Here is a 56889-nt window from a genome sequence, read left to right as displayed (position 1 = left end):
AAGCGCTTGTTCAAGCAAAGCTGCGGCGGAGATCAGATTGAAATCGCCTTTCGGTCTGCCGATCAGTTGCAGCCCGACTGGCAGCCCCTCGCTGGTGAAGCCGCAGGGTACGGAGATTGCCGGGCACCCGGTCAGGGTGATCACAAAGGTCAGATACATCCAGTCGATATAGCTGGTCAGTTCCTGATCGCCGATCTTCGTCGGGAACCGCTCTTCCACCGGATAAGGCGGCACCGCCACGGTCGGGCATGCAAGGATGTCGTGGGTCTCGAAGAACCTGACCATATTGTTGAAGATCCTCGCGCGGTTGCGTTCCGCCGACAGGATCTGATCCGCCGTAACATTCTGGCCCTTTTCGATATTCCAGATGATTTCGGGGGCGATCTGGTCGCGATGCGTGTCCAGAAGCTCGCCGCGCAGGCTGGCGATCAGGATTGCACGCAGGGTCTGGAACGCGTCGATGCCGCCGGTGAAGTCGGGGCAGGTGTCATCGACCTTGCTGCCCATTGCCGCGAAAGCGTCCGTTCCGGCGCGGCACAGTTTTTCGACTTCGGGATCGACAAGCGACAATCCGAGGTTGGACGTAAAGCCGATGCGGGCAGGGGCTTCAGGATTCCGGACCGCCTCGACAAAGGGGCGTGCCGGGCCTGGAAAACTTATCGGGTCGGCGGGATGGCCATGTGCCATTGCATCCAGCATCAGCGCCAGATCAGGCACATTGCGCGCCATCGGTCCCTCCACCCAAAGCGCGTCATAGGGCAGGTCGACAACGCGTGGCACACGTCCGACGCTGGGCCGCAGCCCGACGATGCCGCAATAGCTGGCCGGGATGCGCAGACTGCCGCCAAGATCGTTGCCCGTCGCCAGCCAGGCTGTCCCCGAGGCAAGCGACGCCGCCGCCCCGCCCGAGGAACCGCCGACCGTGCGCCCGAGATTCCATGGATTGCGGGTCGCGCCGAAGACCGGGTTAAAAGTGTTTGCCCCGGCGATTTCCGGCACATTCGATTTGGCGTAGGCGATGCCGCCGCTGGCCTGAATGGTGGAGACCATATTGTCGGACTTCTCCGCCCGGTTTTCGGCGAAGATCGGCGAGCCATAGGTCGTCAGTTGCCCGGCAACGCTGTTGTAGTCCTTGATGGCAACCGGCAGCCCGGCCAGAAATCCCGGACGATCCCTGTTTTCGTGTTTGCGCGCGTCGAAGCTTTGCGCTTCCTTGCGAGCCTCGTCAAAGAACCGGATCGGTAGGGCGTTCACCTGATCATCGACCTGCTCGATCCTTGATGCCAGCGCATCCAGCAGGTCTGATGGTGACAAATCTCCCTTTTTCAGTCCCGCGACGGCCTCGGTCGCGGTCATCCGGATCAGTTCATCCGGTTGGTTTGCCGGGGTGTTCATGATCTTACTCCTCCATTGATCGGTCAGTGGTTATCGGCGATGCCTCCTCCGCATCGCCTCAGGATGTCTCCGCCGGCGCTGTTCAGGCGAACAGATCGGCGTAGGTCTTGCGCAGTTCGGCTTTCTGGACCTTGCCCATGACATTGCGGGGCAATTCCTCGATCAGGATCACGCGCTTGGGCTGCTTGTAGCGGGCCAGTTCGCCGCTGATCGCCGACAGGATGCCAGCCTCATCGGGCGCGGCTCCGGGCAGGGGCACCACAACCGCGACGACAGCTTCGCCGAAATCCGGGTGCGGCACGCCGATGACGGCGCTTTCAAGAACGCCCTCCACCTCATCGATCAGGCCCTCGATCTCCTTGGGATACACATTATATCCGCCTGAAATCACCAGATCCTTGCTGCGACCGACGATCTGCAGATAGCCCGCCTCGTCGATCCGGCCCAGATCGCCGGTGATGAAAAAACCATCGTCGCGGAATTCAGATGCGGTCTTCTCCGGCATGTTCCAGTAGCCTTCGAAGACATTCGGCCCCTTGACCTCGATCGAGCCGATCTCGCCATCCGGCAGGGTCTCCCCGCTTTCCGCATCGGCAATACGGATCGAGATACCGGGAAGCGCCATACCTACGGCCCCCGGAACACGGTCCCCGTCATATGGGTTGGAGGCGATCATGCAAGTTTCGGTCATGCCGTAGCGTTCCAGGATCGCGTGGCCTGTCCGGGCTTCGAATGCGCGATGATCTTCGGCCAGAAGCGGGGCGGAGCCCGATACGAACAGCCGCATCTTCGCCGTGGTCTCGCGGTTCAGCCTGTCGGATTTCAGAAGCCGCGTGTAGAAAGTCGGAACGCCCATCAACACCGTGCCGCCCGACATCAGCGAAATGATCTCATCCGCATCGAAACGGGTCAGGAAAACCATCGTGGCCCCGGCACTGATCGCCATATTCGCGGCCACGAAAAGCCCGTGCGTGTGGAAGATCGGCAAGGCGTGAATCAGCCGGTCATCGGCCGAGAAACGCCAGCACTCGATCAATGCTGCGCAATTCGACGCAAGGTTGCGATGTGTCAGGACCGCGCCCTTGGAGCGTCCGGTTGTGCCGGATGTGTACAGGATCGCGGCCCGGTCCTCTGCCCCGCATTCGTGGCGATCCTGCCGTGGCGGCGCGGTGCTTTCCATCAGCGATCCGTCGCCTTCGGCACCAAGCGTCTCGACCACGAGATCATCCGACGCGCGGTCGCGATGCTGATCCAGCGTTTCGGGCGCGCAGACAAAAAGTCGTGGCGAGGCGTCACCGATGAAATAGTCGATTTCCGCCCCGGTATAGGCTGTGTTCAACGGCAGGAACACGGCCCCACACTGCAACGTCGCAAGATAAAGTGCGATGGCCTCGGGGCTTTTCGGCACCTGCGCCGCGACCCGGTCGCCGGGTTTCACACCCGCCTGCGTCAGCACACCGGCAAGCCGCGCGACCAATTCTCGCATCGCGGAATAGCTGATGTCGGGCTTGCCGGGCCGTTCGAACAGGGTCTTGTCCTGAAGCTCTTCGGCATTTGCCAGAAATTGCTCATAGATGGTTTGCATCGGTTCACTCCTCCCCGGAAATTCGCTGCAATGCATCGGCCAGTGACGGGCCATGCGCGACTGTACCGTCACGCACGAAAAGTTCGTGCTGGGTTTCAATGGCGGCAAGCTCGTACAGATAGTTGATCATCAGCCCATGCGCCGCCCTGACCGCGTTGTCCGAGCGGTCCGCAGGCCAGTTGACGCGCCACGCCGAAGCGCCATTGCCCAGATGAAAACGCGCAACCGGATCGGGTGGCGCATCTTTCTGGTTGCGTGCGGTGACGAAATATCTGGCGGCAAACGCCTCGACCTCCGGGCGCAACTCTTCGGCGATGGCGTCGTCATTCAGCCAGTCCTGCTGTTTCAGCGATGTGCTGAGCGCCTTGGCCCGAACCGATTCCTGCGCCGCAAGCCAGCGCGCGAAGCCCGGTGCGGGGGAGAGCGTGACAAAACGCGTCAACTCCGGCAGTTCTTTGGAAAGATCACTCGCGACCTGCTTGATCAGGAAATTCCCGAAGGAAACGCCTTTCAGCCCAGGCAGGCTGTTATTGATGGAATAAAAAACGGCTGTGTCGGCCTGTGCGGGCGCGTCCGGTTCCGGTGCGGTCAGTATCGTCGCGATGGCGTCCGGTACGCCCTGCGTCAGAGCGACCTCGACAAAGATCAGCGGTTCGTCGCCCGTTGCGGGGTGGAAGAAGGCGAACATCCTGCGATCATGCGGGTTCAGCCTGCGCCGCAGATCGGCCCAGCCTTGCATGACGTGAACGCTTTCATAGCGCATGATGCGCTCCAGCACCGCCGCAGATGTCCCCCAGTCGATGCGCTGCATCCTGAGAAAGCCGCGATTGAACCATGACGACAGAAGATGCGCGAAATCCTGATCGATCGGTGCGATTTCGGGTGCGCCGCGCATTGCCTTCAGCAGATCTTCGCGCATCCTGACCAGCTTCAGCGTCGCGCCCGGTGCCATATTGAGGCGACGCAGCAGCGTTTGCCGTTTTGGCTCGACCACCTGAAACAGCGCAGCACCGGCAGCACCGTCCTGCTGTTGTTCCCATGTCTGATAAGCGCCGCGGATTTCGTCCGCATCGACGCCGTAATCGTTCAGCAGAAGACGAAAGAAGGTGAGCTTTTCGTCGTCGCTCAACTCCTCATAGGCTGACAGCGCCTGTTCGGCGACTGCGACCCGGGCGGCATCGCCGATACGGGTCATCAGCACATGGCAGGCGGCGGAGATACGGTCGATGGCAGGCCGCGACAGCGCGTCCCGTGTCGCCGAGCCGACATCCTGACGTCGCCCGTCGCGGCGCATGATCGCGTCAACAAAGTCCGAAAGAACCGCAAAACGCTGTTTGGCCATGATTCACCTCCACGCAGACGTTATACGTATAATTGTCTATGTTGTATATAACAAAAATGATGATGGACAATACAGCAGCGCGGATGCATCCTGTTGAAAGTCAGGCGAGCTATAAAAAATGGCAACAACTCCAACCGTTCAGCGAATACGTCTCGCGCTTGAAAACGCCATCGTGGATGGTGATTATGCGCCCGGTGACAAGCTTGATCCGGGCCGGATTGCCGAACAATACGGTTGCTCCCGAACGCCGGTGCGCGAAGCCTTGCAGGCGTTGGAGGCATCGGGGCTTCTGACGGTTCAACCCAAGCGCGGCACATTCGTCGCCCAGCTGGGTGTGCCGGAGCTGATGCAGCGTTTTGAGGTCATGGCAGAGCTGGAAGCGTTCTGCGCCCGCCTCGCCTGCCGACGGGCATCCGGCGAGGATTTACAGAGACTGGCAGAGGCGCAGGACGCTTGCACCGCAGCAGCGGAGGCAATGGACGCCGAACGCTACTACGCCGAGAACACATTGTTTCACCAAGCCATCTACCGCGCGGCTCATAACGAGTTCCTTGAGGCAGAGGCACTGCGCCTGCAGGCTGTTCTGCAACCCTATCGTCGGCGTCAATTGCGGGCCCACGGCCGGATCCGCAGTTCACTCAGCGAACATAGCGACATCCTCGAAGCCATCAAACGCGGGGAACCGGCGCTGGCAACGAAGCTGATGCAGGACCACGTCCTCATTCAGGGGGAAGGTTTCCGCGATATGCTTGCGGCGATTGGGCCGGTGGCGTGATCGGCGCCGGATGACAGGATTGAGGTTAGCTTCGAGGTCAGTCTGAAAGCGGACGGGTTGTGATTGGCCCGTCAGCTTTGGGCAAAGCTTTGACGGTTGAGCGCGATAAAATTCTGAAAGTCTCCGCCCAGCATTCTGGGTGACCCGGCTTCTCCGAGGCCCTCAAGTCCTTAATTCCTTCCTTCCTGCCGGTAAGATGCTGGGTGCTTCGTTTGCGAGGTCTCCAATAGCCACAATTTGCAACGAATGCTGTGGCGAGCTGTGTGTGGCGATGCTGCCGCGTGCACTTCTGCATATCCCGCCTGTCCGAACACCCAATCAAGATATTGACACGTTTATTCTTTAAAATTACAAATCTGTATTATTTGAAGCGTTGATCTGGCCGGTCAGGGGGACAGCTTGGAAGATACCGGAGCAAAACTGCCTGAATCTGCCTTCGTCGAAGATGTGCGATGGCCAGCGCGACCTGGCGTTGTGATCGCTGCCTCTCTCGACACGAAGGAACGGCAGGTCGCATTTCTCGTGGAGGAGTTGGGTCGGCGTGGGATCACGCCGATTGTGATTGACTGCGCGCTGCGCGACGGAGCGATAGATATCGTGCCCGATATTGGCGCAGATACGGTTGCGCGGCTTGCCGGGACGGATATTGTGACACTTCGGGCCAGCCGCGAACGGGCACCTGCGCTTGGCAGGCTTCTCGATGGGCTTGGGGCCTGTATTGCCCGGCTCGACCAGATGGGTCTGGTGCTGGGTGTTATCGGGATCGGCGGCGGTACGAATGCGAGCATGGCTGCGCGCGCCTTTTCAGCCGTTCCTTACGGCCGTCCCAAGATACTGGTTTCCACCTCGGTTTCCGGTGACACCCGCCCATTTATTGGCGGCAGCGATGCGGTGCTTATTCACTCTGTTGTCGATTTCATCGGCCTTGGTGCGCCGCTCCGTGCGTCGCTGGAACGGGCCGCTGCGACAATGCAGGCGCTGATCGATATTCCTTTCTGGTCCGAAGTGACGACCCGCCCGGTTGTTGGAATAACCGCCAATGGGGCAACGACAGAAGGCGCTGAGGTTGCGAGTGCAATGCTGGACAGCAAGGGTTGTGAGACCTGGATGTTCCATGCGCGCGGCTCTGGCGGGGTCGCTTTGGAACGTCTGATCGCCGAGGGGCGTATCGCCGCCGTCCTCGATTTCGCGACGACAGAGATTGCCGATGAGGTGCTCGGCGGGCTGCGGAGTGCCGGGCCGACCCGGCTTGAAGCCGCAGGGGCCGCGGGTGTTCCGCAGGTCATCGTGCCGGGCGGGCTGGATGTCGTGAACTTCAGCGAGCTGCACACGGTTCCGGATCATTACGCGAACCGCACTCTGATCCATCATACCCCATCAAGCGTGTTAATGCGCACATCCGCTGAAGAATATCGGGAGATTGCTTTGTGGATGGCGCGAAAACTCCTGAACGCGAAGGGTCCGACGTCCGTCCTGATACCGCTCAGAGGGTTCTCATCTTACGACGCAGAGGGCCGACCCTATCACGACCCCAAAGGGGCAGGGATCTTTGCGGACACCATCACCGAGGCATTGGCGCCGCGACCTGACATCCCGGTCGAGCGTCATGATCTCCACATCAACGATGCCCGTTTCGCAGAACTCGCTTGCGAGCGTCTTTGGTCATTCATGTCCCAGAAAAGCGGTAAAAAAGGTTAGAAAATCACAATGGCCAGACAATATACCCGCGCCGAAGTGCGCGAACGTATCGACGCTGAAATCGCGGCGAAACGCTTTGTCCTGATGCAAGGGGCGGGCATCGGCCTCGTCGCGCGTTTGGTGGAGCAGTCGGGCATCGATCTCATCGCCGTCTATAACACCGGCTACTACCGGATGAACGGCGTCGCCAGCATTTACGGCACGCTGCCGATTGGCAATGCCAACGATGTGGTATTGAAGCTGGCCGATCAGATCATGCCGGTTGTGAAAGAGACGCCGCTTATCGGCGGGGTCTATGCGCATGACCCGACCCGCAGTCAGGACCAGTCACTGCAGGCGCTTAAAGCTGCGGGATTTTCCGGCGTCATCAATGTGCCGACGATTGGGCGCATCGACGGCACCTATCATCGTGATCTGGAATCGGTCGGGATCGCCTTTTCACGCGAGGTCGATCTGATGCGTCGGGCGATGGAGCACGATCTTTATACGGTTGCCTATGTCTATAACGCCCGCGAGGCGGTTCTGATGGCCGAGGCCGGGGTGGATATGCTGGTTGGCCATGTGGGGCTGACGGGCGGCGGCGATGTCGGCGCGCCCGGTGCGATCTCGATGGAGGCGGCGATTGCCGAATTCAATGAGATATTTGATGCGGTTGGTGCGGTGCGCGACGATGTGGCGCTGTTGTCTCATGGCGGGCCGGTCATCTCGCCAGAGGATGCCGCCCATGTCAGCGCCCATACTGCTGCGGTCGGCTTCGTCGGCGCATCCAGCATCGAGCGGATCCCGGTTGAACACGCGATCAAGGACGTCACCACCCGCTTCAAGGAAATCAAACTACGCTGAGTGGCTGTTCCGGGTGTTCGGGCCACCGGTCGGCGGCCTCGCCTGGTAAGCCACATCAAATCGCAGTTGCAGATTTGATATTTATACTTACAAATCTGTATGTGTTTGTTAGAGTATCTCGGGAATCAGGGAGAGTGGTATGGGTGAATTCGACGGTAAGTCGGCAGTTGTGACGGGCGCGGGATCCGGCATCGGTGCTGCTGCGGCCAAGATGCTGGCAGCGCGCGGCGCAGCCATCGGTGTCCAGGATATCTCGCAGGAAAAAGCTGAAGAAACCTGCGACGCTATCGTCAAATCCGGCGGTCGTGCCATTCCCGTGGTCAGCGATATCTCCGATATCGAAGCAACCCGGACCGCGCTGAAGGCTGCGGAAGCAGCGCTCGGCGGGATCAATATTCTGGTGAACAACGCCGGTATCACCTCGGATTTTTGCAGCCTTGAAGATGCGACGCCGGAGATGTTCGAACGCTCTATCGCGGTGCATGTGCGCGGCACAGTTTTCGCCACACAGGCCGTCGTGCCGGGGATGAAGGCCAGGGGCGATGGCAGGATCGTCAACACTTCCTCGATTTCGGGTACGGTCGGTAATCCGAACGCCACCACCTATAACGCTGCAAAAGGTGCAATCGCGGCGATGACGAAGGGTTGGGCCAAAGAACTGGCATCTTTCGGAATTCTTGTGAACGCTATTGCGCCGGGGCCGACGGTCACGCCGATGACGACGGAGCGTCTGGAACCCGAATATTTCACCGAACGCGCCAAGGATATCCCATTGCGCCGTTGGGGCACTGCGGAGGATATGGCCGCCGCCATCGTTTTCCTCGCAGGCCCGGGAGCGGCCTACATCACCGGGCAGATCATCAGCCCGAATGGCGGCCTCGCCATCACCTGAGCGGAGCGCAAAACATGACCGTGTTCAGACAGGACAGCGGCACGATCCCGGATTGGTGCGAACTGCGCGGCTTTGAGCCTGTGGATATCGCCGCAGGGGCAGAGCAGCAGGTGACGCGCGGCGATCTGCGCGAGATCGTCGTGGCGACGCACGGAACCGTGCAGGTCGACTGGGGTTCGGGCGGGCAATATGTGGCGGCAGGGCAATCGCTTTCGTTGCCGGAAGATGCCGCGCATTATTTTCTGCGCGCTGTGACCCGGCCCGCCTATGTCATGCGGCTTTGGGGCAACTGGGGGCCGCGCATCGGGGGTGTTGGCGTATTTGAGGTGGTCCCAAACGGTCCCGCCAAGAATTTCGGTGATCCGGTCAATTATCCCAAACAGACCGGCGTCGACCGGCACTATCACGATTATGACGAATACTGGATCGTGATCGAAGGTTCGGGTCTGGCGCGTATCGATGACGTTGCCGTGCCGATGCGGCGTGGCGATTGCGTCGCGACCGGCACCGGGCATCCCCATGACATCCAGCAAGTTCATGGGGTTTTCCGGGCAATTTACCTCGAAACGACCCTGCGGCGCGAAGAGCGAGCGGGTCACCTTTGGGAACATGTCCACGGCCCAGCAGACCCAGACCCGGATCGGATCTGAGGGGCGCTAATCCTAGCAACATCAGGGAGGAAAACATGAAATTCACCAGACGCAGACTGATCCAGACCAGCTCGGCTTTAGGTGTTGCGACCTTGGCCACGCCGATGCTGTCGACGCGGGCCCGCGCCGCTGAGCCGGTGCAACTGGTCAGCCATCGCTACCCCGCACTTGAGTACTATGCGGAGCAACTGGCCACCGCCGCCCCGGAGGCCGGGCTTAACGCACAGCTCATGCCGTTCCCGAAGGCGTTCGAGCTGATGAATATCGCGCTTTCGTCCAAGTCGGACAGCATCGACATCATGTATGTGAACGAGAGCATGACCGCCTTCATGCGCAATGGCTGGCTGCGCCCGATGGATGATATCTGGGACATGTTCCGCGAGGAATTCGCGCTGGACGACATCGACCCGAATGTCCTCAAATATTTCCAATATGAAGGCAAGACCTACGGGATTCCGCTGACCGCAATTTCGCATCTTTTCTTCTATCGTCAGGACGTTTTCGACGAAGCCGGCAAGACGGTTCCGGCGACGATTGACGAATATGTGGAACTGGCCAAGTTCTTCAACTCGCCACTGCGCGCCGGGACGGTGAATTGTCTTCGCGATGATTCCGCACTGGGCGAGGCCCATTGGTATCTGAACGCGATCGGTGACGGCTGGTTTGATGAGAACTTTGAACCGACCTTCAATTCCGAAGCGGGTATCGCGGCACTGTCGAAGCTCAAGGAAGTAACGCAATATGCCCAGCCGGGCTTTCTGAATGCGCATAACGACGAATGCATGATCGCGCTTCAGCAGGATGTCGCCACAATGGGTGTCAGCTGGACGACCCGCGCGATGGCGATGGATGATCCGACAAAATCGGCTGTGGTGGACAAGATGGGCTTCGCGCCGGTACCGGACGGTCATGGACGTCTGGCGTTGGATGGCTACGCGATTTCGGCGTTTTCCAGCCACGACCCTGAGACGCTGTTCCGGATGATCTGCACGGCGGCAAGCCAGCAGTCGATGCGCGGCGCGACGTCCTATACGATGGTTCCGCGCGTTTCCATCCTGTCGGACCCGGAAGTGCAGGCTGAATACCGGCATTATCCCGCAGGGATGAAGGCTCTGGAAACCGCAGTGCCGTTCCCGGCAATGCCGGAGTTCTACTCCGTCGGCGATTTTGTCCGCCGCCGCTTGCTGCAGTCCATTGCTGGCGAGATGGAGATGGCCGAGGCGATGAACATCGCCGCTGAAGAGGTCCGCAACTTCCTCTCAGAAGCGGGTTACTATCAGTAAGTCAACGGGGCCGCGCGTTGCCGCGCGGCCCCTGATCCCCGACGTGACGGGAGTGCGGTTAATGAAACCCAACCAGAAAAAAACGCGCGGCGGTCCTAATCAGGCCGAGCAGCGGACGCTGTGGCTTTTCATGATACCGAGCCTGCTGATGATCGGGATCGTGCTCATGCTGCCGCTGGCCTATGCCATCGGGTTGAGCTTTACCGACTATAATCTCGGTGCGGAGACGACTTCATTCGTTGGAATGGACAATTACGTCGAACTGCTCGGGGAGGAGCGGTTCTGGACCTCGCTCACACGGACCTTGCTGATCGTAGGCTCTGCCGTCACTTTGGAATTCTGCCTCGGTCTGGCGATCGCCTTCGGTCTTTGGAAGCTGTCATATGGTGCGCAATCGCTGCTGACGCTTTTCTTCATCCCTTTTGTGATCACGCCAGCGGTTGCCGCGCTTTTCCTGAAATGGATTTTCATGGGGCGGTTTGGACTGCTGAGCGGTGCGCTGATCGGCATCGGGATATTTCCGCCGGATTTCCTTGGCGATCCGGCCTGGGCGAGGTTGACGGTTGTGCTAGCGGATGCGTGGCAGTTCACACCCTTCATGATCCTGACGCTTTATGCTGGGCTGAACACGGTAGACGACAGCCTTATTGAGGCCGCGCGGATCGACGGGGCGGGCAATTGGGCCATCCTGTTTCGCGTCATGCTGCCCAGCCTGAAATTCCTGATCGTCTTTGTCCTCGCGATCCGCTTCATGGACGCGTTCCGCTTCTTCGATACGATCTATGTGCTGACGGCGGGCGGGCCAGGTACGGCAACCGAAACCATAACCATGTATACCTACGCGCTGGCGTTCCGGCTGCTTGATGTCGGCAAGGCTTCCGCGCTTGGCGTCATTTCCTTGCTTGTCGTCGCATTGGTGACAGCGGTCATGATCGCCCTGATGTTCCGCAAGCGCAAAGGATCGGTCCCATGACACGCAATGGCCGCACACAGATTGTTCTTTTCGGCTGCCTTCTGGGGATGGCGATTGTGAACCTGACCCCGGTTGCCTGGGGATTTCTGACCTCGATCCGACAGCCGGTTGATGCCTTCGCTGTCCCTCCAAAGCTGATTTTCAAGCCAACCTTCGAGTTTCACAAGGAGGTTTGGATAGATCGGGGCTTCTGGAAATATCTGGTTAATACAGCCATCATATCGGTCTGTGCCGTGACCCTCTCCGTCTCCATCGGTTCCATGTCCGCTTACGCGCTGTCGCGGCTTCGTGGCGGCTACGCGCGGACGATCCTTTATGCGATGCTCGGGATGCGGATGTTCCCGCATATTCTGCTCGCGATCCCGTTTTTCGTCATCGCGCAACTTGTCGGCCTGATCGACACTTATCTGGTGATGATCCTTGCGGTCGTGGCGCTTAACCAGCCCTTCACGATCTGGCTCATGCGCAGCTTTTTCGACGAAGTGCCTAAAGAGCTTTACGAGGCGGCGACCATAGATGGCTGCACCCCCTGGCAGACCTTTCGCCGAGTTGCGCTGCCTGTGGTGCGGCCCGGCATTTGGGTCACAACGCTGTTCAGTCTGCTCCTGGCCTATAATGAGTTCCTGCTCGCGCTTGTGCTGACCCGGAACAGTACCAAAACCCTGCCGGTCGCCATCGCTGAATATGGGGCAGAGGATATCAGCTACTGGTCGCTCAGCTCAGCCGCAGCGATTGGGATCATGCTGCCGATCCTGATTTTCATGCTGTTCATGCAGCGCCATCTCGTCAGGGGGATGTCGGCGGGCGCTGTCAAAGGCTGATCCCGCACTGCTTCCCCCAACAAAAAACGCGCCGGACTGGCGCGTTTTTGCGTTGCGATGACCGCTGGCGATGTCACACCAGACGCGCGCCGCCTTCTTCCTGAAAAAGATGCAGCTTGTCTGTCCGCGGGGCGAGGTGCAGGGTTTCGCCGGGTTTTGGTGCAGGGCAGTCGCGCAGCGCGGCGACAATATGTTGGCCTGCCATGTCACCAATCACCTGTATTTCGGCCCCGGTCGGCTCAACGACCTTGACCGTCATCGGTATACCCGTTTCGGCAGGAACCAGATGCTCCGGCCGGATCCCCCAGACAAGCGCCTCATCCGTCCGGGCGGACAGGTTCGGCGGCAGAGGCAGGCGCGTCCCGTCCTTGGCAAGGAAGACCTCGCCAGGGCTTGAGCCGGTGATGAAATTCATACCGGGCGAGCCGATGAATCCTGCAACAAACATGTTGGCGGGACGATCATAAAGATCCATCGGCGCGCCGATCTGCTCCACCCGACCGTCGCGCAGTACGACGATCTTGTCAGCCATCGTCATCGCCTCGACCTGATCATGCGTAACGTAAAGCGTGGTGGTTTTCAGACGCTGATGCAGCTCCTTGATTTCGGTGCGCATTTGAACGCGCAGCTTCGCGTCGAGGTTCGACAGCGGCTCGTCGAACAGGAAAACCTGCGGATTGCGCACGATGGCCCGGCCCATAGCGACGCGTTGCCGCTGGCCGCCGGAAAGCTGTTTCGGATAGCGTTCGAGAAGCGGTGTAAGATCCAGAATCTCCGCCGCATTCTCTACGAGCTTCTGAATTTCGCTTTTGGGCCGGCGGGAAAGCTGCAGCGCGAAGCCCATATTCTCGGCTACGGTCATATGGGGATAAAGCGCGTAGTTCTGAAACACCATCGCGATATCCCGGTTCTTTGGCGCGATTTCGTTGACGACGGTTTGGCCGATACGCACCTCGCCTTCGGAGATGTCTTCCAGTCCCGCGACCATTCTCAGAAGCGTCGATTTCCCGCAGCCGGAGGGGCCGACGAGGATCACGAACTCTCCGTCCTCAATGTCGATGTTGACGCCGTGAATGACCTCGACGGGACCATAACGCTTGACGAGTTGATTGATTCCCAGCGTCGCCATCAAGCTCTCCTATCCGGAAATTTCAGTAAGGCTGGGGTCTTCCAGCAGTTCGATCAGAACGCCGCCGGGGTCGCGCAGATAGACGCCGTGGCGTCCCGCCAGCCCGCCCTCGGTGATCTCGGTCACGCGACCTTCAGGCTGGCCACCCAGTGCGAATAGCCGCTCCAATGCAGCGGCAGGATCGGGGACACGCAGGCAGACATGGCCGGTGGCCAGCGCGGTTGCCTCTGGTGGCTTGTCGCCGCCTTTCGGTGCGAGAAAGCTGATGAACTCCAGATGGATGCCCGGCGCAGTGAGATGCATGATCCGCAGCCGCGCGCCGATAACGCCGGTCATACCCTCGACCCAAGGGGCACCCCGCTCAATCGGGTCGGTGGCGGTCAGCCCGAACGCCCGGCACCAGAAGGATGCGGAAGCCTCGATATCCTGGGTCACGAACCCGGTGTGATCATAGGCTGCGTTCAGGGGCTGGTTCTCGGTCATGTTCTTGCTCATTCGATCAGACCCAGCAGGCGCGGCAAGAACAGCACGAAACCCGGTGCCAGAGAGATCGCGAGAAGAACCGCGAGGTTCACGGCGAGGAATGGCATAATGGCCCTGATGACCGCCTCAAACCGGACGCGTGCAATTTGCGACACGATGAAAAGCAGCAGGCCCAGCGGAGGGGTGAGCATCCCCTGAATGATGGCAAAGCAAACCACGACGCCGAAATGCACCGGGTCAATGCCGACCTGCGCCGCCACCGGGCTGAGCATCGGAACCACGATGATCAGCGCGGCCAGCGTGTCCATGAATGTCCCGAGCAACAGCAACAGAATGTTGACCATCAGCAGGAAAGCAACCGGGTTTTCGCTGATCGCGAGCATGAGCTGGGCGGCCTTGGTCGGGATCTGCTCGGACGCCATGATCCAGGCGAAAAGATATCCGGTCGCGGCGATCAGCAGCAGGCCGCCGGTCGTGATGGCCGTGCGGATCAGAAGCTTGCCGACGATTGGCAAGGTCAGATTGCGGTAGATCGTGAAACCAAGGATAGCGGCATAGACAACGGCGACTGCCGCCGCTTCGGTCGCCGTGAACGCGCCCGACAGGATGCCGCCAAGGATCAGGACCGGCATCCCGAAGGCAAGTAGCGCATCGCGGAAGCCGGAGGCGACCTCGTGCCGTGCCGCGCGCGGAGCCGGCGGGGGCAGTGTGCCCGAACGAGCCTTGATCCAGACGATCATCATCTGGCTCAGGCCCAGAATGATGCCGGGCAAAACGCCTGCCGCAAAAATCGCCGCTACGGAGATATTCGCGAAGACGGCATAAAGGATCATCACCATACTTGGCGGAATGATCGGCGCTATGGTGGAGGACGCCGCCTGAACCGCTGCCGCAAAGGCGGGATCATAGCCCTCACGCTTCATGGCAGGGATCATGACGCCGCCCACGGCTGCCGCGTCCGATGCCGCCGTGCCCGAAATTGCAGAGAACATCATCGACGTCACGATGCTTACCTGCGCCAACGCACCCCGAACATGCCCCAGCAGCGTGGTGAAAAAATGGATAAGTCGCTGCGTGATGCCGGTCGCGTTCATCAACTCGCCAGCGAGCAGATAGAAGGGGATTGCCAGCAGGATGAAGTTGTCCGTTCCCTGATAGAGTTTCTGCGGTATCACCAGCAGCATACGGGCATTGTCGGCAGCGATGATATAGGCCAGCGAACTGGCACCCAGCACGATCGCAATCGGCGCGCCGAGGACGAGCAAAATCAGAAATGTAACGGTGAGCGCGATCACGGCTGGCCTCCGTAAATATCGGTGCGAAAGGGGGTCATGCGGCCTCTTCTGTGGCCGAATAGTCCTGCCGCAATGGAACACGTTTTGTGAGGAGCCCGTGGGCGCGGTTAATAAGATGCAGGATCGAAATCGCGCTCCCGACCGGGATGGCCGCGTAAACCCACGCGATATGAAGGCCGGTCACCGGCAGCGTCTGCCGCGCCGTCAGCCCCATCAGCTTCACCGTGTACCAACCTGCAACCGCGAGGAAAACGATGGAAGCGCCGATGGTCAGCAAGCGCACGACCAGCACGCCGCGATCCGAGAGCTTTTCGCGGAAAAAGACCAGTGACACCATCTCATCCCGGCGGAACGCAGCGCTCATGCCCAGAAAGATCAGCCATGTGAGCATCGCTCTCGCGACCTCTTCAGACCACGGGAAGGAGCTGTTGAAGACATAACGGGCGATCACGGCGGAGATGACGACAACGGCTTCAACGCCAGCGGCCACCATCAGAACCCGTGTCACGGCCCAGTCGATTGCCGACATAACTCGTTCCATTGTGGCGCTTCTCCCAGTAAATGCTGCCCCCGGTCAGCTTTTATCGGCCAACCGGGGGAGGTGGGTCACTCGGACGCTTCGGCGGCCGTGCGTGCGGCTTCGACGAAGGCTTTGGCGGAATCCGAGGTAGCGTATTTCTCGTAGATCGGATCCATCTCCGCTGCCAGCGCTGCAGTGTCGATCTCGTAGAACTCGACACCCTCGTCCTTGAGGCGCTGCGTGTAATCGTCGATCAGCGCGACACTGCGTTCGTAGCTCAGCTTGCCGGCCTCATCGGCTGCTTTCTGAAGAACGTCCTGAGTTTCCGCGTCAAGCGCATCCCAGCTCATCAGGTTCATCACCACAATCGGAACATTGTTAAAATGGCCGGAGACGGTGACATTCTTGGCGACTTCCTGGAACTTGCCGGAATACATGCCGACAACATCCGTTTCGAACCCGTCAACGACGCCGGTCTGCATGGCGCCATAGACCTCAGGGAAGGGGATCGGTGTGGGATTTGCACCGACGGCAGAGAAGGTCTCGATATTGAGGTTGCTCTGCATCGTGCGCAGTTTCAGCCCCTGAAGATCGTCCACCGATTGCACCGGCTTCGACGTGACGAAGTTCCGGAACGGCGAGTAGAGATAGGACAGGCTCTGGATCGTGCCGACATCGCTGTCGATCGCGTCAAGCAGATCAGCGCCCGCCTGCGAGGTCAGGACCTGATACATGAGATCGAGATCGCCGCTAAACAGCCAGGGCAGCGACAACACGTCCACGGTCGTCGTAAATGCGGACATCGGCGGCGGAGAGATGAAACCGATATCCTGCGTTCCGATGGTCAGCGCCTCGAACATCTCACGGTCGCCGCCCAGCTGGCCGCTGGGGAACAGATCGATCTGAACCTTGCAGCCGGTTCCTTGCTCGACCGTGGTCTTGAAGATTTCGGCGGCTGCATAAGATGGGTGACCCCGATCCGGCGCTTGTACCAGACCGAGCGAAAGGGTGGTTTCGGGCGCGTCGCAATCCGCCCAGGCGGGCGACAGCGTGCCAATGGTCAGGCACGTGGCAAGGGCAACGCGGGTGGAGAAAGTCTTTGTCATATGGTCCTCCCGGAAATGCGGTCGGCTGTCACAGCCGGCCTCGCTGGAATGTCATCTCACGATATTTACACATCTGTCAATATATCTTCCGGAATCTTAACGTTTCGATATAATGGATGACATGGGAATAGCGAAATATTTCAAGAATATTGGGAATAAATTCAGAAATTTAGTGATTTCAAGCCCAGGCGACATTCGGTTATCTATATTGACAGGTCTGCAATTTTAACCTTACCTGCCGCCAAAGGAGAGGGCAGCTATGAGATTGGGCGGCGTTCTGATTCACCCCGGTTCGGTGGCGGGTATTGATGATTTCAAGGAGGTTGCGGACCGTTATGGCCTGTCCGCGATTGTCGCGCCTGCCGGGCTTGACCGGATGGGTGCGCAGGAAGCCGCCAATTGGGGCGAGCGTTGTCACGACGCCGGGCTCGTGATCGGAGAGGCCGGGTTTTGGGATAACCTCCTGACCCCCGATACGGAACTCGCCGCTGATCGCATGGCGCGGCTGCACCGAACCCTGCGCAATGCCGGGATCATGGGCTGCCGTTCGGTGGCGATCCTGCCGGGCTCGCGACATCACTCGGACAAAGGATTTGCCGCCGATGCTTTCATGCGCAGTCGCGAAGGGCGTGGGGCCGTGCGCGATATGGTGTGCCGCGCGCTGGAGGGGATGCCGGATGGACCGATGCGGCTGGGGATGGAACCTTATGCCGCCAGTTTTTTCTACCGGCCCGAGGACGTACTCGCCTTCATCGAGGACATAAACGATCCGCGCTTCGGCCTGCATCTGGATCTCGCCAATATGCTGACCGTCGACAGCTTCTTTGCCAGCGCAAAGGTGATCGACGAATGGTTGCCGCGCCTTGCGCCGCACGCCGTCAGTTGTCACCTGAAGGACCTGGATTGGCCCGTCTCCCCCTATGGGCTCGCCTTTGCCGAGGTTGATCTGGGGGAGGGGGCAATTGATCTCGGTCGCTATCTTTCTGCCATCGATACGCTCATGGCGCCCGACATGACGGTCTTCTGCGAGCATTACAGCGAACAGGCCGATTACTTCCGAAACTTCGAACGGGCTCATGCAATTGCCGCCAGCAATGGCCTTCGCTTTCTGCCCAGAACCTCACCTATAGGAGAATAATCATGACAGTTCGCCTGGCTATGGTCGGCTGCGGGCGTATCTCGCACGCTCACGGGATCGCTGCGGACCGGATCGGCAGAGAAACGGTCCGGTTTGTTGCATGTAGCGACATCAATCCTGACAACGCCCGCAAATTCGCTGAGACCTATGGCTGCGATGCGCATTATGGCGATCCGTCCGAAATGTATGCTGCGGGTGGCTTCGACGGGGTGGTTCTGGCGACATGGCCTGCACAGCATCTGCAGCAGGTGAGCGAGGCACTTGACGCAGGCATTCGGTATATCCTTTGCGAGAAATCGCTGGCAACCTCAGCCGAGGACGCCGCGGAGATCTGGCGCCGCGCGAATGCAGCGGGTGCAACCGTGATCGAAGGTTTCATGTATCTCCACCATCCGCTTATCAAGAAACTGGAAGAGCGCCTCGCCAGCGGCGATGCCGGACCCATTGACTGGGTGCGCAGCACCTCGTCCTTCTATTTTCCCGAGGTGGCCGACGGTGCCGACCAGACGAGAAGCTGGCGATTCCGCAAGAATACGGGGGGCGGGGTGCCGTGGGACCTTCTGTGCTATCCGGTGAATGCCTGCGGGCGCTATGCGGGAAGCCTGCCGATGCATGTTTCGGCCAACGGCACATTCAGCGAAAAATATGGCACGGTAAACCGCATCTTCGGCACCATCGCTTATGAGGACGACCGCTTCGGCGTGGTCGAAAGCAGCGCATGCGCCATGTTCAGTCAGGAACTTGAAATACACGGGCGTGAGCGGGTCTTCCGCATCGACACCGTCTTCACGCCGCCGGGTGATGCGAAGCTTGATGAGTTGCATGCGCCAAAATTTTCCCATGTGAACCAGACATCGCATGAAATCCCTTCCAAGCTGCCCCTTCAGGACGATCTGCCAAGCTATCCCGCCTATCGCGATCAACTGGAGCATTTTCTGGCCGTGATGGGCGATGATGCCGTGGCACCGCTGCCGTCGCTCACCCATTCGGCGATCAATGTTGCCGTGATCGAGGCGCTGGTCGAAAGTTTGGAATCGGGCGGAAACAGGGTTGAGGTCAAGATCGCCGACGATCTGCGTGCAGCTTGGCAGGTGAGTTGAGTAAGCTGCCCGGAGCCGTTAGAAAGATTGGCAGACCTGTAACGAAATGCAAGGCTGTCTGATTTGTCTCCGAAACGCGTACGCCCAAAGCTGAGTGACGTCCTGCACGCCGATCTGCTGGAGGAGATCAACAGCGGTCGGTTGGGCGAGGGGGCACGCCTGCCATCTGAGGCAGAGCTGGGCCAGCGTTTCAGCGTCTCCCGCCCAATCGTAAGGGAGGCGCTCCGGCGGCTGCGTGAAGACGGCATTATCAGATCCAAAAAAGGGTCGGGCAGCTATGTCGTCCCCCACTCTACTCCCGGGCGAAGCCTCGGCCGTGGCGGACCGATGCTGTCCGTTGCGAGCATTGCGGATATTCAGAAGCTCTTTCAGTTCCGTTTTTCTCTGGAGGGCGAAATCGCCTGGCACGCCGCTGAACAACGCACTGACGATGACATCGAACGGATCTCGCGAGCAGCCGAGGCGCTTGGCCAGTCGCGCAAGGAAGATTCGGACGGCACGGAAGAAGACATCGCGTTCCACATGGCAATCGCCCGGGCGACCGGAAACCCGTTCTTCGTCAGAACGCTTGAAAGCCTGACCGCAGATATGCGCTTCATCGTGGAACTGGCGCGCGGTCTGCTGATGCAGCAAACGGTCAAGGCCATCACCAAGGTCCAGTCGGAACATGAGGTGATCGTCAGCGCTATCCGTGACCGCGACCCCGAGGCCGCGCGGCATCATATGAAGTTCCACCTGAGAACCGCGCAGGAACGGCTCTTCTACGGCAGCGGTCGCGACGGCGCCTTTCTTTGGCGTGACGAGGCGTCACCGGCTGGCGTGGAGGCGGACAAGGATGGCGGTTGATCTGCAGAGACACATCTGATCTTTTAGTGACCTGCGAAGTGTGGCGGAGGCCTGCGAGGTGCTGCGAAAGCCCAGTGTTTGTTGGATGAAAGCAGCATCAATCACCGTCACCAGATGACCATCTCCTGCGGACACGCCTCGCATCAATTTCTCGGTCAGCCGGTTTCGATCAAATCACGCCTTGCGCCCGCATCGCCTCGGCAACGCGGATAAAACCGGCGATATTGGCACCCAAGACATAGTCGCCCGGCACGCCATATTCCTCGGCCGTGTTTGCGCAGAGATCATGGATATTGCGCATGATCTCCGCCAGACGCTGCTCGGTGCGTTCGAAGGTCCAGCTGTCGCGTGAGGCGTTCTGCTGCATTTCCAGCGCAGAGGTCGCGACCCCACCCGCGTTCGCAGCTTTGCCGGGGGCGAACAGGATACCTGCTTCCTGAAAGGCGCGCACGGCGTCCGGTGTTGACGGCATATTGGCCCCTTCGCCGACAGCGGTCACGCCGTTCTTGATCAGCGCCTTGGCGTCCCGGCCGGTCAGTTCGTTCTGCGTGGCGGATGGCATCGCGACATCACAGGGGACATCCCAGATGCGCCCGTTTTCAATGTGATGCGTGCATTTTCCCTTGAGCCGGACATATTCGCTGATCCGCCCGCGGCGGTTGAGCTTGATTTCCTTGACCAGATCAAGGTCGATCCCGCCCTCATCCACGATATAGCCGCCTGAATCAGAGCAGGCGACGACCTTGCCACCAAAGGACTGCACCTTTTCCATGGAATAGATGGCCACGTTCCCGGAGCCAGAGACGACGACCTTCTTGCCATCAAAGCTGCTGTCCTTGGTGTTCAGCATGCTTTGCACGAAATAGGTGTTGCCATAGCCGGTCGCCTCGGTTCGTGCGCGCGAGCCACCGTAAAGCATACCTTTGCCCGTCAGCACGCCGGCCTCGAACCGGTTTGTCAGCCGTTTGTACTGGCCGAACATAAAGCCGATCTCGCGCCCTCCCACGCCGATATCGCCTGCGGGAACGTCGGTCTTGTCACCCAGATGCACAAAAAGCTCGGTCATGAAGGACTGGCAGAACCGCATGATTTCCCCTTCGGACCGGTCATGCGGGTCGAAGTCGGAGCCGCCCTTGCCGCCGCCGATGGGCATGCCGGTAAGGGCATTCTTGAAAATTTGTTCAAAGCCGAGAAATTTGACAATACTCAGATTGACAGAAGGGTGAAACCGAAGGCCGCCCTTATAGGGGCCAAGCGCCGAGTTGAACTGAACCCGGAATCCCCGGTTGACCTGCGTCTTGCCCTTGTCATCCACCCAGGGGACGCGAAAGATGATCTGGCGTTCGGGCTCGCAGATACGTTCGATCAAGGCATCGTCGGCGTAATGGGGGTGCTTGGCGATAACGCGACCAAGGCTCTCGATCACCTCCCGAACGGCCTGATGAAACTCCGGCTCACCGGCGTTGCGGCTAAGTACCTCGGCAAGGACGGGCTCCAGCTTTTCATCGATACTCGTCATGGCGCGTCCTTTTGTTATGTCCGATTTGTCCGGCAAGGATTACTGACCGAGTCCCGGGGAAAGATCAACATGACAATCGGGCTGTCGCACGACAGCGGGGTCTGCGGCACATGACTGCAGATGAATTTCCCGGATCGGTCCGGGTTCGATTTTCGGATGACTGGCTGGGGCGGTAGGATTCGAACCTACGGTACACGGTACCAAAAACCGCTGCCTTACCACTTGGCTACGCCCCAACGGTGCGGGCGTATCTAGCCTTCGTTTCGGGGCGGTGCAAGGGGGATATGGGAAAAACTTGCGGGCGGAATTCGCGGCGCGTATGGCGGCGGGATGGAGTGTGATATTCTCATCATCGGCGCAGGGGCTGCGGGGCTGTTTTGTGCGGGCAGCGCAGCGGTGCCGGGGGCGCGGATCATCGTTCTGGATCATGCGCGGCGGCCGGGCGAGAAAATCCGCATCTCGGGTGGCGGGCGCTGCAATTTCACCAATCTCGCCACCTCGCGGGAGCGGTTCTTGTCGCAGAACCCGCGATTCTGCGCCTCGGCTCTCGCGGGATACAAACCGCAGGATTTCGTGGCGCTTGTCGATCGCGCAGGCATTGCGTGGCACGAAAAGACGCTCGGTCAGCTTTTCTGTGACGGCAAGGCCACCCAGATCACCGAGATGCTGATCCGCCGGATGGAAGGCGCCGAGCTTTGGCTGGAAACCGAACTCCGCGCGCTGACACGCGGCGCTGACGGGTTCCTGGCAGAGACCTCGCGCGGGGTCGTGCGGGCGGGCCGGGTGGTTGTGGCCTCAGGCGCGAAGTCGATTCCGAAAATGGGTGCGACCGGGCTGGGCTATGACATTGCGCGGCAATTCGGGCTGGGCGTGGTCGAGACACGGCCGGGCCTCGTCCCGCTGACCTTTGCCGAGCAGGATCTGGCGCTGTGCAAGCCCCTGGCCGGCATCTCGGTCGAGGCGGAGATCCGCCACGGCAAGACCAGTTTCCGCGATGCCCTGCTGTTCACGCATCGCGGGCTGTCGGGGCCAGCCGTGCTGCAAATCTCCAGCTTCTGGCAGCCGGGGGATGCGATTGAGATCAGTCTCTGCCCCGGTGCCGATCTTGCGGCGGAATTGCGTGACCGGCGCGGGCAGGGTGGGCGTGTGGCGCTTGGGACGGTGCTCTCGGCGCATCTGCCGTCGCGGCTGGCCGAGGCGATTACGGCCGAACTGGGACTGACCGGCGCGCGGCTGGCGGATCAGAACAACAAGGCGCTTGACCGCATCGCCGCGCGTGTTCATCGCTGGCAGGTCCGGCCCGTGGGGTCGGAGGGCTACCGCACGGCGGAGGTCACCGTGGGCGGGGTCGACACGCGCGACCTCGATGCCAAGACCATGCAGGCGCGCGATGTGCCGGGGCTCTATTTCATCGGGGAATGTGTCGACGTGACCGGCTGGCTCGGCGGGTATAATTTCCAATGGGCCTGGGCCTCGGCCCATGCGGCGGGGGTTTCGCTGGCGCGTGGCGGGCGCTAGAAGGCAGGCTTGCAAGAAAGGGCCGCGAGATGAGCCGATTTTCCTTCACGCTGAACGCCACCGATGGCCGCGCCCGGACCGGCGTGATCGAGACCCCTCGTGGCGAGATCCGCACCCCCGCCTTCATGCCGGTCGGCACGGCGGCGACGGTCAAGGCGATGTTGCCGGAATCTGTGCGCGCGACCGGGGCGGATATCCTGCTGGGCAACACCTATCATCTGATGCTGCGCCCCGGAGCGGAGCGGATCGCGCGGCTCGGCGGCCTGCATAAATTCATGAACTGGGATCGCCCGATCCTGACCGATTCCGGCGGGTTTCAGGTGATGAGCCTCTCCGACCTGCGCAAGCTGAACGAGGACGGGGTGACATTCGCCAGCCATGTCGACGGCTCGCGCCATTTCCTCAGCCCCGAGACGAGCATGGAGATCCAGCGGCTGCTCGGCTCCGACATCGTCATGGCCTTCGACGAATGCCCCGCCTTGCCTGCGACGGAGGAACGGCAGGCGGAGGCGATGCGGCTGTCGATGAGATGGGCGCAGCGCTCCCGCGATGCCTTCGGTGACCGGCCCGGTCATGCGCTGTTCGGGATCATGCAGGGCGGCGTCATCCGCCATCTGCGTGAGGAAAGCGCCGAGGCGCTGCGCGGCATCGGTTTCGACGGCTACGCCATCGGCGGGCTGGCCGTCGGTGAGGGGCAGGAGGCGATGTTCGGCGTGCTCGACTACGCGACCGATCTGCTGCCGCAGGCACAGCCGCGCTATCTGATGGGTGTCGGCAAGCCCGACGATGTGGTCGGTGCCGTGCAGCGCGGCGTCGATATGATGGATTGCGTGCTGCCCTCACGCTCGGGCCGGACCGGGCAGGCATGGACGCGGCGCGGACAGGTCAATATCAAGAACGCCCGCCACGCCGACGATCCGCGCCCGCTGGACGAGGATTGCCGCTGCCCCGCCTGCACCGGCTACAGCCGTGCCTATCTGCACCACGTCTTCCGCGCCGGAGAGATGATTTCGGGGATGCTGCTGACCTGGCATAACCTGCATTACTATCAGGATCTGATGGAAGGGATGCGTCAGGCCATATCCGCAGGCAGGCTTGAGGCATTCGCTGATGATTTCCATAAGCACAGGGCGGAAGGCGACATCTCGCCACTCTGACGGATTCGTCTGGAAAATGAATAAAATAACTTCCCATTGTGCTGTTTAGTCCCTATTCCGGGCAAATCGGCGGATGACCCGCCCAATTGCCCTGAAAGGCCCCTATGTCAGACTTCACAACGATCACCTCGACCGACGCGCTGGCCGCGTTCTGCGAGGAAGCGAAGACCCATCCTTATGTGACAATCGACACGGAATTTCTTCGCGAACGGACCTTCTATTCCAAACTCTGCCTGATCCAGATGGCGCTGCCGCCAGCCTCCGATCCGAAATCGGAAGGCGGGACCGCGGTTCTGGTCGATCCGCTGGCAGACGGCATTTCGCTCGATCCGCTATACGATCTGTTCCGCCACGAAGACACGGTCAAGGTGTTCCACGCCGCGCGGCAGGATCTGGAGATATTCTTCCACGATGCGGGCATCTTCCCCAAGCCGCTTTTCGACACCCAGATCGCGGCAATGGTCTGTGGCTTTGGCGAGCAGGTCGGCTACGAAACCCTCGTGCGGAAGATCGCCAAATCCAGCCTCGACAAATCCTCCCGCTTCACCGACTGGTCGCAGCGGCCGCTGTCGAAGGCGCAGCAGAGCTATGCGATTGCGGATGTCACCCATCTGCGCGCGATCTACGAGTCGCTGAAAGCCCAGATCGACCAGTCCGGCCGCGCGCCCTGGGTGGCGGAGGAAGCCGCGGTTCTGGTCGATCCCGAAACCTATATCACCCGCCCCGCCGATGCGTGGCAGCGCGTGCGCACCCGCACCAACTCGCCGCGCTTCATGGCGATTGTGCGCAAGCTGGCCGAATTCCGCGAGGAATATGCGCAAAGCCGCAACGTCCCCCGCTCGCGCGTCTTCAAGGACGATGCGCTTGTGGAACTCGCCTCCACCAAGCCGCAGGACGAGGCGCAGCTTGGCAAGTCCCGCCTGCTTCTGCGCGAGGGCCGCAAGCCGGAGATCGCGCAAGGCATCCTCGCCGCCATCAAGGCCGGTCTTGAGGACCCAGACCCGCCCCGCCTGCCCAAGGAACGGCCCAACCCGCCGGGCAACGCCGCACTTGGCGAATTGCTGCGGGTGCTGCTGAAAGCCAAGGCCGAATCCGCTGGCGTCGCGCCGAAGCTGATCGCCACCACCTCTGAACTCGACGCGATTGCACAGGGCGCGCGCGATGTCCCGGCGCTGCAAGGCTGGCGGGCGGAGGTGTTCGGACGCGATGCGCTCCGCCTGGCAGAGGGGCATATCGCGCTGTCCGCCGCAGAAGGTGCGATCCGGGTCGTCGAACTGGCATGAGGGTCGCGCTGCGCGCCCTCTCGCCCCATGACATCTACCCGATCTATCGCGAATTGCAGGACGCGGAGACGGTGAAATGGCTGTCCTCCGTCCCGTGGCCCTATCAGCGTGAGGATGCGGTGGCCTTTGTCACCGAGTTTGCAACGCCGGACGATCTGGTCATTACAGCCGACGGCGATTTTGCCGGGGTGATCCGGGTGGCCGGAGAGATCGGCTACTGGGTCGCGCAGAATTATCGCCGCAACGGCGTGGGCCGCCGCGCTGCGCAGATCGCGATGTTCAGGCATTTTGCCCAAAGCGATGCCCCGCAACAGGCCACCCATATCGAGGGCAATCTTCCCTCCCGCCAGCTTCTGCTCAGCATCGGTTTTCGTGAAACCGGACGGGGGGAGGTGACGCGGCGTTTCGACGGGGCAACGCTGCCGCAGCGCATTCTGCAACTGAGCCGGGCCGATTTCGCCGCCTCCTTGGACATTCGGACGCCGCGCTGCCGCATAACCCCGATGACAGACGCCGACATTCCGACGCTGCACCGGATTGCGACGCAGCCAGACGTGGCGAAAATGCTGATGCGCTTCTTTCCGGGGCAGTCGCTGGCAGAGCTTGCCCGGCTGATGCGACCGGCGATGAACCCGCTAAAACGACCCGCCCGGCTGGCCATCAGGATGGACGGGCGCTGCATCGGCTCCATCGGCGTCGACAGCGGTAAAACCCCGTCGGTGTTCTACTTCCTAGCCCCCGAAATATCGGGACAGGGCATCGCCAGCGAGGTGGTTCCGGCCTTCTGCGATGCCGTTCAGGACTGGCACAGGCTCGATATCCTGCGGGCGCAGGTGTTCAGCGACAACCCGGCCTCGCGCCGGGTGCTGGAGAAATCGGGCTTTGTCGTCACCGGCAGCGATCTGATGCTCTCCGCCGGGCGCAAGGCACCGGGGCAGGGCTGGATCATGCAGCGCGGCTGATGACCGGCTGATTACCAGCGCAGCACCACGCTGCCCCAGCTCAACCCGCCGCCAATCGCCTCCGTCACCACGACATCGCCCTGCTTCAGCTTGCCGCTCTGGTTCGCCACCGAAAGCGCCAGCGGGATCGAGGCGGCAGAGGTGTTGCCGTGATCCGCAACCGTCAGCACGACCTTTTCCATCGGCAGGCCCATCCGCTGCGCGGTCGCGGCGATGATGCGGGCATTGGCCTGATGCGGAACCAGCCAGTCCACATCTTCCGCCGTCAACCCGGCCTTTTCAATTGCGCTATGCGCGGTCTGGGCCAACTTCTCGACCGCATGGCGAAACAGCACATTGCCCTGCATCTTCAGCTTGCCGGAATGTCCCGTGGTCGACACCCCGCCATCGACATACAGAATATCGCGATAGGATCCGTCGCTGTTCAGATCGGTGGCGAGGATACCGCGTTCTCCCGCTGCCGCCTCCAGCACCACGGCACCGGCGCCGTCACCGAACAGCACACAGGTTGCGCGGTCGTCGAAATCGAGGATGCGGCTGAACGTCTCCGCCCCGATGACCAGCACCCGTTCCGCCTGACCGGAGTGGATCAGCCCGTCCGCATTGGCGAGCGCAAAGACAAATCCCGCGCAGACCGCCTGCACATCGAAACAGAAACCGCGCGTCATCCCCAGCCCGGCCTGAACCATTGTCGCGACCGATGGAAATGTCAGATCGGGGGTCGAGGTCGCAACGACAATCGCGTCGATCGCGGATGCCTCCATCCCGGCATTGCTCAGCGCCGCTTCCGCCGCGCGGATCGCCAGTTGCGAGGTCGTCTCCCCCTCGGCGGCGAAATGGCGCCGCTCGATCCCGGTGCGGCTGCGGATCCACTCGTCCGAAGTGTCGACCTTGTCCTCGAACCAGCTGTTTTCGACAATGCGCTCGGGCAGATAGTGGCCGGTGCCACGAATGACGGCACGGGTGGTCAAGATGCGGCCTCTTCTACTGGGGGCGGTTTGTCCTCGACCGAGGCGGCGGCTTTCGCCACACGCTCGGCCAGACGATCCTGAAAGCCCGATTGCGCCAGCCGGAACGCCAGCTTGATCGCCGCCGAAACGCCGGTCGCATCGGCGGAGCCGTGGGATTTCACAACCATCCCGTTCAGCCCCAGAAACACCCCGCCATTCACCCGGCGCGGGTCGATCCGCTTCTGCAGGCGACGCAGCGAGGTCAGCGCCAGAAGGGCCGCGAATTTCGACAGGATGGAGTTGTTGAACGCCGCCCGCATGAACTCGCCCACCAGCTTCGCCGTGCCCTCGCCGGTTTTCAGCGCGACATTGCCGGTGAACCCGTCCGTGACGATCACATCGACCTTGTCAGACGGCAGATCGCCGCCCTCCACAAAGCCGATATATTCGAAATTGCCGGTTTCCTGCGCGTCCTGGATCAGTTCATGGGCCTGACGCAGCTCGGCGCTGCCCTTATGCTCCTCGGTCCCGACATTCAGCAGGCCGATCCGCGGGCGCTCCACATCCAGCCCGTTGCGGGCATAGGCGGCACCCATCAGGGCATATTGCAACAGATCCGGCGCATCGGCACGAATATCCGCGCCGCAATCCAGCATGACGTTGAATTTCTGGACATTGCGCGACGGCCACAGACAGGCGATGGCGGGCCGGTTCACACCGGGCAGTTTGCGCAGCCGGATCATCGACAGCGCCATCAGCGCGCCGGTATTGCCGCAGGACACGGCGACGGAGGCATCGCCCGCCCGCACCGAATCAACCGCCGACAGCATCGAGGTGCCCTTGGCATTGCGGATCACCTGGCTGGGCTTGTCGTCCATCGTCACGACGCCCTGGGCATCGCGGATCTCGCACCGCTCCAGCAAATCGCCCTTGCGCGCAATCAGCCGGGTCAGCTCATCCTTCTGGCCGTGGACGATAAAGCTGATATCGGGGTTCTTGTCGGCGCTTTTCGCGATTCCGTCGACAATCGCCGACGGCCCGTGATCGCTGCCCATGGCATCAACGGAAATAACCACGCGCCCCCCGGACGAGGGGCGGCGTGGTTCGCTCTGTTCCGTTGCCTCAGCCATTCAGCAAAGGCCGATCAGGCCGCGTCGTCGTCCAGATCGATCTCATTCGCCTGCGCAACGACCTCACGGTCGGCGTAGTGGCCGCAGGACGGGCAGACGTGATGCGGGCGCTTCAGCTCGCCGCAGGAGGGGCATTCATTCGGGTTCGCCGAAGAAAGGGCGTCATGCGCACGGCGCATATTGCGCTTCGAACGGGTCACGCGGTTCTGAGGGACAGCCATGTCACAACCTCGGGTCAGGGGCCGCGCAGTCCGTGCGGGGCCGGTGTCAGAAAATATATCAGAGCCGCGCCAATAGGGCACAACCGGACCGGAGGCAAGTGAAAACCTGTCCGAAGGCTGAGAACCCGAGCGCGCGGCTCATCGAAAGGGCGAACATAGCGATTTTGCGCCGCCGTGCAAGACCGGATCGGAGGCGATGAAGGCCACCTTGTCACGGTTCGGGGCCAAGGTTGCGCGCATGCCACAGGTCCTCCGGCGTGTTGATATTCAGAAATCCGTCACCCGCTGCGAACTCCGCGACGCCATAACCCTGCATCGCCGCGAAGCCGCGAACTCGCCGCTCTCCGGCACCAAGCGCCGTGCGCAGATCGCCGCGCAGTCCAACCGGCCAGATGGCAGTGGTCGGGTGCAACCGCATCGCGCCCGCTTCGTCCTGTGCCGCGGCGAGTGCCAGCCCGTTCCGTGCCGCCGCCTCCAGACGCGCGACCAGATCGAGGGGCGGGAACGGCGTGTCACCGGCGACCGTCACCACGGTGTCGGCACCTTGCGAAGCTGCCCATTCCATTGCGGCGAGAATACCCGCCAGCGGGCCGGGCCGGTCTGGCATCTCATCCGCCAGAACCGGCAGGCCAAAACCCGCAAACCGCGCCGGATCGCCATTCGCATTGATGGCCAGCGCAGCCGCCTGCGGCGACAATCGCGCGATCAGATGGGACAGAACCGGACGCCCGCCAATCTCCAGCAGGCATTTATCGCCCCCGCCCATGCGCCGCGCCTGACCGCCTGCAAGGATCACCGCCGGCGGGCGGGCAGGGGCCATCAGGCGATACCTGCGCTGACCAGCCCGCGCGCGAGATTGAGGAACGCCTTCCCGGCATTGCTCTCCGGCGCGGCCACGACGACCGGCACGCCGCTGTCGGAACCGGTGCGCACGTCCATCTCCAGCGGCAATTCCGCCAGCAAAGGCACGCCGAGCGCTTTCGCCTCAGCCGCGACGCCGCCATGACCGAAGATATGTTCCTCATGCCCGCAATTGGTGCAGATATGCGTCGCCATATTTTCCACCAGCCCAAGGATCGGCACATTCATCCGCCGGAACATGTCGATCCCCTTGCGCGCATCCAGCAGCGCAATGTCCTGAGGGGTGGAGACCACAATCGCGCCGTCCAGCCGCGCCCGCTGCGACAGCGTCAACTGCACATCGCCGGTGCCGGGCGGCAGATCGACGATCAGACAGTCAAGCTCGCCCCATTGCACCTGAAACAGCATCTGCTGCAACGCGCCCATCAGCATCGGGCCGCGCCAGATCACGGCCTCCTCCGCCTTGGTCAGCAGGCCCAGCGACATCAGCTTCACACCATGCCCTTCCAGCGGGATCATGGTCTTGCCGTCGGGGCTGGCGGGCCGCCCGGTCACCGACAGCATCCTCGGCTGGCTCGGCCCGTAGACATCGGCGTCGAGCAACCCGACCCGGCGCCCCTCCGCCGCCAGTGCCGCCGCGAGATTGGCCGCCACGGTCGATTTCCCGACCCCCCCCTTGCCGGAGGCGATTGCGATCACATGCCGCACCCCCGGCACAGGCTCGGGCGTCGCGGCTTTCTTCGCCTTCGGCTTCAGATCCGGCGCGGGATTGTCGCTATGGGCGGTCATCACAGCACTGACCTTGGTCACACCGTCAAGTGCCTTCACCGCCGCCTCGGCCCGGTCGAGCGCCGCCTGCATCGCCTCGGCCTGCGCCGGATCGATCTCCATGACGAAACGCACCGTGCCGTCATCCTCGACGCTGATGGCGCGCGCGATCCCGGCATCGACCAGATTGCCGCCCGAAACCGGGTCTGCCACGCCGCGCAGCTCCGCCGTCACCTGTTCCGCCGTCGGGGCTGCGCTCGGGGCCATCGCGGGCTTACGCTTGCGCCAGAGCATCGATGATCGGTCCGAAATCGCTGGCCTTGAGGCTCGCTCCGCCGACAAGCGCACCGTCGACATGCGCAATCGCAAAGATCTCCGCCGCATTGCCCGGCTTGACGCTGCCACCGTAAAGCAGGCTGAAATCCGCCCCGTCGCTGAACCGGCCCGACAGCTTGTCGCGCATCAGCGCATGAACCTCGGCAATCTGTTCGCTGTTCGGGGTACGCCCGGTGCCAATGGCCCAGACCGGCTCATACGCGATGACCGTATTCGCCGCCGTCGCGCAATCGGGCACCGATCCGGCAAGCTGCGATGCGATCACATCCAGCGTGTCGCCGCCGTCACGCTCAGCTTCCGTCTCGCCCACGCAGATCACCGTGACCAGCCCGGCGCCATGCGCGGCAATCGCCTTGGCCGCGACCTGCGCATCCGTCTCCCCATGATCCGCGCGCCGCTCCGAATGGCCGAGGATCACATGGCTCGCCCCGGCATCGGCCAGCATCGCGGCAGAAATATCCCCGGTATGCGCGCCCGATTCATTCGCATGGCAATCCTGCCCGCCAATCGCGATTTCGCCCGCATGGGCGACAGCAGGGGTGATCAGCGTGGCCGGGGGACAGATCAGCACGTCGCAGCCATTCTCCCGCGCGGCGAGCGCATCCAGCTCCACCAGCGAGGCCGTGACCCCGTTCATCTTCCAGTTTCCAGCGGCGAGTTTTTTCGGGGCCATATCGTTCTCCTGTCAGTTGTCACAGGGATAGGCCCGCAATCGGGCGCGTTCAAGCCTCGGGCTGCGTTTCGCCCGTCTCGTGATCCAGCTTGAAAGAGACCGATTCCCCGCAACCGCAGGCATCGGTGACATTCGGATTGCGGAACTTGAAGCCGGATTCCAACAGGCCGGTCTCATAATCAATCTCCGTCCCGAACAGAAACATCTGCGCCGCCGGCGCGATCAGCACGCGGGCACCGTTCTGTTCGACGATCTCATCGGATTTTTCAGCCTCCGCGACCATGTCCATCGTATATTCCATGCCCGCGCAGCCGCCCTTCTTCAGCCCGATCTTCAGGCCGAAAGCGTCCTTGCCGGCCATCAGCCGGGAAATCTGGCGTTCCGCCGCCTTGGTGATCGTGACCGGGGCCTGTCCGGGGAGAGAGAACATGATGTCAGCCTTTGTTTGCGCAGGAATAAGGTAAGGCCGGGGCGGGAATTTCTCAAGGGTTGGTGGTGGGGTGTTGAGACGGATGTAACGGTGCGCAGAATGCGCACCCTACGGGGTTGGAGTGACGCAAACACACCATCGGTTCCGCGATCCATCCGTGTGATGCGTTTCAACGTACCGTGATGGCAACCCGGTATGGTGATGTGCCGGTGCGCAAATGCGCACCCTACCACCAACTGTAGGGTGCGTTTCAACGCACCATGACCGATCACCCCAATGCCGATTTGCCGGTGCGCAAAATGCGCACCCTACGACGTTCGGTCCGACGCCCCCGTGGGGCGCGGTGCAATGCATCACAACGGATCACCCCGAACGGCGTTGTGTCGGTGCGCAAAATGCGCACCCTACCACCACCCGTAGGGTGCGTTTCAACGCACCATCACACCACCATCAAACACACGCAATGCCGCCCGGATCTCACCCCAACGGCGTCTCACCATGCACGGCATCCGAAAACGCCCGCCGATACAACTGCGACAATTCCGCCAGATCGCCCGCATCCTCGCCCATCTGAACGGCCATGCCGCCGAATTGGCCGACCTCGCTCGCAGGAACACCCGCCGCCCCGGCCGCCTTCAGCAGCGCATCCGCCCCTGCCGCGTCGCAGGCGACCAGATAGCGGGCCTGATCCTCGCCATAAAGCTGCGCGATGTCGTCCGAGTGCAGCCGCACGCCGATCCCCGCCGCCTCCGCCATCTCGAAGGCCGCCAGCGCCAGCCCGCCATCGGACAGATCGCTGGCACAGCGGATATGGCTGCGATTGTCGCGCAGGAATGCGCCGTTGCGACGCTCGGCCTCCAGATCGACGGCAGGCGCATCGCCCGCTTCGATCCCGAAGGCCTCCGCCGCAAGCGCCGACTGGCCCAGATGCCCGGGCGTATCCCCGATCAGGATCGCCACATCGCCATCCTCGGCCACGCCCGCAATCAGATCGTCCAGCGATGCCAGCAGCCCGACCGCACCAATCGTCGGCGTCGGCAGGATACCCCGGCCATCGGTCTCATTGTAAAGCGACACATTCCCCGACACGATTGGCATGTCCAAAGCGGCAACCGCCGCGCCAATGCCCTTGATCGCGCCGACAAGCTGGCCCATGATCTCCGGCTTTTCCGGGTTGCCGAAATTCAGGTTATCCGTCGTCGCCAGCGGCACCGCCCCCACGGCGCACAGATTGCGATAGGCCTCGGCCACCGCCTGCTTGCCGCCCTCGAACGGGTTTGCCTTCACATATCGCGGCGTCACATCGGCGGTAAAGGCCAGCGCCTTGCCGGTCCCATGCACCCGCACCACGCCCGCGCCCATGCCCGGGCGGCGCACCGTATCCGCGCCGACCTGCGTGTCATATTGCTCCCACACCCAGCCCTTATGGGCATAGTTCGGGCTGCCGATCAGCGCCCGCAACGCCTGCAGCGGCGTGATCGCGGGCAAGGCAGGCATCGCCTCCGCCGCCGGTGTCTCGACCCAGGGCCGGTCATATTCCGGCGCGTCAGAGGACAGCCATGACAGCGGCAGATCCGCCATCACCTCATTGCCATGCAGGATCAGGAACCGATCCTCGGCAATCGTCTCACCGACAATCGCGAAATCCAGATCCCATTTTTCAAAGATCGCCCGCGCCTCGGCCTCTTTCTCGGGCTTCAGCACCATCAGCATGCGTTCCTGCGATTCCGACAGCATCATCTCATATGCCGTCATATTCGTCTCACGCTGCGGCACATGGTCAAGGTTCAGCTGAATGCCCAACCCGCCCTTGTCGCCCATCTCGACGGCGGAGCAGGTCAGCCCCGCGGCCCCCATATCCTGAATGGAAATCACCGAACCCGAGGCCATCAGTTCCAGACAGGCCTCCATCAGGCATTTCTCGGTAAAGGGGTCGCCGACCTGAACCGTGGGGCGCTTTTCCTCGATCGTGTCGTCGAATTCGGCGGATGCCATCGTCGCCCCGCCAACCCCGTCACGCCCGGTCTTGGCACCCAGATACACGACCGGCATGCCGATCCCCGACGCGGCGGAGTAGAAAATCTTGTCCGCATCGGCCAGCCCCGCCGCAAAAGCGTTCACAAGGCAGTTGCCGTCATAGGCCCGGTGAAACCGCACCTCGCCACCAACATTCGGCACCCCGAAGCAGTTGCCGTAAGACCCAATCCCCTCGACCACGCCCTTGACCAGATGTGCGGTCTTGGGATGCTCAGGCCGGCCAAAGCTCAGCGCGTCCATCGCCGCAATCGGGCGCGCGCCCATGGTGAACACATCGCGCAGAATCCCGCCGACGCCGGTCGCGGCGCCCTGATGCGGCTCGATATAGCTGGGGTGGTTGTGGCTCTCCATCTTGAAAACCACGGCCTGACCGTCGCCAATATCGACCACCCCCGCATTCTCGCCGGGACCACAGATGACCTGCGGGCCTTCCGTCGGCAGGGTCCGCAGCCATTTCTTCGAGGATTTATAGGAACAATGCTCGTTCCACATGGCGCTGATGATGCCAAGCTCGGTAAATTTCGGCTCACGGCCGAGGAATTGCAGAATCCGCTGATACTCATCCGGCTTCAGCCCATGCGCCGCGATCAGGTCCTCGGTGATCTCCGGTTCGGTCATGGCTATTCCCCTGCGCTATGCGTGTCGGACGCCTTTTAGGCGCAGCGCGGCGCGAGGAAAAGAGATGCCCGCCCGGATCGCCGCAAAAACTGCTTCAACTGCCCGCCGGTGCCTTCAGGGGCGTTCATATCTCCGGAAGCCCGCCCCTGACGATGCACTCTGGTTAATCATCGGCTAATGCTGCAATGCAGAAAAATCCTCCGATGAGCCAAAAAAAAGCCGGGCACGAAGCCCGGCCTAAGTCCAACAGGGAGGTGAAGACGATGCGAGTTGCCTCAATCATTGCCTTCGCAGAGGGATTTAAGGGCAGACTGCCTCTGAGACAAGCTTGAAAATGCTGCACCACCGACATACCCGCCATGCATCATGAGCATGGCAAACCGTCGTGTTTACCTTGCGTCAATCAGCGCGCCACCGCCCATTCTGCCAGTGCAGCATTGTCTGGAAAGGATTTTGTTCCATCTTGTGCCGACCCCGGATGTATACCTTGGAATACGGTGCCAGCGCCCTGCGGTTGTGCAAATCGGGCTTGAAATTTTTTGTCGGAACTGGGCCATTTTCGGAAATAATACGCCTCACGCGCGCCGAAATAGAAAGAAACGATCGCGCCAAGCAGCCACCACAGCGGCTCCGGCACCTCCTGCAAACCGGCCATTCGCGTCCTGAAACCGACCGGATCGGCCATTGCGTAAACGAACAGTCCAAGCGTGCCCAGCGTCAGAAACGGACGCGGCAGGCGGTTCAGCCCATCCACCAGCCGATCAAACCAGCCGGTCGCGGGGGCGGCAAACTCGGCCCCGAACTGCCCGATGGCACGGCGATAAGCCGCCTCGTCCAGCTCCATCCGACGGGTGGCGTTCTCGCGAAACATCTCCGCCACGCCGGTCGCTGCGTCGGAAATGCGCTCGGCGGTCGTGCCAAGGCCCAGAAAACGGTCAATCATGCCCATGCCGCCGTCCTTTCGCGATGCGCCGCGTCGCTGAGATGGTATCGCGGGGCCATGAAGGCCTCTGCACGGGTGATCCAGCCGCCCTTGCCTCCCCGCCGGGTGCGGGCGTATTTCCGGCTGTCGACGCGCCGGTCGGCGAGGGCGTAGTAGTAATTGCGCCGCTCGATCCCGTAAGCGTCGGCCAGATGGTCCGGCGCGACAGCGGCGGCGGCATGGGCGGCGGCGATGGTTTTCGGCCCGATCATCCCGTCGGCCTGCACCGTGAACCCCATCTTGTCCAGCATCCGCTGCAACACCCGGACCGCATTCGCGCCCGCATTCACATACATGTCGAACATTGGGGCCTGCAGCACCGCCGGAAGCTCCGCAATGCGCGGCTTGCGGTAATAATGCAGCTTCATGATCTCAACGGCCTGCGCCCGTGTCAGCCGTTTCACATCCGCCGCGCCGATCTTCCCGTCATTTGTCAAATCAAGCCCGAGCCGCCGCATCGTGCCAATTGTAATACCGTATTTCGTCGCCCCGCCGGGATCGTCGGGATCGTTTACATACCCCCCCTCGCGGGCGACGATTTCGGCGGCGATCTGGTCAATGGTTTTCATAACACTCCCCCTTTTTCGGCGTGGGGGATAATCTGACTTAACCGAATTAATTCCCGGCTAATCCACCGTGCGTTGCGTCAGCTGTTCGGATCTTCGTAAACGCCGGTCTCTTTCAGCGAATCGATCACCTCGCGCGGGGTGTAATTCTCATCATGCTTGGCCAGAATTTCGGAGGCCACGAAAACATCCCCCTCCATCCGGCCGGTGCCGATCATGCCCTGACCTTCTTCGAACAGATCGGGCAGGACGCCGGTGAACTGCACCGGGATTATATAAGCGCCGTCTGTGACGTTGAAGCTGATCATCTCGCCCTGACCGCGCGTTACGCTGCCTTCCTCGACCAGCCCGCCAAGGCGGAACACCTCACCTGCCGTCGGCGGCTCTTCAAAAACCTGCGTTGGCGCGCGATACAAATTTATGCCGTCGCGAAACCCGTAGCCGATCAATCCGGTGGCGAGGATCAGCGCGACTGCCGCGGCAACGATGACCTGAATACGGCGCTGCTTTTTCAATGACTTCATGGCAATACCTCTAGGCGGCTGTGAAGTTGATTCTCCGACGCAGAAACTGCGTGGCCTTGGTTGAGACGCGGGCCGGATCACCGGTTGTCAGAAACCCGGTTTCCGTGCCGCTCCCGCGGAACTCCGGCCGGCGCTGCAGATAATCGGCAAGGCTTTCCGCAACCAGACTGGCCTGCGAATACACCGTCACGTCAGGCCCAAGCGCACGCTGGAACGCATCCTGCATCAGCGGGTAATGGGTGCAGCCCAGAATAGCGGCCTCCGGATGCGGCATCCGGCGTTTCAGCGCCTCGACATGGCTGGTCACCAGCGCCTCTGCCAGGATCTCGTCGCCATCCTCGATCGCATCGACCACGCCCCCGCAGGGCTGCGCCTCGACATCCACGCCGATCGCCCGGAAGGCGAGCTCCCGCTGAAAGGCGCGGCTTGCGACGGTGGCGGGGGTGGCGAACAGCGCGACATGCTTCACCGTCACCTCGCGCGGCGGCGAATTGTCACCCCATTGCCGTTCGGTCAGCGCCTCGATCAGCGGCACGAACACGCCCAGCACGCGCTTGTCGGCGGGCACGAATTTCTCCTGCATGCGGCGCAAGGCGGCGGCGGAAGCGGTGTTGCAGGCCAATATGACAAGATCACAACCCGCCTGCCACAACCGTTCCGTCGCGGCACAGGTCAGCTCATAAATATCATCTGCGGTGCGCACCCCGTAAGGGGCGTGGGCGCTGTCGCCGAAATAGACCAGAGGCAGATCGGGAAGACGCTCCTGAATGGCCTTGTGAACGGTCAGCCCGCCAAGACCGGAATCGAAAACGCCAACCGCCATCTGCCGCACCTCTGTCTGCTAGACAGGCGAGATACGTCGCATGTGGGCAAAAGTCCATGACCGAGGTCATTTCGCCGCATCGCGGATTGCTTCGGGGCACGAAATATTGAACCCGATTAACCAAGGCTTAGGTATTCTTTCGCAAACCAAAGGAAATCATCCAAAATGCATCCGTAAAATGCCTGAAATACTTGCCGAATCTTTGCCTAAATAAAACTGTAATGCCGGAAATCGTTGCCCAAATCGCTTTGGAAGCGTAAAAGTTTCTGCGACTGCACGGTGTTTATAACGGAAACTCTTGGGAAGCTCACGCGATGGACTGGGACAAGCTGCGGATATTCCATGCTGTTGCCGACGCGGGCAGCCTGACTCACGCGGGCGATTCGCTGCGCCTGTCGCAATCCGCCGTCAGTCGTCAGATCCGCGGGCTCGAGGATCAGCTTGGCGTGACCCTGTTTCACCGTCACGCGCGCGGCCTGATCCTGACGGAGCAGGGGGAGTTGCTGTTCAACGCCACCTCCGAAATGGCCCGCAAGCTCGACATGGCGGAGGCCCATATCCGCGACACCGAGGAAGAGGTGATGGGCGAGCTGAAGGTGACGACCGCCACCGGCTTCGGCACGCTCTGGCTGGTGCCGCGCCTGAACAAGCTTTACGCGCTTTATCCCGAACTCAAGGTGAACCTGATCCTTGAAGAACGGGTGCTGGACCTGCCCATGCGCGAGGCGGATGTGGCGATCCGCATGAAGGAACCCAGCCAGTCCGACCTGATCCGCCGGCGGCTGCTGAATATCCGTATGCGGCTCTATGCAACCCGCAGCTACCTTGCCCAGGCGGGGCGGCCGGTCAGCGTGCCGGATCTCGGACGCCACCGGATCATCTGTCAGGACCCCGGCATGCCGCAGGTCGCGGCGGGCAAGCTGCTGGTTCAGCAATTGCTGGAACAACATCCGCGTTCGCTGCTGATGGTGAATAATTACTTCGGCGTGCTTCAGGCGGTGCTGAACGATGTCGGCATCGGCGTGCTGCCCGATTACCTGACCGCCGATTTCCCCGAACTCGGCCGTGTGTTCGATGACGTCGAATCCGGCGAGGTGCCGGTGTTTCTCGCCTTCCCGGAAGAATTGCGCGGCTCCCGCCGTGTTACCGCCTTCCGCGATTTTGTCGTCGATGAGATCCAGTCCTACCGCAAGGCGCAAAGCGCAGCGGCCTGAATGGCGTCGCTCTGCCCCTGTGCTGCTCCGGGTCCGGATGCGTCACAAAGACGCGCGTTTGCGGCTGGGTTCTGGCCTCTGCCGCGCGCGGGCGCTAGATTGACGTTGCAAGGGAGTCTTCCATGATCGCCGAGCTCGGACATTTCGCCCTGATACTGGCCTTCGCCGTATCGCTGTTTCAGACCATCGTGCCGCTGATCGGCGCCGCGCGCGGCTGGCCCGCCTGGATGGAGGCCGCGCGCCCCGCTGCCGTGGCGCAGTTCGGGCTGGTGGCGCTGTCCTTCATGGCGCTGACCGTGGCTTTCGTGACCTCCGATTTCTCGGTCCGGCTGGTCTACGAAAACTCCCATTCCGCCAAGCCGATGCTGTATAAATTCTCCGGCGTCTGGGGCAATCATGAAGGCTCCATGCTGCTCTGGGTGATGATCCTGTCGCTGTTCGGGGCGGCGGCGGCGCTGTTCGGCAGCCACCTGCCACCCAGCCTGCGGGCGCGGGTGCTGGGGGTGCAGGCCTCCATCGGGGCGGCGTTTTACGCCTTCATCATCTTCACCTCCAACCCCTTTATCCGCATTGACGTGCCGCCCTTTGACGGGCGCGACCTGAACCCGCTGCTTCAGGATCCCGGTTTGGCGTTCCATCCGCCATTCCTCTATCTCGGCTATGTCGGGCTGAGCATGGCGTTCTCCTTCGCCGTCGCCGCGCTGCTGGAGGGGCGGGTGGACGCCGCCTGGGCCCGCTGGGTCCGACCCTGGACGCTGGCGGCATGGATGTTCCTGACCATCGGCATCGCGCTCGGCTCCTGGTGGGCGTATTACGAGCTTGGCTGGGGCGGGTTCTGGTTCTGGGACCCGGTCGAGAATGCCAGCTTCATGCCGTGGCTGCTCGCCGCCGCACTGCTCCACTCCGCCATCGTGGTCGAGAAACGCGAGGTGCTGAAAAGCTGGACCATCCTGCTGGCGATCATGGGGTTCGGCTTCTCGCTGATCGGGACATTCATCGTCCGATCGGGCGTGCTGACCTCGGTCCACAGCTTCGCCTCCGACCCGGCGCGGGGGACGTTCATCCTCGGCATCCTCGCCGTTTTCGTCGGCGGCGCGCTGACGCTGTTTGCCGCCCGTGCCCCGGCCATGCAGGCCCGCGGCGTGTTTGCCCCGGTCTCGCGCGAGGGGGCCTTGGTGCTGAACAATATCCTGCTGGCGGTCGCGGCTTTCGTGGTGTTCATCGGCACGGTCTGGCCTTTGGTGGCGGAGATGCTGTTCGACCGGAAACTCTCCGTCGGGGCGCCCTTCTTCGAAAAAGCCTTCACCCCGTTCATGGTGGCGCTTGCCCTGATCCTGCCCATTGGGGCGATCATCCCGTGGAAGCGCGGCAATATCCGCCGCGCGCTCAAACCCCTGCGCGGCGCGCTGGCGCTGACGCTGGCTGTCATGCTGCTGGTCTTTGCCGTCTCCACCGGGCGCTCGGGGCTGGCGGTGATCGGCGCCGGGCTGGGATCGTGGCTGGTCTTCGGCGCGGCAGCGGAGCTGTGGTTCCGCACCGGCAAATCCGGCTTCTCCCGGCTCAGTCGCCTGCCGCGCGCCGATTGGGGCAAGGCGCTGGCCCATTCCGGGCTGGGCGTGGCCTTCATCGGCATCAGCCTCCTGATGGCCTGGCAGGTGGAGGATATCCGAACCGCCCGCATCGGTGAGACCTTCCCCGTGGCGGGCTATGACATCACCCTCGATGCGGTCGAGGAGGTGCAGGGGCCGAATTACCTGTCGACCACGGCCACGCTCAGCGTCGCCCGCGATGGCCGCCCGGTTGCGGTGCTGCAGCCGGAAAAACGGGTCTACCCGGTGCAGGCCATGCCGACGACAGAGGCGGATATAGATAACGGGCTGTTCCGCGACATCTATCTGGTCATCGGCGACCCGCAGGAGGGCGGCGGCTGGGCGGTGCGCAGCTATATCAAGCCCTTTGCCAACTGGATCTGGCTCGGCTGCGCGATGATGGCGCTTGGCGGGCTGGTCAGCCTGTCGGATCGCCGCTGGCGGGTGGCAGCGGGCGAAAAGCGCCGCATGGCCGGGGTGTCTGCGGAATGAAACGTCTGATCGTGATCCTGCTGCTGCTTTGCGGCCCGGTCTTCGCCGTGCAGCCCGACGAGGTGCTGGACGATCCCGCGCTTGAGGCACGGGCGCGCGAGATCTCCAAGGAGCTGCGCTGCCCGGTTTGTCAGGGCGAGACGATCGACGAATCCAACGCCTCCATCAGCCGCGATCTGCGTCTTTATGTGCGCGAGCGGCTGGTGGAGGGCGACAGCAATGCGCAGGTGATCGACGCCGTCACCGACCGTTTCGGGGAGTTCGTACTCTTCTCCCCCCGTGCGACAGGGGGCAATCTGATCCTCTATCTCGCCGGGCCGCTGATGGCGATCTTCGCCCTGCTGGTCGGCTGGCGCTTCATCCGCAGCCGCAGGCGAAGTCCCGGCGCCGATGATGTCGCGCCGCTTTCCGCCGAAGAACAGGCCCGGCTGGACGAGATCATGCGCAACTGACGCAACGACGGGGGTTTCCGCCGCTGCCCGACCGGGGCATCCTGCCACCGAGCAGGAGGGTTCTCATGGTTTTTGACACGATCACATTTTCCGAAAAGGACGGCATCGCCACGCTGATGCTCAATCGTCCGCAGGTGATGAACGCGCTCAGCACGCAGATGCGGGCGGAGATCACGCAGGCTTTGAACGGCATCGCCACCGATACGCGCTGCGTCGTGATGACGGGGGCGGGTGCGGCTTTCTGTTCGGGGCAGGATCTCGGCGATCCCTCGGCCGCGGCGGATATCGAAGCGACGCTGCGCCGCGAATATGAACCGATGCTGCGCGCCGTGACCCATTGCCGCGCGCCGGTGATCGCGGCGGTGAACGGTGTCGCCGCCGGGGCCGGGGCCAATCTGGCGCTTGCGGCGGATGTGGTGATGGCCATCGACAGCACCTATTTCGTGCAGGCTTTCACAAAAATCGGGCTGATCCCCGACGCGGGCGGAACGTGGATCGTCCCCCGGCTGATCGGCAATGCGCGGGCTATGGGTGCGATGCTGTTTGCAGACAAGATCCCGGCAAGGCAGGCCGCCGATTGGGGCCTGATCTGGGAGGCGCTGCCCGAGGATGAATTCGTCGAAACGGTTCAGGCCCGCGCAAGGCAACTGGCCGACGGCCCAACCTCCGCCTATCTCGCGGTGCGTCAGGCGGTGCGCGAATCCGGGGCGAATGATTTTGCGACCCAGCTTGAGCTGGAGGCGAAATTGCAGGGTGAGGCGGGGCGCAGCGATGATTTCCGCGAAGGCGTGCAGGCGTTTCTTCAGAAGCGCAAGCCGCGCTTCACCGGGCGTTAACCCTCCCGCGCCGCGTTCCGTCCCCGCCGGGCTGCGCGGATCGCGGTCGATGAGGCGTTGGACATCGGCATATTGACCATCACCCATGCAGGCGCGTCGGCGGACCCCAGCCGCTGCGCCTCCGCCTCCGGCAGGCGGAACCGGGCGAGGATCTGCGCCGCCTTCGACCGCCGCGCCGCCAGCCGCGATCCGGGCCGCGCCAGCACGCCAAGCGGCACCCGCGCCGCGATCTCCTGCCAGCGGTCCCATTTGTCGAACTGCACCAGATTATCCGACCCCATCAGCCAGACGAAGCGGACACGGGGATAGATCGTCTGCAAAGCGGCAATCGTCTCCACCGTCAGTCGGGTGCCAAGATGTGCCTCGATCCCGGTGACGGTCACGCGCGGATCGTCCATGATCTCGCGCGCATAGGCGATCCGGTCGGCAAGCGGCGCAGGCCCGCGCGCCTTCAGCGGGTTGCCGGGCGTCACCAGCCACCAGACCCGGTCCAGCCCGAAGCTTTTCAGCGCCTCGTCGGTGATGCGGACATGGCCCTCATGGGCGGGATCGAACGATCCCCCCAGAAGCCCGATCCGCTGACCGGCGGCGGCGAGTGGAAAACCCTGTTTCATGATTTCGGTCTAGGACGCCGCGTCGGGTTTCTCAAGCAATCGTGATCGCCGCCCGCCGGGCTGTGCCATTTTCGTGTCGGCTGCGTGACGCGGCGGTTTGCAAATCCGTCAATCGCGGCGGCTGACCAGCCGCGCGGCCATGCCGATCTCGCTGGCGCTGACGCCGAGGGCTTCGGCACAGGCAATCACCCGCTCGTCGCTTTCGGCCACGAAATCCAGCACGAATTCATGCGCGCCGGGTCCGTTCACCACCGTGCCAAGCTCTGATGGGTCCAGCCCGCTGCGCCCCAGAAGGCTGCTCAGCAGCTCCGGGTCTTCGAGAATATGCAGCAGCAGATTATCCGCCAGCTCATGCGCGCGATTGAGCGAGACCATGTCGTCAGAACCCCGGAAAGTTTTTGTTAAGAAATCCGTGTGATTTAGAAGCTGTTAACGGTGAGAGGCAAGAGAATCATGCTGGGCAGGCTGCTTTTGGTGGATCGGGATATGGCCTCGCGGTTCGCGCTGAAACACCGGCTGACCGCCGCGCATTACGAGGTTCAGGCGATCGCGGCCATGCCTGATCCGGGCTGTGACGCGGGCGAATTCGACGCGATCCTGCTGATGGGCTGTGACCGTGCCGAGCTGACCGGAATGCTGGATCAACTGCGCCATCGCCGCTCTGCAGCGCCGGTCATCGCGATCTGCGACGAAAGCCTGACCGATGTCGCGCTGGCGGCAGGTGCCGATTATGCGCTGGATGCGCGTTGCACTGACATGGTGCTGCGGGCGCGGCTGCGCAGCTGGCTGTCGGTGCCGGTCGGTGTGTGGTCGCAGATGTCAGCTTGTGACGAGGCGTTTGAGCAGCCGCACCGGATCGTTCTGGTCTCGGGCGATGCGGCGCGCGCCGCTGAATGGAGCGTCGCCGTGCTGCAGGCGACCGGGCTGCGGGTGGAGGTGTTTTCGCCCGCCGATGACTTCTCGGGTCTGACGGATGGGCTTGCGCTGATCATGATCGACGCCGCAGTGGGCAGTGCGGCGCTGCAATATCTTGCCGATCTGCGGGCATGGCTGAGCGCGCATTGCCAGGGTGCGGCACTGGCGATCCTGCAACGCCAGCCGGACCCGGATCAGGAGGCCGTGGCGCTGGATATCGGCGCGACCGATGTTCTGTCACCGGGGCTGTCCGCGCCGGACCGTGCCGGGATCCTCGCCGCGCGCCTTGGCTGGCTGACGGCGCGCGGGATCGAGGCGGCCCGGCGGCAAAGCCGGGACCGGCTGGCGCGGCAACTGGCGACGGCGGATGCGCTGACCGGGCTGATGAACCGGCGCGGCATCGCCGCCGAGATCGCCGCCGCCGCCGAAGCCCATGACCGTTATGCGCTGCTGATGATCGACATCGACCGTTTCAAGGACATCAACGATGGCTGGGGACATCTGGCCGGTGATGCTGTCATCCGCAATGTCGCCCGCACATTGGCGCGCGTTGTCGGGCCGTGTGGCCGGGTGGCGCGATATGGGGGCGAAGAATTCACCGTGCTGCTGAATGGCGCGGATGAGACCGACGCCATCTCGCTTGCCGAACTGATCCGGGGTGAGATCGCGGCGCTTGTCACCCGGACCACGGGGCCACGGGGGGCGGTCAATCTGCGGGTCTCGGTCTCTGTCGGGGTTGCGGTCAGCGATGCGGCGACGCGGGCGTGGCGCTCCGGTCAGGACATGATCTGCACCGCCGATTCCGCGCTGCTGGCGGCGAAATCCGCCGGGCGCAATCTGGTCATGATCTCACGGCAGCTTTGCGTGGCATAGCCGTGCATCACGGGCGGGCACTGCGGTTTGGGAATTCAGGCTGGAACCGGGTCTCCGGAGCCTCTATCCTGCGGGCCGACGCGATAACAGGAGTCGGCAGATGACGGAGACCGCGCAGGATGACGACCGCCCGACCGGGCAAGCGATGCGCCGGGGTGCCATGCGGCGCTGCCCCGCCTGTGGCGAGGGACCGCTGTTCGAGGGCTATCTGAAGGTTCGTGACCATTGCCCGAATTGCGGCGAGGCGATGCATCATCAGCGCGCCGATGACGGGCCGGCCTATCTGACGATCCTGTTCGTCTCGCATCTGGGCGCGCCGTTGCTGCTGTGGGTGTTTCTGACCTTCCAGCCCTCGCCGGTCTCCATGCTGATCTGGTTCTCGCTGGGGGCAATCGTGCTGTGCCTTGCCTTTCTGCCGCTGATCAAGGGGGCGATGATCGGGGCGCAATGGGCGCGGCGGATGCACGGCTTCGGCGGCGAGGATGCGGAGCCTGCCTCTTCATGACGACCGCTGCCCCCGACAAGTCCGCGCTGCGCGATGCGGCGACGCTGATCCTCGTGCGCCGTGACGGGCCCGCCCCGGCGGTGCTGGTCGGGATGCGGGGGGCCAAGGCCGCGTTCATGCCGTCGAAATTCGTCTTTCCGGGCGGCGCTGTCGATGCCGAGGATGCGGCTGTCCCGCTGGCCTCGGACCCGGAACCACTGACCGCGCGCCGTCTGCTGATCGAGCCGCGTGAGGGCAGCGCGGTGACGCCGCGCCAGATCCTCGCCGCAGCCCTGCGGGAACTGGCGGAAGAAACCGGGCTGCTGATCGGCCAGAAGGGGCAATGCGCGCTGCCGGGCTATGCAGAGGCGGGGCTGGTCCCCGATCCCTCCGCGCTGCATTTCGTGTTCCGCGCCGTCACCCCGCCGGGGCGTCCGCGCCGCTTCGATGCGCGGTTCTTCATGGCCGATGCCAGCCGGATCGTGGGCGATGCCGATGATTTCTCGCGCGCCTGCGATGAGCTGTCGCATCTGCAATGGGTGCCGATGGCAGAGGCGCGGGCGCTGCATCTGCCCTTTATCACCGAGGTGGTTCTGGCCGAATGCGCCGCCGTGGTCCGCGCGGCGGGCGATGGCCCGCTGGTCGCGCCGGAGAGCGTGCCGTTTTTCGACAATCGCGGCGACCGATCCCGCTTTATCCAGATCGGCGCCGAAGGGTGAGGCCGCACAGCGGAATTGCCCGCCGGCAGGTTCTGGCCGGGCTGATCGGCATGGCCGGGGCGGGCCTGTCCGCTGGCGGCATGGCGCGGGCGGAGGCGTTCGACCCGGCGCTTGCCATGCCGCCGCCCCGCAAGCCGCCGCCAAGACCGGGCCGCCTGATCGCGGAGGCAGGGCTCGCCGGGGCGGAGGTCGATTACGCCGTATTCGACCGCGACGGCAAGCTGCTGGAGGGGCTGGGCGCGGATCGCCCGGTGGCGCCTGCCAGCACGCTGAAGGTGCTGACCACGCTATATGCGCTGGACCGGCTTGGCGCGTCGCGGCGGTTTCGGACGCGGGTGATGCGGCTAGGCGATATGCTGGTGCTGGCCGGTGGCGGCGATCCGGTGCTGGATACGGACGGGCTGGCGGAACTTGCCGATCTGCTGGTCGCGACCGGGCATGGCAGTCCCGCCCGCTTTGCGGTCTGGGGCGGGACCTTGCCGAAGATCGACGAAATCTCGCCCGCGCAGGCCGATTATCTGGCCTATAACCCCGCTGTTTCGGGGATGATGCTGAATTTCAACCGCGTGCATCTGGGCTGGCAGGCGGGCGGGGCGGGCCTGTCATTGGAGGCGCGGGCGGCGGCGAACAGCCCGCGCGCCTATACGGTCAGCGCGGTGCCGGTCGCGGGCGGGCCGATCTTTGCTTGGCGCATGGAGGGCGCGCGCGAAATCTGGCAGGTGAACCGGACGGCGATGCGGCGTGCGGGCAGCCGCTGGCTGCCGGTCCGCGCGCCGGAAATCTATGCGGGCGACGTGTTCCAGACGCTGTGCCGGGCGCGTGGTCTGGTGCTGCCCGCACCGGAGGTCATCGAGGCGCTGCCCGAAGCTGCGACGGAGGTGACCGGGATCGACAGCCCGCCGCTGAGCGAGATCCTGCGCGGGATGATGGAATATTCGACCAATCTGACGGCGGAGGTGGTCGGGCTGCATGCGAGCGGTGCGCGCGATCTGATCGCCTCTGCCGCCGCGATGCAAAGCTGGTTCGAGGATCAGGGCTTCGACGGGCTGGATCTGCGCGATCACTCCGGCATGTCGCCCGAAACGCGGCTGACGGCGCGGGTCATGGCGCAGATCATCAGCGGGCCGGGGCAGGCGGCGGGGCTGCGGTCCTATATGAAACATGTCGGCTTGCAGGATGCACGGGGACGCGCCGCGCCGGGCGATCTGCGGCTGGAGGCCAAGACCGGGACGCTGAATTTCGTCTCCAACCTGGCGGGCTATGGCAGTCTGCCCGGCTATGGCGAGGTGATTTTCGCGATCTATGTCAACGACATGCCGCGCCGCGCCGCAAGCGAAGGGCAGGAACTGCCCTCCGGCGTTGTGACATGGACGTACCGGGCGAAATATCTGCAACAGCAGCTCACCGATAGCTGGGTGCGGCGCTACGGTTAAAGGACGCGGTGGCGCATCTGCGCGGACAGCTCGATCGCGGCGGCGTGGAGGCGGCTGATATTGAGCTGATAGCGGATTTCGCGCAGCATCTCCGCCTCGTCATCCGGCAGGCGGCCATCGGCGGCGGCGACATCGCAGGACAGCGCATAGGCGGTCTCATACAGCCGTTCGGGCAGCGCGTCGCGGATGAGGCCGAAGAGCGCGTCCAGCCCGTCCTCCTCGCTGAACAGCGAAATCACCGATTGCGAGACCGGCCGGATGCGGTCGACATCGTATTCGGCGAAGATCGGCATATGGTCCACGATCCGCTCAATCGCCAGCAATTCGGATGTGCGCATGTTGGAATCGGATGCCGAAACGGCGACCATGACCGCGACAAGCGCGTCACAGGGAGAGAAAGACGGTAGATCAATAGTCACGAAAGCAGTCCTTGTTGTCTGACCCAAGAATATTGACGATACGTGAGGCTTTCAATAAGCCGCCAGCGACGCTTTCAGGAGATATGATGATGACAACCCTGCGCGATGCCGCGATGACTTCCAAGGCCTGGCCTTTTGAAGAGGCGCGCCGGTTGCTGAAACGCTATGAAAAGAAAGCGCCGGAAAAGGGTTTCGTGCTGTTCGAAACAGGGTACGGCCCCTCCGGCCTGCCGCATATCGGCACTTTTGGCGAGGTCGCGCGGACGACGATGATCCGCCGCGCCTTTGAGGTGATTTCGGACATCCCGACCAAGCTGATCTGTTTCTCGGACGATATGGACGGGATGCGGAAAGTGCCGGAGAACGTGCCGCAGCAGGAATTGCTGCACGAGAATCTGCAAAAGCCACTGACATCGGTGCCCGATCCGTTCGGTGAATATCCCAGCTTCGGCGACCACAACAACGCCATGCTGCGGCGGTTTCTGGACACGTTCGGGTTCGAGTACGAGTTCATGTCCGCGACCGAATTTTACAAATCCGGGGCGTTCGATCCGACCTTGCTGAAGGCGGCGGAGCGCTATGACGAGATCATGAAGATCATGCTGGCCAGCCTGCGGGAGGAGCGTCAGCAAAGCTATAGCTGCTTCCTGCCGATCCACCCTGAAACGGGCCGCGTGCTGTATGTGCCGATCAAGCATGTCGATGCCGCAAAGGGTGAGATCGCCTTTGACGACGAGGACGGGCGCGAATGGGTGCTGCCGGTCACTGGCGGGCAGGTGAAGCTGCAATGGAAGCCGGATTTCGGGGCCCGCTGGGCTGCGCTCGATGTCGATTTCGAGATGTACGGCAAGGATCACAGCACCAATACGCCGATCTATGACGGTATTTGCCAGGTGCTGGGCGGGCGTAAGCCGGAGCATTTCACTTATGAGCTGTTCCTTGACGATAAGGGGCAGAAGATAAGCAAATCCAAGGGCAACGGGTTGTCGATTGATGAGTGGCTGACCTATGCCGCGACTGAGAGCCTGTCCTATTTCATGTATCAGAAACCCAAAACCGCCAAGCGGCTTTGGTGGGATGTCATCCCCAAGGCGGTTGATGAGTATCACCAGCAATTGCGGGCTTACCCGGAGCAGACGCCGGAGCAGCAACTGGCCAATCCGGTCTATCACATTCATCGCGGGCAGGTGCCGGCATCGGATATGGTGGTGCCGTTCGCGATGCTGCTGAACCTCGCCTCCGTCGCTGGGGCGAAGGATAAGGACGGGCTGTGGGGGTTCATCCGCCGCTATGCGCCAGAAGCCTCGCCCGAGACGCATCCGCAGCTTGATGAAGCGGCAGGTTATGCGGTGAAATATTTCGCCGATTTCGTCGCCCCGAACCGTGTCTTCCGCGCCCCCGACGAGAAGGAGCGCGCGGCGATCGAGGATCTGGGGCAACGCTTGGCGGCGTGGGACGCGCCCGCGGATGCCGAGGAACTGCAAAGCATGGTTTTCGCCGTCGGCAAGGATCACGGGTTCGAGCCGCTCAGGGCGTGGTTTCAGGCGCTGTATCAGGTGTTGCTGGGCGCCGATCAGGGGCCGCGCTTTGGCGGGTTCATCGCGCTTTACGGGATCGAGGAAACCCGCGAGCTGATCGACCGGGCGCTAAGTGGTGAACTTGTCACTGCCTAGATGTTGCGCGGCAGGGCCGGTGCAACGCGCGGTAGGTTAAAGCCGGATTAACCCGGCTGAGGCAGATTTTCCCCATGTTTTCGCGACCGCATCTTGCGGCGCAGATCAGGGGAGAACGCCTATGAATATCGCTGCAACCGACTTGCTGTCGCCGCCGTCTTTCGCCGCCGGTCTGTCGCAATGGTCGCGGGAATACGGCACGCCGGGCAGTGCCGTCTGGGCCGGGCAGCCAAACGCGACGGTGGTCGCGGCGGACCCGGATTTCGGCACTTGTCTGGAGATAACCAAGGCCGAGGATGTCACCCGCCTGCGCTTCATGGGCGAGACGCCGGTTCTGCCGGGCCGGTATCTGCGCATCTCCGCGCGGGTGAAGGCGGTTGCGGGGCCGAAGCCTGCGCTGCGGATTGCGGGCTGGGCGGGTGATTCGTCGCGGCGGCGTGTGGCGGGGTTGACGGATGTCTCTGCCCAGATGGCGCTGCGCGATTACGGCAAGGTGGTGGAGATCAGCGCGGTTGTCGGCAGCGGCGCGCGCGATGGCGTCGATCTGGTCTGGGGGACCGCGCCGGTTTACGGGCATTTCGGTCTGGACCTTCTCGGCGCGAATGGCGGGACGGTGCGCATCGAGTCGATCCGCATCGAGGATGTGACCGCGCAGTTTCTGCGCGAGATGATGGATCTGGTTGATCTGCGCGATTTCGGCGCGAAAGGTGACGGCAAGACCGATGACAGGGCGGCGTTTCTGGCTGCGGATGAGGCGGCGAAGGGCCGGGTTCTGGTGGTGCCGGACGGGGTGTACCGGATCGGTTCGGACCTGACGCTGAAATCGGCGGTGCGTTTTACCGGCACGCTGAGCATGCCGCGTGCGGCGCGGTTGACGCTGATGGGATCGTTTACCTATGCGAGCTATCTGGAGGCGTTCGGGGACGAAACCGAGGCGCTGAAACGCGCGATGCAGGCGCTGCTGGGTTACAGCGATCACGCCACGCTGGATCTGTGCGGGCGCAAGATTTCGCTGGCCGAGCCGCTGGTGATGACGGAGATCGCGCCGGGTGTCACCAGCTTCACCAGCCGCCGGGTCATCAGCAATGGCTGGATCGACGTGAAGGACGGGCCGGCGTGGCGCAGCAAGGTGGTGACGTCGCGGGCGCGCTATGACGTGGGGCAGCGCGACCGGCTGACCGAGGTGGCGGACGTCGCCAATATCGAGGTTGGCAGTCTGGTGACCGGGCCGGGTGTCGGGCGTGAGATCTATGTGAAGGCGAAGAATATCGGCGCTGGGACGGTGACCTTGTCGCAGCCGCTTTACGGCGGTTCCGGGATGCGGAGCTATCGTTTCGAGCGGTTCCGCTATGCGTTCGATTTTCTGGGTATGGAGAACTGCGCCCGGATCAACTTCGCGGATATCGAGTTTTCGCTGAACGGGATCGGCAGTTTCCTGATGCTGCCTGCGCAGGGGCAGATGTTCCATGTGCGCGATTGCTTCATCACCGGGCCGGGGGCGCGCGGGATCACCTCGGTCGGGCGGGGCTGTCAGGATCTGCTGGTCGATCGCTGCCAGTTCCTGTCCTCTGAAATGACGCTGCGCGCGCAGGACCGCAAGACGGTGGCGATCAATGTCAACGCCAATGACGTGAAGATCCGCGACAACCGTTTCGTGCGCTTCGGCACCTTCATGGTGGCGGCGGGGGCCGGGCATCTGCTGGTCGGAAATCACTGGTTTCAGGGCGATAATGAGAGCGCGGGCAAGCGTGTGCCGGGGCTGGTCATTGCGCAGACCCATTGCAAGATGGCGATCACCGGGAATTACATCGATAATAATGTCATCGAGTGGACCAATGAATATGCGGTGAACCCGGATTTCGGGCCGAGCCAGTATTCCTTCGGCGGGCTGTCGATCAGCGGCAATCACTTCACGGTGCAGAATGTGTTGCAGGATTTCGCCTGGCTGTCGGTGAAACCCTACGGGAAGGGGCATCATATTCACGGGCTGACGGTGGCGGATAACGTGTTCCTGTCGCTCGGCGGGAAAATCCGGCGGGTGGAGCGGGTAGATACCAGCTTTGCGGATCTGGATTATTCGCGGATGCGCAATATCCTGTTTGCGGGCAACACGTTCAACGGTGTGCGGGACTATGTCGCGAACCCGGTGCAGATCACCCATCAGCAGGCCGGGGCGCAGGCGAGTTGGGTGGTGCCAGTTTCGGCGCATCTGCCGTTTCAGGGCTGGGCGAAGCAGGTGGATTCGGTGACGGCGGTTTCGATGATACAGGATGGCGCGGGCCGCCGGATCACGGAAATGCCCTGGGTTCGGACCGGGCAGGGCGCGAAAAAGGCGAATGTGCAGGTGGAGTGGTCGAAACCGGCGAAGGGAAAAGTTGTCATCCGGGCGCGGATGGACGATCCGAACTGAGCGGGCTTGTCTATGTCCCCCGGCCGGATCAGGCCGGGGGGTTCGCCAGATCCGCCGCCGTGACGTGATAAGCCTTTCCGAAACCGGCATTGAGCAGCCCTGCCTGCGGTTCCATCCGCCAGAAATGGAAATCGGGCAGGGTCGCGTAGACCTTGGCTTTCGGATTGCGCCCGACCCATATCTCCAGGCGGGCTGCGTGTTCGGGGCCGGTATTCGGCAATTGTTTCGCGATAACCTGAAGGCTGAGCCGGGCCTGGGTCATGGCATCGCCCTTGGCCGGGGGAGCCGCGATCAGCAGCCCGGCATGGGGGTTGAGGGCCAGCACCCGGGTGTGGGTTGCGAGGCCGGAGAGCAGCGCCATCGGCGTGCGGTCGTCATCAGCTTGTAATGCGATGCGGGACAGATGCGGAAACGGGCTGTCCGGTGGATTCACTGCCAGAACGGCATGCTGCATCTCTGCCAAAAGATCGCGCAGGATGCGCCGGGCATCGTCATCTGTCGGTTGTATCGGGTCTTTGATCATAAGCGCAGCTTTGCCCGAGGCTTAACCCGCTGACAAGTCCCGGATTTACCTCTCGATCTTGTGAAATATTTACAAATATCCAGATAAATCCGTCAATGAATTTACAAAATTTTCCTTTAAAGAAAGCACTTTATGCGTTCCTATAACGGTGATTAACTGTCGATATCGCGCCTGGGGTGAAAGATTTTCGCCTGTGACGATGCCGCGACGAGAGATTGGGGGAGCTTTATATGTCTGTTGAAAACATTGCCAAACATCCGATTCCGGCCGGGTTCGAGGATGCACATGCCGGGCCTGACGACTATCGCCGGATGTATGAAGAATCGGTCAGCGACCCCGATGGTTTCTGGAGGCGTGAGGCGAAGCGGCTGGACTGGATGGAGCCGTTTACCAAGGTCAAGAACAGCGATTTTACCTTTGGCGATGTCTCGATCAAATGGTTCGAGGACGGGGTTCTGAACGCCAGCGTCAACTGTGTGGACCGGCATCTGGCCAAGCGCGGGAACAAGACCGCGATCATCTTCGAGCCGGACGATCCGCAGGCCGAGGCGCAGCATATCACCTACCGCCAGTTGAGCGACAAGGTGAACCGGATGGCGAATGTGCTGTTGAGCCAGGGCGTCATGCGCGGCGACCGGGTGGTGATTTACCTGCCGATGATCCCGGAGGCGGCTTACGCGATGCTGGCCTGCGCGCGGATCGGGGCGATCCATTCCATCGTTTTCGCCGGCTTTTCCCCCGATGCGCTGGCCAACCGGATCAATGACAGCGGCGCGAAGGTGGTGATTACCGCCGATACCGCGCCGCGTGGCGGGCGGCGCACGGCGCTGAAATCGAATGCGGATGCGGCCCTGCTCCACTGCTCGGACCGGGTGCGTTGCCTTGTGGTCAAGCATACCGGCGATCAGACGACCTGGATTCAGGGCCGCGATGTCGACGTGCTGGCGATGATGGAGGAGGTCAGCCCGGATTGTCCGCCGCGCCCGATGAATGCCGAAGACCCGCTGTTCATCCTGTATACCTCCGGCTCTACCGGCAAACCCAAGGGGGTTGTGCATTCGACCGGCGGGTATCTGGTCTATGCGGCGATGACGCATGAATACACCTTCGACTACAAGGACGGCGACATCTTCTGGTGTACGGCGGATGTAGGCTGGGTCACGGGCCACAGCTATATCGTTTACGGCCCGCTGGCCAATGGCGCGACCACGCTGATGTTCGAGGGCGTGCCGACCTATCCCGATGCGGGGCGTTTCTGGGCGGTCTGCGAGAAGCACAAGGTCAACCAGTTCTACACCGCGCCGACGGCGATCCGGGCGCTGATGGGGCAGGGGGCGGAGTGGGTCGAGAAATACGACCTGTCCAGCCTGCGCATTCTCGGCACGGTCGGGGAGCCGATCAACCCGGAGGCGTGGAACTGGTACAATGAGAATGTCGGCAAGGGGAAATGCCCCATTGTCGATACCTGGTGGCAGACGGAGACGGGCGGGCACATGATCACCTCGCTACCCGGTGCCATCGAGGCCAAGCCCGGTTCGGCGACGCTGCCCTTCTTCGGGGTGAAGCCGGTAATTCTGGCCGCCGAATCCGCCGATGTGCAGGAGGGCAATCCGGCGGAAGGCGTGCTGTGCATCGCCGATAGCTGGCCGGGGCAGATGCGCACCGTCTGGGGCGATCATCAGCGCTTCATGGAGACCTATTTCCAGCAATATCCCGGCTACTATTTCACCGGCGATGGCTGCACGCGGGATGCGGATGGCTATTACTGGATCACCGGCCGGGTGGATGACGTCATCAACGTCTCCGGCCACCGGATGGGCACTGCGGAGGTCGAATCCGCGCTTGTCGCCCATAGCAAGGTCGCAGAGGCGGCCGTGGTCGGCTATCCGCATCAGGTCAAGGGGCAGGGCATCTATGCCTATGTCACGCTGATGAACGGGGTGGAGCCTACCGACGAGCTGCGCAAGGAGCTGGAGACTTGGGTCCGCACGGAGATCGGCCCGATTGCCAAGCCGGACCTGATCCAGTGGTCGCCGGGCCTGCCCAAGACCCGTTCGGGCAAGATCATGCGCCGCATCCTGCGCAAGATCGCTGAAAACGACTACGGCAGCCTTGGCGATACGTCGACGCTGGCGGAGCCGGAGGTTGTGGAGGACCTGATCGAAAACCGCATGAACCGGGGCTGAGCCAAACCAGCCAGACCTTTTCATCCCACCCGCGCGCAGCCGCCGCGCGCGGGATGGCGGAGCACAGGCGGCACGACCTGTCACAGGGAGGGACCAAGGGATATGAGTGACAAGCAATCAACGAACGCCTATTGGCGTGCAAATCTGAGGATCATCTGGATCTGTATCGCGATATGGGCGCTTGTGTCCTACGGCTTCGCGATCATTTTCCGCCCGCTTCTGAGCGGTATCAGCGTCGGGGGCACCGATCTGGGGTTCTGGTTCGCCCAGCAGGGCTCGATCCTCGTCTTTATCGTGCTGATCTTCTTTTACGCGTGGCGCATGAACAATCTCGACCGTGAGCATGGGGTGGAGGAATAAGATGAGCCAGTATACCCTTAACCTGATCTTTATCGGGCTGAGCTTCGCGCTGTATATCGGCATCGCGATCTATGCCCGCGCCGGATCGACGAGCGAGTTCTATGCCGCGAACCGGGGTGTCAGCCCGGTGATGAACGGGATGGCGACGGCAGCGGACTGGATGTCGGCGGCCAGCTTTATCTCCATGGCGGGTCTGATTGCCTTTACCGGCTATGACAACTCCACCTATCTGATGGGCTGGACCGGCGGTTATGTGCTGCTGGCGATGCTGCTGGCGCCTTACTTGCGGAAATTCGGCAAGTTCACCGTGCCGGAATTCATCGGTGACCGCTTCTATTCCAAAACCGCACGGATCATTGGCGTTGTCTGCCTGCTGATCATCTCGATTACTTACGTTATCGGGCAGATGACCGGGGTGGGCGTGACCTTCTCGCGCTATCTGGAAGTGTCGAATTCCACCGGTCTGTGGATCGGTGCGGCACTTGTGTTCTGCTACGCGGTTCTGGGCGGCATGAAGGGCATCACCTATACGCAGGTGGCGCAATATGTCGTGCTGATCGTGGCCTACACGATCCCGGCGATCTTCATCGCGCTGCAACTGACCGGGCATTTCCTGCCGCAGACGGGTCTGTTCGGCACGCTGAGCGGAACGGACACGAAATTCCTGACCAAGCTGGATCAGGTCGTGACCGATCTGGGCTTCCGCGAGTATACGGCGCACCACACCAGCACGCTGGATATGGCGCTGTTCACGCTGGCGCTGATGATCGGGACCGCCGGTCTGCCTCACGTCATCATCCGCTTCTTCACCGTGCCGAAAGTCGCGGATGCGCGGAAATCGGCGGGTTGGGCACTGGTGTTCATCGCGCTGCTTTACACGGTCGCCCCGGCGGTCGGTGCGATGTCGCGCTTCAACCTGACCACGACGATGTGGCCGGGCGCGGCAGAGGGCGAGACCTACAGCCAGCCAGCCGTATCGCTTGAATCCATCGAGAACGATGAGGACAAGCAGTGGATGCGCAACTGGCAGGTCACCGGGCTGCTCCAGTGGGAGGACAAGAACGGCGACGGGCTGATCCAGTACTATAATGACGGCGGCGAAAGCGAAGCGCTGACGGCGGCCATCGAGGAACAGGGTCTGCAAGGCAACGAGCTGACCACGGTCAACCGCGACATCATGGTTCTGGCCAACCCCGAAATCGCCAACCTGCCGGGATGGGTCATCGCCATCGTGGCGGCGGGCGGTTTGGCGGCGGCGCTGTCGACGGCGGCGGGTCTGCTGCTGGCGATTTCCGGCGCTGTGTCGCATGACCTCGTCAAAGGCTGGCTGGCACCCGATATCAGCGAGAAGGGCGAGTTGAACGCCGCCCGTATCTCGATGGCGGTGTCGATCCTTGTCGCGACGCTTCTGGGGCTGAACCCGCCGGGCTTTGCGGCGCAGACCGTGGCGCTGGCCTTCGGGCTTGCGGCGTCCTCGATCTTCCCGGTGCTGATGATGGGGATCTTCTCGACCCGCATCAACAAGCAGGGGGCGATCTGGGGCATGATCGCGGGTATCGCGTCAACGCTGGTCTATATCTTCACCTATAAGGGCTGGCTCTTCATCGCCGGCACCAACATGCTTGAAGATACGGCGGCGAACTGGCTGTTCGGGATCTCGCCCGCCTCCTTCGGGGTGATCGGTGCGATCATCAACTTTGCCGTGGCCTATTTCGTGTCCAACGCGACCGAGGAGCCGCCGGCGGAGATTGTCGAGCTGGTCGAATCGATCCGCGTGCCGCGCGGCGCGGGTGCGGCAACGCATCACTAGGAAAAATCGTCGCGCCCCCTGCATAATCGGGGGCGCGGCATTCTTATTCGCGGGGACGATATGGACAGGGTTCAGGACTTCATCGCCAGCATTCATCCCTATGACGCCCTGCCGGAGGACGAGCTGGCCCGTGTGGCCGGTTCCTTCGCCCGCAGGGAATGGCAGGCGGGCGAGGTGGTTTACACCCACGGCGCGCCGCTTGATGGGCTTTATCTGATCGAAAGCGCCGGGGTTGAGGTGACGGACGGCAATGGCGGTCTGGTCTCTGTCCTCGGGCGTGGCAACAGTTTCGGGGAGCGGGGCTTGCTGGCCGACGGGCTGGCTGCGACCACGGCGAAGGTGACGCGGGCGGGCACGGTGCTGATGCTGCCCGCAGAGGTGTTTCAGGGGCTGCTGGAAAGCTCCGCCGCATTCGCGCGGTTTTTCCGCCGGGGTCGCGGGGCGGCGCGCGGCGGGGCGGATATTGCGACGCTGAAGGTCGCCGATCTGCTGGGCCGCAAGCCGGTTTCCGCCGCGCCGGAGACGACGATTGCGGAGGCCGCGCGGATGATGCGCGATGCCGGTGTCTCCTCTCTGGGGATCACGGGCGAGGATGACGCGCTGCTCGGGCTGGTCACGATCCGCGATATGTCGAACCGGGTGGTGGCGGAGGGGC

54 protein-coding genes and 1 tRNA gene (2 of these 55 running past the window's edge) are annotated in these 56889 nt (G+C 62.4%); 29 read left to right on the top strand and 26 right to left on the bottom strand.

Features of this window, described 5'->3' with window-relative positions; translation table 11 throughout:
• From PAF12_RS09320 to PAF12_RS09310, 3 genes are all read right to left on the bottom strand, one after another.
• Positions 1-1395, bottom strand: the 5' portion of a protein-coding gene (locus PAF12_RS09320) for an amidase (RefSeq protein ID WP_271106662.1). It extends 39 nt beyond the left edge of the window; 1395 of the gene's 1434 nt are visible here — the first part of the coding sequence; it begins with the start codon at positions 1393-1395; the stop codon falls past the left edge of the window.
• A gap of 82 nt (positions 1396-1477) precedes the next feature.
• Complete coding sequence (locus PAF12_RS09315) at positions 1478-2980, bottom strand: malonyl-CoA synthase (RefSeq protein ID WP_271106661.1); 1503 nt, start codon at positions 2978-2980, stop codon at positions 1478-1480.
• Between the two features lie 4 nt (positions 2981-2984).
• Positions 2985-4322, bottom strand: coding sequence for a malonyl-CoA decarboxylase family protein (locus tag PAF12_RS09310; RefSeq protein ID WP_271106660.1), 1338 nt, complete (start codon positions 4320-4322; stop codon positions 2985-2987).
• A 118-nt stretch (positions 4323-4440) separates the two neighbouring features.
• Between PAF12_RS09310 and PAF12_RS09305 the strand changes: the two genes are divergently transcribed.
• The 8 genes from PAF12_RS09305 (at position 4441) to PAF12_RS09270 (ending at position 12257) form a co-directional block, all read left to right on the top strand.
• The gene (locus PAF12_RS09305; RefSeq protein WP_271106659.1) at positions 4441-5097 is read left to right on the top strand and encodes a GntR family transcriptional regulator; all 657 of its coding nucleotides are present in this window, start codon (positions 4441-4443) and stop codon (positions 5095-5097) included.
• 399 nt (positions 5098-5496) lie between these two features.
• On the top strand, positions 5497-6795 hold the full coding sequence (locus tag PAF12_RS09300) for a Tm-1-like ATP-binding domain-containing protein (RefSeq protein ID WP_271106658.1): 1299 nt from the start codon (positions 5497-5499) through the stop codon (positions 6793-6795).
• A gap of 9 nt (positions 6796-6804) precedes the next feature.
• On the top strand, positions 6805-7638 hold the full coding sequence (locus tag PAF12_RS09295) for a phosphoenolpyruvate hydrolase family protein (protein ID WP_271106657.1): 834 nt from the start codon (positions 6805-6807) through the stop codon (positions 7636-7638).
• 139 nt (positions 7639-7777) lie between these two features.
• On the top strand, positions 7778-8530 hold the full coding sequence (locus tag PAF12_RS09290; protein ID WP_271106656.1) for an SDR family NAD(P)-dependent oxidoreductase: 753 nt from the start codon (positions 7778-7780) through the stop codon (positions 8528-8530).
• Positions 8531-8544: 14 nt separating this feature from the next.
• Positions 8545-9180 (top strand): cupin domain-containing protein, encoded by a 636-nt coding sequence (locus PAF12_RS09285; RefSeq protein ID WP_271106655.1) that lies wholly within the window; start codon positions 8545-8547, stop codon positions 9178-9180.
• A 35-nt stretch (positions 9181-9215) separates the two neighbouring features.
• Complete coding sequence (locus tag PAF12_RS09280) at positions 9216-10463, top strand: extracellular solute-binding protein (RefSeq protein WP_271106654.1); 1248 nt, start codon at positions 9216-9218, stop codon at positions 10461-10463.
• A 61-nt stretch (positions 10464-10524) separates the two neighbouring features.
• Complete coding sequence (locus PAF12_RS09275) at positions 10525-11436, top strand: carbohydrate ABC transporter permease (RefSeq protein ID WP_271106653.1); 912 nt, start codon at positions 10525-10527, stop codon at positions 11434-11436.
• Positions 11433-12257, top strand: a complete 825-nt coding sequence (locus tag PAF12_RS09270; RefSeq protein WP_271106652.1) for a carbohydrate ABC transporter permease — start codon at positions 11433-11435, stop codon at positions 12255-12257. Before PAF12_RS09275 ends, PAF12_RS09270 begins: the two co-directional genes overlap by 4 nt.
• A gap of 73 nt (positions 12258-12330) precedes the next feature.
• On the opposite strand, the gene PAF12_RS09265 is transcribed toward PAF12_RS09270, so the two are convergent.
• The 5 genes from PAF12_RS09265 to PAF12_RS09245 all read right to left on the bottom strand — a co-directional run bounded on the left by PAF12_RS09265 (position 12331) and on the right by PAF12_RS09245 (position 16790).
• Positions 12331-13386, bottom strand: coding sequence for an ABC transporter ATP-binding protein (locus PAF12_RS09265; protein ID WP_271106651.1), 1056 nt, complete (start codon positions 13384-13386; stop codon positions 12331-12333).
• A 9-nt stretch (positions 13387-13395) separates the two neighbouring features.
• Positions 13396-13881 carry a VOC family protein gene (locus PAF12_RS09260; protein WP_271106650.1) on the bottom strand — a complete coding sequence of 162 codons (486 nt, stop codon included), beginning with the start codon at positions 13879-13881 and terminating at the stop codon, positions 13396-13398.
• Positions 13878-15164 (bottom strand): TRAP transporter large permease, encoded by a 1287-nt coding sequence (locus tag PAF12_RS09255; RefSeq protein WP_271106649.1) that lies wholly within the window; start codon positions 15162-15164, stop codon positions 13878-13880. Before PAF12_RS09255 ends, PAF12_RS09260 begins: the two co-directional genes overlap by 4 nt.
• A 34-nt stretch (positions 15165-15198) precedes the next feature.
• Positions 15199-15705: a TRAP transporter small permease gene (locus PAF12_RS09250; protein WP_271106648.1), complete on the bottom strand. Its 507-nt coding sequence runs from the start codon at positions 15703-15705 to the stop codon at positions 15199-15201.
• Positions 15706-15770: 65 nt separating this feature from the next.
• Positions 15771-16790: a TRAP transporter substrate-binding protein gene (locus tag PAF12_RS09245; RefSeq protein ID WP_271106647.1), complete on the bottom strand. Its 1020-nt coding sequence runs from the start codon at positions 16788-16790 to the stop codon at positions 15771-15773.
• A 259-nt stretch (positions 16791-17049) separates the two neighbouring features.
• Here PAF12_RS09245 and PAF12_RS09240 point away from each other — a divergent pair, with 259 nt between their 5' ends.
• The 3 genes from PAF12_RS09240 to PAF12_RS09230 all read left to right on the top strand — a co-directional run bounded on the left by PAF12_RS09240 (position 17050) and on the right by PAF12_RS09230 (position 19874).
• The gene (locus PAF12_RS09240; protein WP_271106646.1) at positions 17050-17928 is read left to right on the top strand and encodes a sugar phosphate isomerase/epimerase; all 879 of its coding nucleotides are present in this window, start codon (positions 17050-17052) and stop codon (positions 17926-17928) included.
• 2 nt (positions 17929-17930) lie between these two features.
• Positions 17931-19028: a Gfo/Idh/MocA family protein gene (locus PAF12_RS09235; RefSeq protein ID WP_271106645.1), complete on the top strand. Its 1098-nt coding sequence runs from the start codon at positions 17931-17933 to the stop codon at positions 19026-19028.
• Positions 19029-19091: 63 nt separating this feature from the next.
• Entirely contained in the window at positions 19092-19874 is a 783-nt protein-coding gene (locus tag PAF12_RS09230) for a FadR/GntR family transcriptional regulator (RefSeq protein WP_271106644.1), read from the top strand.
• A gap of 169 nt (positions 19875-20043) precedes the next feature.
• Here the strand turns inward: PAF12_RS09230 and gdhA are convergent, their stop codons facing one another.
• Both gdhA and PAF12_RS09220 read right to left on the bottom strand, forming a co-directional pair.
• The gene (gene gdhA, locus PAF12_RS09225; RefSeq protein WP_271106643.1) at positions 20044-21393 is read right to left on the bottom strand and encodes an NADP-specific glutamate dehydrogenase; all 1350 of its coding nucleotides are present in this window, start codon (positions 21391-21393) and stop codon (positions 20044-20046) included.
• A gap of 161 nt (positions 21394-21554) precedes the next feature.
• A tRNA-Gln gene (locus tag PAF12_RS09220) sits at positions 21555-21629 on the bottom strand.
• A gap of 94 nt (positions 21630-21723) precedes the next feature.
• On the opposite strand from PAF12_RS09220, the gene PAF12_RS09215 reads away from it, so the two are divergent.
• The 4 genes from PAF12_RS09215 to PAF12_RS09200 all read left to right on the top strand — a co-directional run bounded on the left by PAF12_RS09215 (position 21724) and on the right by PAF12_RS09200 (position 26313).
• Complete coding sequence (locus tag PAF12_RS09215; RefSeq protein ID WP_271106642.1) at positions 21724-22911, top strand: NAD(P)/FAD-dependent oxidoreductase; 1188 nt, start codon at positions 21724-21726, stop codon at positions 22909-22911.
• A 29-nt stretch (positions 22912-22940) separates the two neighbouring features.
• On the top strand, positions 22941-24068 hold the full coding sequence (gene tgt / locus PAF12_RS09210; protein ID WP_271106641.1) for a tRNA guanosine(34) transglycosylase Tgt: 1128 nt from the start codon (positions 22941-22943) through the stop codon (positions 24066-24068).
• Between the two features lie 104 nt (positions 24069-24172).
• Complete coding sequence (gene rnd, locus PAF12_RS09205; RefSeq protein ID WP_271106640.1) at positions 24173-25351, top strand: ribonuclease D; 1179 nt, start codon at positions 24173-24175, stop codon at positions 25349-25351.
• Complete coding sequence (locus tag PAF12_RS09200) at positions 25348-26313, top strand: GNAT family N-acetyltransferase (protein ID WP_271106639.1); 966 nt, start codon at positions 25348-25350, stop codon at positions 26311-26313. Before rnd ends, PAF12_RS09200 begins: the two co-directional genes overlap by 4 nt.
• Positions 26314-26324: 11 nt before the next feature.
• On the opposite strand, the gene PAF12_RS09195 is transcribed toward PAF12_RS09200, so the two are convergent.
• From PAF12_RS09195 to murI, 12 genes are all read right to left on the bottom strand, one after another.
• Positions 26325-27284 (bottom strand): beta-ketoacyl-ACP synthase III, encoded by a 960-nt coding sequence (locus PAF12_RS09195; protein ID WP_271106638.1) that lies wholly within the window; start codon positions 27282-27284, stop codon positions 26325-26327.
• Entirely contained in the window at positions 27281-28393 is a 1113-nt protein-coding gene (plsX, locus tag PAF12_RS09190; protein WP_271106637.1) for a phosphate acyltransferase PlsX, read from the bottom strand. Before plsX ends, PAF12_RS09195 begins: the two co-directional genes overlap by 4 nt.
• A gap of 14 nt (positions 28394-28407) precedes the next feature.
• The gene (rpmF, locus tag PAF12_RS09185; RefSeq protein ID WP_271106636.1) at positions 28408-28614 is read right to left on the bottom strand and encodes a 50S ribosomal protein L32; all 207 of its coding nucleotides are present in this window, start codon (positions 28612-28614) and stop codon (positions 28408-28410) included.
• A 211-nt stretch (positions 28615-28825) separates the two neighbouring features.
• Positions 28826-29434, bottom strand: coding sequence for a molybdenum cofactor guanylyltransferase MobA (gene mobA, locus PAF12_RS09180; RefSeq protein WP_271106635.1), 609 nt, complete (start codon positions 29432-29434; stop codon positions 28826-28828).
• A complete protein-coding gene (locus tag PAF12_RS09175) occupies positions 29434-30510 on the bottom strand; it encodes an Mrp/NBP35 family ATP-binding protein (protein WP_271106634.1) in 1077 nt (358 codons plus the stop codon). Before PAF12_RS09175 ends, mobA begins: the two co-directional genes overlap by 1 nt.
• 7 nt (positions 30511-30517) lie before the next feature.
• Positions 30518-31252 carry a triose-phosphate isomerase gene (gene tpiA / locus PAF12_RS09170; RefSeq protein ID WP_271106633.1) on the bottom strand — a complete coding sequence of 245 codons (735 nt, stop codon included), beginning with the start codon at positions 31250-31252 and terminating at the stop codon, positions 30518-30520.
• Between the two features lie 49 nt (positions 31253-31301).
• Positions 31302-31682, bottom strand: a complete 381-nt coding sequence (locus PAF12_RS09165) for an iron-sulfur cluster assembly accessory protein (protein WP_271106632.1) — start codon at positions 31680-31682, stop codon at positions 31302-31304.
• A gap of 477 nt (positions 31683-32159) precedes the next feature.
• Positions 32160-34337: a phosphoribosylformylglycinamidine synthase subunit PurL gene (gene purL / locus PAF12_RS09160; protein WP_271106631.1), complete on the bottom strand. Its 2178-nt coding sequence runs from the start codon at positions 34335-34337 to the stop codon at positions 32160-32162.
• A gap of 403 nt (positions 34338-34740) precedes the next feature.
• Positions 34741-35286, bottom strand: coding sequence for a holin family protein (locus PAF12_RS09155; protein WP_271106630.1), 546 nt, complete (start codon positions 35284-35286; stop codon positions 34741-34743).
• A complete protein-coding gene (locus tag PAF12_RS09150; protein ID WP_271106629.1) occupies positions 35277-35888 on the bottom strand; it encodes a holin-associated N-acetylmuramidase in 612 nt (203 codons plus the stop codon). The genes PAF12_RS09155 and PAF12_RS09150 overlap by 10 nt, the downstream gene beginning before the upstream one ends.
• A gap of 77 nt (positions 35889-35965) precedes the next feature.
• The gene (gene ccmE / locus PAF12_RS09145) at positions 35966-36409 is read right to left on the bottom strand and encodes a cytochrome c maturation protein CcmE (RefSeq protein ID WP_271106628.1); all 444 of its coding nucleotides are present in this window, start codon (positions 36407-36409) and stop codon (positions 35966-35968) included.
• A gap of 10 nt (positions 36410-36419) precedes the next feature.
• On the bottom strand, positions 36420-37232 hold the full coding sequence (murI, locus tag PAF12_RS09140) for a glutamate racemase (RefSeq protein ID WP_271106627.1): 813 nt from the start codon (positions 37230-37232) through the stop codon (positions 36420-36422).
• Between the two features lie 314 nt (positions 37233-37546).
• Here murI and PAF12_RS09135 point away from each other — a divergent pair, with 314 nt between their 5' ends.
• The 4 genes from PAF12_RS09135 to PAF12_RS09120 all read left to right on the top strand — a co-directional run bounded on the left by PAF12_RS09135 (position 37547) and on the right by PAF12_RS09120 (position 41815).
• The gene (locus tag PAF12_RS09135) at positions 37547-38446 is read left to right on the top strand and encodes a LysR family transcriptional regulator (protein ID WP_271106626.1); all 900 of its coding nucleotides are present in this window, start codon (positions 37547-37549) and stop codon (positions 38444-38446) included.
• Positions 38447-38568: 122 nt separating this feature from the next.
• Positions 38569-40527, top strand: coding sequence for a heme lyase CcmF/NrfE family subunit (locus PAF12_RS09130; RefSeq protein WP_271106625.1), 1959 nt, complete (start codon positions 38569-38571; stop codon positions 40525-40527).
• On the top strand, positions 40524-40979 hold the full coding sequence (locus tag PAF12_RS09125; protein ID WP_271106624.1) for a cytochrome c-type biogenesis protein: 456 nt from the start codon (positions 40524-40526) through the stop codon (positions 40977-40979). The genes PAF12_RS09130 and PAF12_RS09125 overlap by 4 nt, the downstream gene beginning before the upstream one ends.
• Positions 40980-41044: 65 nt before the next feature.
• Positions 41045-41815, top strand: a complete 771-nt coding sequence (locus PAF12_RS09120; RefSeq protein WP_271106623.1) for an enoyl-CoA hydratase-related protein — start codon at positions 41045-41047, stop codon at positions 41813-41815.
• On the opposite strand, the gene PAF12_RS09115 is transcribed toward PAF12_RS09120, so the two are convergent.
• Together PAF12_RS09115 and PAF12_RS09110 are read right to left on the bottom strand one after the other, a co-directional pair.
• A complete protein-coding gene (locus PAF12_RS09115; protein WP_271106622.1) occupies positions 41812-42429 on the bottom strand; it encodes a nicotinate-nucleotide adenylyltransferase in 618 nt (205 codons plus the stop codon). The two genes, PAF12_RS09120 and PAF12_RS09115, sit on opposite strands and share 4 nt — an antisense overlap.
• A gap of 108 nt (positions 42430-42537) precedes the next feature.
• Positions 42538-42804: a DUF3572 family protein gene (locus tag PAF12_RS09110; RefSeq protein WP_271106621.1), complete on the bottom strand. Its 267-nt coding sequence runs from the start codon at positions 42802-42804 to the stop codon at positions 42538-42540.
• Positions 42805-42882: 78 nt separating this feature from the next.
• Between PAF12_RS09110 and PAF12_RS09105 the strand changes: the two genes are divergently transcribed.
• The 4 genes from PAF12_RS09105 (at position 42883) to PAF12_RS09090 (ending at position 46853) form a co-directional block, all read left to right on the top strand.
• Complete coding sequence (locus PAF12_RS09105) at positions 42883-44217, top strand: diguanylate cyclase (RefSeq protein WP_271106620.1); 1335 nt, start codon at positions 42883-42885, stop codon at positions 44215-44217.
• Positions 44218-44317: 100 nt separating this feature from the next.
• Positions 44318-44722 carry a DUF983 domain-containing protein gene (locus tag PAF12_RS09100; RefSeq protein ID WP_271106619.1) on the top strand — a complete coding sequence of 135 codons (405 nt, stop codon included), beginning with the start codon at positions 44318-44320 and terminating at the stop codon, positions 44720-44722.
• Complete coding sequence (locus PAF12_RS09095) at positions 44719-45420, top strand: NUDIX domain-containing protein (RefSeq protein WP_271106618.1); 702 nt, start codon at positions 44719-44721, stop codon at positions 45418-45420. Before PAF12_RS09100 ends, PAF12_RS09095 begins: the two co-directional genes overlap by 4 nt.
• Positions 45417-46853: a D-alanyl-D-alanine carboxypeptidase gene (locus PAF12_RS09090; protein WP_271106617.1), complete on the top strand. Its 1437-nt coding sequence runs from the start codon at positions 45417-45419 to the stop codon at positions 46851-46853. The genes PAF12_RS09095 and PAF12_RS09090 overlap by 4 nt, the downstream gene beginning before the upstream one ends.
• Here the strand turns inward: PAF12_RS09090 and PAF12_RS09085 are convergent.
• The gene (locus PAF12_RS09085; protein ID WP_271106616.1) at positions 46850-47272 is read right to left on the bottom strand and encodes a tellurite resistance TerB family protein; all 423 of its coding nucleotides are present in this window, start codon (positions 47270-47272) and stop codon (positions 46850-46852) included. The two genes, PAF12_RS09090 and PAF12_RS09085, sit on opposite strands and share 4 nt — an antisense overlap.
• An 89-nt stretch (positions 47273-47361) precedes the next feature.
• Between PAF12_RS09085 and PAF12_RS09080 the strand changes: the two genes are divergently transcribed.
• Both PAF12_RS09080 and PAF12_RS09075 read left to right on the top strand, forming a co-directional pair.
• On the top strand, positions 47362-48945 hold the full coding sequence (locus PAF12_RS09080; protein ID WP_271109680.1) for a lysine--tRNA ligase: 1584 nt from the start codon (positions 47362-47364) through the stop codon (positions 48943-48945).
• Positions 48946-49066: 121 nt separating this feature from the next.
• The gene (locus PAF12_RS09075) at positions 49067-51355 is read left to right on the top strand and encodes a glycosyl hydrolase family 28-related protein (RefSeq protein ID WP_271106615.1); all 2289 of its coding nucleotides are present in this window, start codon (positions 49067-49069) and stop codon (positions 51353-51355) included.
• A gap of 28 nt (positions 51356-51383) precedes the next feature.
• On the opposite strand, the gene PAF12_RS09070 is transcribed toward PAF12_RS09075, so the two are convergent.
• Entirely contained in the window at positions 51384-51878 is a 495-nt protein-coding gene (locus PAF12_RS09070; RefSeq protein WP_271106614.1) for a pyridoxamine 5-phosphate oxidase, read from the bottom strand.
• A gap of 230 nt (positions 51879-52108) precedes the next feature.
• Between PAF12_RS09070 and acs the strand changes: the two genes are divergently transcribed.
• The 4 genes from acs to PAF12_RS09050 all read left to right on the top strand — a co-directional run.
• Positions 52109-54064, top strand: coding sequence for an acetate--CoA ligase (gene acs / locus PAF12_RS09065; protein WP_271106613.1), 1956 nt, complete (start codon positions 52109-52111; stop codon positions 54062-54064).
• A 102-nt stretch (positions 54065-54166) separates the two neighbouring features.
• Complete coding sequence (locus PAF12_RS09060; RefSeq protein ID WP_271106612.1) at positions 54167-54424, top strand: DUF4212 domain-containing protein; 258 nt, start codon at positions 54167-54169, stop codon at positions 54422-54424.
• A gap of 1 nt (position 54425) precedes the next feature.
• Positions 54426-56234 carry a sodium:solute symporter family protein gene (locus PAF12_RS09055; protein WP_271106611.1) on the top strand — a complete coding sequence of 603 codons (1809 nt, stop codon included), beginning with the start codon at positions 54426-54428 and terminating at the stop codon, positions 56232-56234.
• Between the two features lie 60 nt (positions 56235-56294).
• Positions 56295-56889, top strand: partial view of a DUF294 nucleotidyltransferase-like domain-containing protein gene (locus PAF12_RS09050; protein ID WP_271106610.1) — the start only. 1217 nt of this gene lie beyond the right edge of the window; only the first 595 of its 1812 coding nucleotides appear in the window; its start codon is at positions 56295-56297; its stop codon lies beyond the right edge, outside the window.

The sequence above is a fragment of the Paracoccus sp. SCSIO 75233 genome, assembly GCF_027912675.1.
GTDB lineage: Bacteria > Pseudomonadota > Alphaproteobacteria > Rhodobacterales > Rhodobacteraceae > Paracoccus.
This window is presented reverse-complemented; position numbering and strand designations above follow the sequence as displayed.

Coding starts and splice junctions, on each gene's coding strand:
- plsX (WP_271106637.1), bottom strand. CDS start 28,393: ATGGCTGAGGCAACGGAACAGAGCGAACCACGCCGCCCCTCGTCCGGG.
- rpmF (WP_271106636.1), bottom strand. CDS start 28,614: ATGGCTGTCCCTCAGAACCGCGTGACCCGTTCGAAGCGCAATATGCGC.
- PAF12_RS09270 (WP_271106652.1), top strand. CDS start 11,433: ATGACACGCAATGGCCGCACACAGATTGTTCTTTTCGGCTGCCTTCTG.
- PAF12_RS09290 (WP_271106656.1), top strand. CDS start 7,778: ATGGGTGAATTCGACGGTAAGTCGGCAGTTGTGACGGGCGCGGGATCC.
- PAF12_RS09165 (WP_271106632.1), bottom strand. CDS start 31,682: ATGTTCTCTCTCCCCGGACAGGCCCCGGTCACGATCACCAAGGCGGCG.
- PAF12_RS09305 (WP_271106659.1), top strand. CDS start 4,441: ATGGCAACAACTCCAACCGTTCAGCGAATACGTCTCGCGCTTGAAAAC.
- PAF12_RS09235 (WP_271106645.1), top strand. CDS start 17,931: ATGACAGTTCGCCTGGCTATGGTCGGCTGCGGGCGTATCTCGCACGCT.
- PAF12_RS09100 (WP_271106619.1), top strand. CDS start 44,318: ATGACGGAGACCGCGCAGGATGACGACCGCCCGACCGGGCAAGCGATG.
- rnd (WP_271106640.1), top strand. CDS start 24,173: ATGTCAGACTTCACAACGATCACCTCGACCGACGCGCTGGCCGCGTTC.
- PAF12_RS09115 (WP_271106622.1), bottom strand. CDS start 42,429: ATGAAACAGGGTTTTCCACTCGCCGCCGCCGGTCAGCGGATCGGGCTT.
- PAF12_RS09250 (WP_271106648.1), bottom strand. CDS start 15,705: ATGGAACGAGTTATGTCGGCAATCGACTGGGCCGTGACACGGGTTCTG.
- murI (WP_271106627.1), bottom strand. CDS start 37,232: ATGGCGGTTGGCGTTTTCGATTCCGGTCTTGGCGGGCTGACCGTTCAC.
- PAF12_RS09095 (WP_271106618.1), top strand. CDS start 44,719: ATGACGACCGCTGCCCCCGACAAGTCCGCGCTGCGCGATGCGGCGACG.
- PAF12_RS09245 (WP_271106647.1), bottom strand. CDS start 16,790: ATGACAAAGACTTTCTCCACCCGCGTTGCCCTTGCCACGTGCCTGACC.
- PAF12_RS09110 (WP_271106621.1), bottom strand. CDS start 42,804: ATGGTCTCGCTCAATCGCGCGCATGAGCTGGCGGATAATCTGCTGCTG.
- PAF12_RS09060 (WP_271106612.1), top strand. CDS start 54,167: ATGAGTGACAAGCAATCAACGAACGCCTATTGGCGTGCAAATCTGAGG.
- gdhA (WP_271106643.1), bottom strand. CDS start 21,393: ATGACGAGTATCGATGAAAAGCTGGAGCCCGTCCTTGCCGAGGTACTT.
- PAF12_RS09295 (WP_271106657.1), top strand. CDS start 6,805: ATGGCCAGACAATATACCCGCGCCGAAGTGCGCGAACGTATCGACGCT.
- PAF12_RS09265 (WP_271106651.1), bottom strand. CDS start 13,386: ATGGCGACGCTGGGAATCAATCAACTCGTCAAGCGTTATGGTCCCGTC.
- PAF12_RS09125 (WP_271106624.1), top strand. CDS start 40,524: ATGAAACGTCTGATCGTGATCCTGCTGCTGCTTTGCGGCCCGGTCTTC.
- PAF12_RS09215 (WP_271106642.1), top strand. CDS start 21,724: ATGGAGTGTGATATTCTCATCATCGGCGCAGGGGCTGCGGGGCTGTTT.
- PAF12_RS09070 (WP_271106614.1), bottom strand. CDS start 51,878: ATGATCAAAGACCCGATACAACCGACAGATGACGATGCCCGGCGCATC.
- PAF12_RS09130 (WP_271106625.1), top strand. CDS start 38,569: ATGATCGCCGAGCTCGGACATTTCGCCCTGATACTGGCCTTCGCCGTA.
- PAF12_RS09275 (WP_271106653.1), top strand. CDS start 10,525: ATGAAACCCAACCAGAAAAAAACGCGCGGCGGTCCTAATCAGGCCGAG.
- tpiA (WP_271106633.1), bottom strand. CDS start 31,252: ATGGCCCCGAAAAAACTCGCCGCTGGAAACTGGAAGATGAACGGGGTC.
- tgt (WP_271106641.1), top strand. CDS start 22,941: ATGAGCCGATTTTCCTTCACGCTGAACGCCACCGATGGCCGCGCCCGG.
- mobA (WP_271106635.1), bottom strand. CDS start 29,434: ATGGCCCCTGCCCGCCCGCCGGCGGTGATCCTTGCAGGCGGTCAGGCG.
- PAF12_RS09200 (WP_271106639.1), top strand. CDS start 25,348: ATGAGGGTCGCGCTGCGCGCCCTCTCGCCCCATGACATCTACCCGATC.
- PAF12_RS09315 (WP_271106661.1), bottom strand. CDS start 2,980: ATGCAAACCATCTATGAGCAATTTCTGGCAAATGCCGAAGAGCTTCAG.
- PAF12_RS09120 (WP_271106623.1), top strand. CDS start 41,045: ATGGTTTTTGACACGATCACATTTTCCGAAAAGGACGGCATCGCCACG.
- purL (WP_271106631.1), bottom strand. CDS start 34,337: ATGACCGAACCGGAGATCACCGAGGACCTGATCGCGGCGCATGGGCTG.
- PAF12_RS09260 (WP_271106650.1), bottom strand. CDS start 13,881: ATGAGCAAGAACATGACCGAGAACCAGCCCCTGAACGCAGCCTATGAT.
- PAF12_RS09175 (WP_271106634.1), bottom strand. CDS start 30,510: ATGGCCCCGAGCGCAGCCCCGACGGCGGAACAGGTGACGGCGGAGCTG.
- PAF12_RS09105 (WP_271106620.1), top strand. CDS start 42,883: ATGCTGGGCAGGCTGCTTTTGGTGGATCGGGATATGGCCTCGCGGTTC.
- PAF12_RS09155 (WP_271106630.1), bottom strand. CDS start 35,286: ATGGGCATGATTGACCGTTTTCTGGGCCTTGGCACGACCGCCGAGCGC.
- acs (WP_271106613.1), top strand. CDS start 52,109: ATGTCTGTTGAAAACATTGCCAAACATCCGATTCCGGCCGGGTTCGAG.
- PAF12_RS09310 (WP_271106660.1), bottom strand. CDS start 4,322: ATGGCCAAACAGCGTTTTGCGGTTCTTTCGGACTTTGTTGACGCGATC.
- ccmE (WP_271106628.1), bottom strand. CDS start 36,409: ATGAAGTCATTGAAAAAGCAGCGCCGTATTCAGGTCATCGTTGCCGCG.
- PAF12_RS09150 (WP_271106629.1), bottom strand. CDS start 35,888: ATGAAAACCATTGACCAGATCGCCGCCGAAATCGTCGCCCGCGAGGGG.
- PAF12_RS09080 (WP_271109680.1), top strand. CDS start 47,362: ATGACAACCCTGCGCGATGCCGCGATGACTTCCAAGGCCTGGCCTTTT.
- PAF12_RS09240 (WP_271106646.1), top strand. CDS start 17,050: ATGAGATTGGGCGGCGTTCTGATTCACCCCGGTTCGGTGGCGGGTATT.
- PAF12_RS09280 (WP_271106654.1), top strand. CDS start 9,216: ATGAAATTCACCAGACGCAGACTGATCCAGACCAGCTCGGCTTTAGGT.
- PAF12_RS09055 (WP_271106611.1), top strand. CDS start 54,426: ATGAGCCAGTATACCCTTAACCTGATCTTTATCGGGCTGAGCTTCGCG.
- PAF12_RS09135 (WP_271106626.1), top strand. CDS start 37,547: ATGGACTGGGACAAGCTGCGGATATTCCATGCTGTTGCCGACGCGGGC.
- PAF12_RS09285 (WP_271106655.1), top strand. CDS start 8,545: ATGACCGTGTTCAGACAGGACAGCGGCACGATCCCGGATTGGTGCGAA.
- PAF12_RS09075 (WP_271106615.1), top strand. CDS start 49,067: ATGAATATCGCTGCAACCGACTTGCTGTCGCCGCCGTCTTTCGCCGCC.